This window comes from Chryseobacterium lathyri, assembly GCF_003290185.1.
Lineage (GTDB): Bacteria > Bacteroidota > Bacteroidia > Flavobacteriales > Weeksellaceae > Chryseobacterium > Chryseobacterium lathyri.
This window is the reverse complement of sequence record NZ_QNFY01000006.1, coordinates 173,015-230,685: the sequence shown is the minus strand read 5'-3', so window position 1 is coordinate 230,685 and position 57,671 is coordinate 173,015. Positions and strand designations below refer to the sequence as shown.

General features: G+C 37.4%; 55 protein-coding genes and 1 pseudogene (1 of these 56 cut by a window edge). 25 read left to right on the top strand and 31 right to left on the bottom strand.

The annotated features are described in order from the left end of the window. The 6 genes from ppk1 to DRF61_RS10430 form a co-directional block, all read left to right on the top strand. A protein-coding gene (gene ppk1 / locus DRF61_RS10450; RefSeq protein ID WP_111956708.1) for a polyphosphate kinase 1 crosses the window boundary here: on the top strand, window positions 1-227 show its end. The gene continues 1,846 nt to the left of window position 1, outside the view; only the last 227 of its 2,073 coding nucleotides appear in the window; its start codon lies beyond the left edge, outside the window; the stop codon is at window positions 225-227. Beyond that, window positions 224-1,108, top strand: coding sequence for a Ppx/GppA phosphatase family protein (locus tag DRF61_RS10445; RefSeq protein ID WP_111956706.1), 885 nt, complete (start codon window positions 224-226; stop codon window positions 1,106-1,108). The genes ppk1 and DRF61_RS10445 overlap by 4 nt, the downstream gene beginning before the upstream one ends. Before the next feature lie 270 nt (window positions 1,109-1,378). Then, the gene (locus tag DRF61_RS10440; RefSeq protein ID WP_111956704.1) at window positions 1,379-2,032 is read left to right on the top strand and encodes an NAD-dependent epimerase/dehydratase family protein; all 654 of its coding nucleotides are present in this window, start codon (window positions 1,379-1,381) and stop codon (window positions 2,030-2,032) included. After that, complete coding sequence (locus DRF61_RS22630; RefSeq protein ID WP_157963378.1) at window positions 2,029-2,184, top strand: hypothetical protein; 156 nt, start codon at window positions 2,029-2,031, stop codon at window positions 2,182-2,184. The genes DRF61_RS10440 and DRF61_RS22630 overlap by 4 nt, the downstream gene beginning before the upstream one ends. A 191-nt stretch (window positions 2,185-2,375) precedes the next feature. After that, window positions 2,376-5,414 (top strand): choice-of-anchor I family protein, encoded by a 3,039-nt coding sequence (locus tag DRF61_RS10435; RefSeq protein WP_111956702.1) that lies wholly within the window; start codon window positions 2,376-2,378, stop codon window positions 5,412-5,414. 109 nt (window positions 5,415-5,523) lie between these two features. Next, a complete protein-coding gene (locus DRF61_RS10430) occupies window positions 5,524-6,234 on the top strand; it encodes a barstar family protein (protein WP_111956700.1) in 711 nt (236 codons plus the stop codon). 56 nt (window positions 6,235-6,290) lie between these two features. Here DRF61_RS10430 and DRF61_RS10425 read toward each other — a convergent pair whose 3' ends face one another. The 4 genes from DRF61_RS10425 to DRF61_RS10410 all read right to left on the bottom strand — a co-directional run bounded on the left by DRF61_RS10425 (window position 6,291) and on the right by DRF61_RS10410 (window position 10,060). Further along, window positions 6,291-7,859 carry a flotillin family protein gene (locus tag DRF61_RS10425; protein WP_111956698.1) on the bottom strand — a complete coding sequence of 523 codons (1,569 nt, stop codon included), beginning with the start codon at window positions 7,857-7,859 and terminating at the stop codon, window positions 6,291-6,293. Window positions 7,860-7,889: 30 nt separating this feature from the next. After that, window positions 7,890-8,456, bottom strand: coding sequence for an NfeD family protein (locus DRF61_RS10420; protein ID WP_111956696.1), 567 nt, complete (start codon window positions 8,454-8,456; stop codon window positions 7,890-7,892). Between the two features lie 200 nt (window positions 8,457-8,656). Further along, on the bottom strand, window positions 8,657-8,905 hold the full coding sequence (locus tag DRF61_RS10415; RefSeq protein ID WP_002977212.1) for a NifU family protein: 249 nt from the start codon (window positions 8,903-8,905) through the stop codon (window positions 8,657-8,659). A 45-nt stretch (window positions 8,906-8,950) separates the two neighbouring features. Continuing rightward, window positions 8,951-10,060, bottom strand: a complete 1,110-nt coding sequence (locus DRF61_RS10410) for an Mrp/NBP35 family ATP-binding protein (RefSeq protein WP_111956694.1) — start codon at window positions 10,058-10,060, stop codon at window positions 8,951-8,953. 156 nt (window positions 10,061-10,216) lie between these two features. On the opposite strand from DRF61_RS10410, the gene DRF61_RS10405 reads away from it, so the two are divergent. Together DRF61_RS10405 and DRF61_RS10400 are read left to right on the top strand one after the other, a co-directional pair. Further along, the gene (locus DRF61_RS10405) at window positions 10,217-10,672 is read left to right on the top strand and encodes a hypothetical protein (protein WP_111956692.1); all 456 of its coding nucleotides are present in this window, start codon (window positions 10,217-10,219) and stop codon (window positions 10,670-10,672) included. A 218-nt stretch (window positions 10,673-10,890) separates the two neighbouring features. Then, window positions 10,891-13,692, top strand: a complete 2,802-nt coding sequence (locus tag DRF61_RS10400; RefSeq protein WP_111956690.1) for a GH92 family glycosyl hydrolase — start codon at window positions 10,891-10,893, stop codon at window positions 13,690-13,692. 119 nt (window positions 13,693-13,811) lie between these two features. On the opposite strand, the gene DRF61_RS22625 is transcribed toward DRF61_RS10400, so the two are convergent. The 3 genes from DRF61_RS22625 to DRF61_RS10385 are packed head-to-tail and all read right to left on the bottom strand — an operon-like array spanning window position 13,812 to window position 16,404. Next, window positions 13,812-14,411: a hypothetical protein gene (locus DRF61_RS22625; protein ID WP_146897086.1), complete on the bottom strand. Its 600-nt coding sequence runs from the start codon at window positions 14,409-14,411 to the stop codon at window positions 13,812-13,814. Between the two features lie 13 nt (window positions 14,412-14,424). Continuing rightward, window positions 14,425-15,147 (bottom strand): phytanoyl-CoA dioxygenase family protein, encoded by a 723-nt coding sequence (locus tag DRF61_RS10390; RefSeq protein WP_111956686.1) that lies wholly within the window; start codon window positions 15,145-15,147, stop codon window positions 14,425-14,427. A gap of 6 nt (window positions 15,148-15,153) precedes the next feature. Continuing rightward, on the bottom strand, window positions 15,154-16,404 hold the full coding sequence (locus tag DRF61_RS10385; RefSeq protein ID WP_111956684.1) for a dicarboxylate/amino acid:cation symporter: 1,251 nt from the start codon (window positions 16,402-16,404) through the stop codon (window positions 15,154-15,156). 222 nt (window positions 16,405-16,626) lie between these two features. Here DRF61_RS10385 and DRF61_RS10380 point away from each other — a divergent pair, with 222 nt between their 5' ends. The 3 genes from DRF61_RS10380 to DRF61_RS10370 all read left to right on the top strand — a co-directional run bounded on the left by DRF61_RS10380 (window position 16,627) and on the right by DRF61_RS10370 (window position 19,606). Beyond that, on the top strand, window positions 16,627-17,115 hold the full coding sequence (locus DRF61_RS10380) for a BON domain-containing protein (RefSeq protein WP_111956682.1): 489 nt from the start codon (window positions 16,627-16,629) through the stop codon (window positions 17,113-17,115). A gap of 7 nt (window positions 17,116-17,122) precedes the next feature. After that, window positions 17,123-17,542 (top strand): SH3 domain-containing protein, encoded by a 420-nt coding sequence (locus DRF61_RS10375; RefSeq protein ID WP_111956680.1) that lies wholly within the window; start codon window positions 17,123-17,125, stop codon window positions 17,540-17,542. 204 nt (window positions 17,543-17,746) lie between these two features. Next, window positions 17,747-19,606 (top strand): CocE/NonD family hydrolase, encoded by a 1,860-nt coding sequence (locus DRF61_RS10370; protein ID WP_111956678.1) that lies wholly within the window; start codon window positions 17,747-17,749, stop codon window positions 19,604-19,606. Between the two features lie 202 nt (window positions 19,607-19,808). Here DRF61_RS10370 and DRF61_RS10365 read toward each other — a convergent pair whose 3' ends face one another. From DRF61_RS10365 to speB, 3 genes are all read right to left on the bottom strand, one after another. Then, window positions 19,809-20,420, bottom strand: a complete 612-nt coding sequence (locus tag DRF61_RS10365; RefSeq protein WP_111956676.1) for an alpha-ketoglutarate-dependent dioxygenase AlkB family protein — start codon at window positions 20,418-20,420, stop codon at window positions 19,809-19,811. Between the two features lie 287 nt (window positions 20,421-20,707). Further along, window positions 20,708-21,556, bottom strand: a complete 849-nt coding sequence (locus DRF61_RS10360) for a bifunctional helix-turn-helix domain-containing protein/methylated-DNA--[protein]-cysteine S-methyltransferase (protein ID WP_111956674.1) — start codon at window positions 21,554-21,556, stop codon at window positions 20,708-20,710. A 69-nt stretch (window positions 21,557-21,625) separates the two neighbouring features. Next, complete coding sequence (gene speB, locus DRF61_RS10355; RefSeq protein ID WP_111956672.1) at window positions 21,626-22,483, bottom strand: agmatinase; 858 nt, start codon at window positions 22,481-22,483, stop codon at window positions 21,626-21,628. Window positions 22,484-22,642: 159 nt separating this feature from the next. On the opposite strand from speB, the gene DRF61_RS10350 reads away from it, so the two are divergent. Further along, window positions 22,643-23,302 (top strand): HAD family hydrolase, encoded by a 660-nt coding sequence (locus DRF61_RS10350; protein WP_111956670.1) that lies wholly within the window; start codon window positions 22,643-22,645, stop codon window positions 23,300-23,302. A 137-nt stretch (window positions 23,303-23,439) separates the two neighbouring features. Here the strand turns inward: DRF61_RS10350 and DRF61_RS10345 are convergent, their stop codons facing one another. The 6 genes from DRF61_RS10345 to DRF61_RS10320 all read right to left on the bottom strand — a co-directional run bounded on the left by DRF61_RS10345 (window position 23,440) and on the right by DRF61_RS10320 (window position 30,552). Then, window positions 23,440-24,831: a type III PLP-dependent enzyme domain-containing protein gene (locus DRF61_RS10345; RefSeq protein WP_111956668.1), complete on the bottom strand. Its 1,392-nt coding sequence runs from the start codon at window positions 24,829-24,831 to the stop codon at window positions 23,440-23,442. 110 nt (window positions 24,832-24,941) lie between these two features. Beyond that, window positions 24,942-25,817 (bottom strand): tyrosine-protein phosphatase, encoded by an 876-nt coding sequence (locus DRF61_RS10340; protein WP_111956666.1) that lies wholly within the window; start codon window positions 25,815-25,817, stop codon window positions 24,942-24,944. After that, the gene (locus DRF61_RS10335) at window positions 25,814-26,461 is read right to left on the bottom strand and encodes a thiamine diphosphokinase (RefSeq protein WP_111956664.1); all 648 of its coding nucleotides are present in this window, start codon (window positions 26,459-26,461) and stop codon (window positions 25,814-25,816) included. The genes DRF61_RS10340 and DRF61_RS10335 overlap by 4 nt, the downstream gene beginning before the upstream one ends. Beyond that, window positions 26,451-27,020: a cob(I)yrinic acid a,c-diamide adenosyltransferase gene (locus tag DRF61_RS10330; RefSeq protein ID WP_111956662.1), complete on the bottom strand. Its 570-nt coding sequence runs from the start codon at window positions 27,018-27,020 to the stop codon at window positions 26,451-26,453. The genes DRF61_RS10335 and DRF61_RS10330 overlap by 11 nt, the downstream gene beginning before the upstream one ends. A 197-nt stretch (window positions 27,021-27,217) precedes the next feature. After that, complete coding sequence (locus tag DRF61_RS10325; protein WP_111956660.1) at window positions 27,218-29,638, bottom strand: TonB-dependent receptor plug domain-containing protein; 2,421 nt, start codon at window positions 29,636-29,638, stop codon at window positions 27,218-27,220. Between the two features lie 329 nt (window positions 29,639-29,967). Then, on the bottom strand, window positions 29,968-30,552 hold the full coding sequence (locus tag DRF61_RS10320) for a hypothetical protein (protein ID WP_111956658.1): 585 nt from the start codon (window positions 30,550-30,552) through the stop codon (window positions 29,968-29,970). Window positions 30,553-30,735: 183 nt separating this feature from the next. Here DRF61_RS10320 and DRF61_RS10315 point away from each other — a divergent pair, with 183 nt between their 5' ends. Next, window positions 30,736-31,227 carry a DinB family protein gene (locus DRF61_RS10315; protein WP_111956656.1) on the top strand — a complete coding sequence of 164 codons (492 nt, stop codon included), beginning with the start codon at window positions 30,736-30,738 and terminating at the stop codon, window positions 31,225-31,227. Window positions 31,228-31,449: 222 nt separating this feature from the next. Here DRF61_RS10315 and DRF61_RS10310 read toward each other — a convergent pair whose 3' ends face one another. Further along, entirely contained in the window at window positions 31,450-32,403 is a 954-nt protein-coding gene (locus tag DRF61_RS10310; protein ID WP_111956654.1) for a helix-turn-helix transcriptional regulator, read from the bottom strand. Window positions 32,404-32,502: 99 nt separating this feature from the next. Between DRF61_RS10310 and DRF61_RS10305 the strand changes: the two genes are divergently transcribed. Then, window positions 32,503-33,072 carry a Crp/Fnr family transcriptional regulator gene (locus tag DRF61_RS10305; RefSeq protein ID WP_111956652.1) on the top strand — a complete coding sequence of 190 codons (570 nt, stop codon included), beginning with the start codon at window positions 32,503-32,505 and terminating at the stop codon, window positions 33,070-33,072. Window positions 33,073-33,149: 77 nt separating this feature from the next. After that, window positions 33,150-33,614: a carboxymuconolactone decarboxylase family protein gene (locus tag DRF61_RS10300; RefSeq protein WP_111956650.1), complete on the top strand. Its 465-nt coding sequence runs from the start codon at window positions 33,150-33,152 to the stop codon at window positions 33,612-33,614. A 215-nt stretch (window positions 33,615-33,829) separates the two neighbouring features. Here the strand turns inward: DRF61_RS10300 and DRF61_RS10295 are convergent, their stop codons facing one another. Continuing rightward, a complete protein-coding gene (locus DRF61_RS10295; RefSeq protein ID WP_111956906.1) occupies window positions 33,830-35,557 on the bottom strand; it encodes an ABC transporter ATP-binding protein in 1,728 nt (575 codons plus the stop codon). Window positions 35,558-36,068: 511 nt separating this feature from the next. Continuing rightward, window positions 36,069-36,794 (bottom strand): annotated as a pseudogene (lptB, locus tag DRF61_RS10290) (LPS export ABC transporter ATP-binding protein); the annotation flags it as partial. Between the two features lie 236 nt (window positions 36,795-37,030). Between lptB and DRF61_RS10285 the strand changes: the two are divergent. Genes DRF61_RS10285 through DRF61_RS10275 form a run of 3 tightly spaced genes read left to right on the top strand, consistent with a single transcriptional unit; the run spans window position 37,031 to window position 38,344 of the window. After that, window positions 37,031-37,330, top strand: coding sequence for a TM2 domain-containing protein (locus DRF61_RS10285; RefSeq protein WP_111956646.1), 300 nt, complete (start codon window positions 37,031-37,033; stop codon window positions 37,328-37,330). Window positions 37,331-37,381: 51 nt separating this feature from the next. Next, window positions 37,382-38,110 (top strand): hypothetical protein, encoded by a 729-nt coding sequence (locus tag DRF61_RS10280; protein ID WP_111956644.1) that lies wholly within the window; start codon window positions 37,382-37,384, stop codon window positions 38,108-38,110. A gap of 45 nt (window positions 38,111-38,155) precedes the next feature. After that, window positions 38,156-38,344: a bacteriocin gene (locus DRF61_RS10275; protein ID WP_111956642.1), complete on the top strand. Its 189-nt coding sequence runs from the start codon at window positions 38,156-38,158 to the stop codon at window positions 38,342-38,344. Between the two features lie 75 nt (window positions 38,345-38,419). Here the strand turns inward: DRF61_RS10275 and hemB are convergent, their stop codons facing one another. After that, window positions 38,420-39,409, bottom strand: a complete 990-nt coding sequence (gene hemB, locus DRF61_RS10270; RefSeq protein WP_111956640.1) for a porphobilinogen synthase — start codon at window positions 39,407-39,409, stop codon at window positions 38,420-38,422. A 118-nt stretch (window positions 39,410-39,527) separates the two neighbouring features. On the opposite strand from hemB, the gene DRF61_RS10265 reads away from it, so the two are divergent. The 3 genes from DRF61_RS10265 to DRF61_RS10255 all read left to right on the top strand — a co-directional run bounded on the left by DRF61_RS10265 (window position 39,528) and on the right by DRF61_RS10255 (window position 42,211). Next, entirely contained in the window at window positions 39,528-39,878 is a 351-nt protein-coding gene (locus DRF61_RS10265; RefSeq protein ID WP_111956638.1) for a T9SS type A sorting domain-containing protein, read from the top strand. A gap of 104 nt (window positions 39,879-39,982) precedes the next feature. After that, complete coding sequence (locus tag DRF61_RS10260) at window positions 39,983-40,894, top strand: ABC transporter ATP-binding protein (protein ID WP_111956636.1); 912 nt, start codon at window positions 39,983-39,985, stop codon at window positions 40,892-40,894. Window positions 40,895-40,900: 6 nt separating this feature from the next. Next, on the top strand, window positions 40,901-42,211 hold the full coding sequence (locus DRF61_RS10255) for an ABC transporter permease (protein WP_111956634.1): 1,311 nt from the start codon (window positions 40,901-40,903) through the stop codon (window positions 42,209-42,211). A gap of 172 nt (window positions 42,212-42,383) precedes the next feature. Here the strand turns inward: DRF61_RS10255 and DRF61_RS10250 are convergent, their stop codons facing one another. From DRF61_RS10250 to DRF61_RS10215, 8 genes are all read right to left on the bottom strand, one after another. Next, on the bottom strand, window positions 42,384-43,052 hold the full coding sequence (locus tag DRF61_RS10250; protein ID WP_111956632.1) for a porin family protein: 669 nt from the start codon (window positions 43,050-43,052) through the stop codon (window positions 42,384-42,386). Window positions 43,053-43,072: 20 nt separating this feature from the next. Continuing rightward, on the bottom strand, window positions 43,073-43,945 hold the full coding sequence (gene sucD / locus DRF61_RS10245; protein ID WP_111956630.1) for a succinate--CoA ligase subunit alpha: 873 nt from the start codon (window positions 43,943-43,945) through the stop codon (window positions 43,073-43,075). Window positions 43,946-44,036: 91 nt separating this feature from the next. After that, on the bottom strand, window positions 44,037-44,939 hold the full coding sequence (locus DRF61_RS10240) for a UDP-3-O-(3-hydroxymyristoyl)glucosamine N-acyltransferase (RefSeq protein WP_111956628.1): 903 nt from the start codon (window positions 44,937-44,939) through the stop codon (window positions 44,037-44,039). A gap of 70 nt (window positions 44,940-45,009) precedes the next feature. Further along, a complete protein-coding gene (gene efp, locus DRF61_RS10235) occupies window positions 45,010-45,573 on the bottom strand; it encodes an elongation factor P (RefSeq protein WP_040997887.1) in 564 nt (187 codons plus the stop codon). Between the two features lie 46 nt (window positions 45,574-45,619). Beyond that, entirely contained in the window at window positions 45,620-46,414 is a 795-nt protein-coding gene (gene lpxA, locus DRF61_RS10230) for an acyl-ACP--UDP-N-acetylglucosamine O-acyltransferase (protein WP_111956625.1), read from the bottom strand. Continuing rightward, a complete protein-coding gene (locus tag DRF61_RS10225; RefSeq protein WP_111956623.1) occupies window positions 46,415-47,812 on the bottom strand; it encodes a bifunctional UDP-3-O-[3-hydroxymyristoyl] N-acetylglucosamine deacetylase/3-hydroxyacyl-ACP dehydratase in 1,398 nt (465 codons plus the stop codon). Beyond that, window positions 47,805-48,836: a UDP-3-O-(3-hydroxymyristoyl)glucosamine N-acyltransferase gene (lpxD, locus tag DRF61_RS10220; RefSeq protein WP_111956620.1), complete on the bottom strand. Its 1,032-nt coding sequence runs from the start codon at window positions 48,834-48,836 to the stop codon at window positions 47,805-47,807. The genes DRF61_RS10225 and lpxD overlap by 8 nt, the downstream gene beginning before the upstream one ends. Before the next feature lie 72 nt (window positions 48,837-48,908). Next, a complete protein-coding gene (locus DRF61_RS10215) occupies window positions 48,909-50,135 on the bottom strand; it encodes an HD domain-containing protein (protein ID WP_111956618.1) in 1,227 nt (408 codons plus the stop codon). A gap of 255 nt (window positions 50,136-50,390) precedes the next feature. Here DRF61_RS10215 and DRF61_RS10210 point away from each other — a divergent pair, with 255 nt between their 5' ends. The 4 genes from DRF61_RS10210 (at window position 50,391) to DRF61_RS10195 (ending at window position 54,883) form a co-directional block, all read left to right on the top strand. Then, window positions 50,391-52,034 (top strand): S41 family peptidase, encoded by a 1,644-nt coding sequence (locus tag DRF61_RS10210; protein WP_111956616.1) that lies wholly within the window; start codon window positions 50,391-50,393, stop codon window positions 52,032-52,034. Between the two features lie 132 nt (window positions 52,035-52,166). Further along, window positions 52,167-53,711 (top strand): T9SS response regulator signal transducer PorX, encoded by a 1,545-nt coding sequence (porX, locus tag DRF61_RS10205; RefSeq protein WP_111956614.1) that lies wholly within the window; start codon window positions 52,167-52,169, stop codon window positions 53,709-53,711. Between the two features lie 119 nt (window positions 53,712-53,830). Next, complete coding sequence (locus DRF61_RS10200) at window positions 53,831-54,112, top strand: YciI family protein (RefSeq protein ID WP_111956904.1); 282 nt, start codon at window positions 53,831-53,833, stop codon at window positions 54,110-54,112. Between the two features lie 6 nt (window positions 54,113-54,118). Next, window positions 54,119-54,883 (top strand): exodeoxyribonuclease III, encoded by a 765-nt coding sequence (locus DRF61_RS10195; protein WP_111956612.1) that lies wholly within the window; start codon window positions 54,119-54,121, stop codon window positions 54,881-54,883. A gap of 60 nt (window positions 54,884-54,943) precedes the next feature. Here DRF61_RS10195 and DRF61_RS10190 read toward each other — a convergent pair whose 3' ends face one another. The 3 genes from DRF61_RS10190 to DRF61_RS10180 all read right to left on the bottom strand — a co-directional run bounded on the left by DRF61_RS10190 (window position 54,944) and on the right by DRF61_RS10180 (window position 57,296). Beyond that, a complete protein-coding gene (locus DRF61_RS10190; RefSeq protein ID WP_048502358.1) occupies window positions 54,944-55,315 on the bottom strand; it encodes a septal ring lytic transglycosylase RlpA family protein in 372 nt (123 codons plus the stop codon). Between the two features lie 601 nt (window positions 55,316-55,916). Beyond that, entirely contained in the window at window positions 55,917-56,618 is a 702-nt protein-coding gene (locus DRF61_RS10185; protein WP_111956610.1) for a hypothetical protein, read from the bottom strand. A 24-nt stretch (window positions 56,619-56,642) separates the two neighbouring features. Beyond that, entirely contained in the window at window positions 56,643-57,296 is a 654-nt protein-coding gene (locus DRF61_RS10180) for a hypothetical protein (protein WP_146897089.1), read from the bottom strand. Window positions 57,297-57,671 lie beyond the last annotated feature (375 nt).

Sequence of the window (57,671 nt, the reverse complement as noted above, 5' to 3'; positions counted from 1 at the left end):
GGATGACCCGAAATCTGGACTACAGAATTGAAGCGGCTGCAAAGATCACAGACAAGGAACTGAAGAAGGAATTGAAAGATATTCTCGACATTCAGTTAAGAGATAACGTAAAAGCTCGTATTTTAGACAAAAAATTGAGCAACGAGTATGTGAGGAATGATAAAAAGGAATGCCGTTCTCAAATAGAAACCTACAAATATTTAAAAGCTAAAACAAGCAAAAAATGAAGATTGCAGCGATAGATATAGGAAGCAACGCCGCCAGACTTCTGATCAATGAAGTAAAGATCAGCAACAGGAAACCTGAATTTATAAAACTAAATCTTTTAAGAATTCCTTTGAGGTTGGGTATGGATGTCTTCACCATGGGAATGATTGGTGAGGAAAGAGAAAAAATGGTCGTCGATTCTATGAAAATTTTCAGCGACCTTATGAAGATCTATAAAGTAGAGCATTACCGTGCCTGCGCCACCAGTGCCATGCGTGATGCCTCCAATGGAAATGAAATCATCAGACGGGTTCAGGAAACTTCGGGAATCAATATAGAAATTATTTCCGGTGACGAGGAAGCTACCCTTATCTATGAAAACCATGTTGCTGAAGGTCTTGATAAAGAGTTTGCCTATCTGTACATTGACGTGGGAGGAGGTTCCACGGAACTTACTTTTTACGAAAACGGAAAAATGGTCTACGAAAAATCCTTCAATATCGGAACCATCCGTCTTCTAAACAATCTGGTAACTCCGGAAAACTGGCAGGAAATGAAGGATGAGATCAAAAAGAATATAGTCAGTAAAAAGCCTGTGGTAGCTATTGGTTCCGGAGGAAATATCAATAAGGTTTTCTCGATGAGTAAGACTAAAGACGGCAAACCGATGACACTTTCCCATCTTAAAAAGGTTTATAAGGAGTTTAATGAGCTTTCTGTAGAGGAAAGGATGACCAAGCATACCCTCAGAGAAGACAGAGCCGATGTTCTGGTTCATGCTCTCAGGATCTTCAATAACGTCATGTCCTGGTCGGATATCAACAGGATATTTGTTCCCAAAATTTCTGTAGCTGATGGGCTTATCCACAATATCTACAGCCAGTTGCACGAAAAAAAGTAAATTTCTACTCTATATTATTTGAAAACCAGCTATCATTTGGCTGGTTTTATTTTTATGTCATTGAAGCAATCTCAATCTTTAAATTTTTAAAACATTAAAAGTATCCCAGTGATTAAGATTATTAAAAGATTGCTCACATCATTTACAATGACGGAAGGTTTCATCCTCTAAAGCTACTCTTTAGTATTATCTTTCAAATTGTAAAATTTTTACTGTACATTTAAAGTAAAACTAAACGTAGTACGTCATACATAATATCAACAGAAAAAAATGAATCCGATTAAAATAATTCTTACAGGTGCGACCGGTATGGTAGGTGAAGGTGTTCTAATGGAATGCCTTGAAAATCCTAATGTTTCCGAAATATTAAGTGTAAGCAGAAAGCCTTCCGGAAAAACACATGCTAAACTCAAAGAATATTTAGTTCCGGACTTCCTGTCCATATCTCTGAATGATGAAAATCTTAAAGGCTATGATGCCTGTTTCTTCTGTGCAGGAATCAGCAGCGTGGGAATGAGCGAAGAAGATTACACGAAAATCACCTACGATACTACGATTCATTTTGCCCAAGCAGTTCTGAACCAAAATCCGGAAATGGTCTTCAACTATGTTTCAGGAGCATCTACGGACAGTACAGAAAGCGGAAAGCTCATGTGGGCAAGGGTAAAAGGCAGGACAGAAAATGCTTTGAAAAAAATGGGTTTCAGAAACGCCTTCAATTTCCGCCCCGGATTCATGAAACCCGTTGAAGGTCAGATTAATGTGAAATGGTTCTTTAAACCATTTATTTGGGTTTTTCCTGTTTTATTACCTTCAAAATCATTAACTTTACATGAAGTAGGTAGAGCAATGATCAATGCCGTACATAGAGGCTATCCTACATCTACCTTGGAAATTAGGGATATTAAAAATTTAGCTATATGAGAGACATGTTAAAAAGAATAGTTCTTGTTGTTTTTATCCTCCTGGTTCTGATGGCTGTTTCAGGGTATTTCTATATGCAGAAACATCCAATGGAAGGGAAAACTTCTGCAGATAAAACACTGAATCTTTCAGGAAGCAAGGTAACTGAGTAAACAGTAAAAATAAAAGAAACCTAGAAAGCAGATCAGTTGGTTTGCAAATCTGCCTTTTTTTCATATACCTTTCTTTCCATTTTGACTTTTCACAATAACTGTTACCTTTTTATTAAACATTTCTTAAAACTCCATTAAAATACTTGCCGTATATAAAGTTCATTTTTGCATACATCTAATGCAAGTAAAAAATGACCCACAATTACCTATTAAAAGGATCTGTCATTGCCACATTTTTCCTTCAGGGCGGACTTTTCGGACAGACACTTATCCATTACTGGAATTTCAACAACAATGTTTCAGCTACATCTATTACAACTCCCTCTTCCACTCTGGTCAGCGGATCTCTTACTGCTGTAGCAGGCGGGACCAGCGAAATCGATTTTGCAGGTGGGACAGGACAAAATTTCAGTATTGCCAATTTAAATACAAGAAACGGCGATCCTTCCGGAACCCATTTACGATTCAACAATCCAATCGGGGGAGCTTTACAGTTTAATCTTCCTACAACAGGGTATCAAAATGCTATTGTAAAATTTACAACAAGAAGATCCGGTCAGGGGGCAGGAACTCAGACCTGGTCTTATTCGACAGATGGAACTACTTTTGTTCCGTATCAGACTGTTAATCCTCAAGATACCGATCCTCAACTGATCACTTTTGATTTTTCTTCAGTTTCAGGAGTTTCCAACAATCCGAATTTTAAATTAAAAGTAGAATTTTCCGCCACAGGAGGTGGAACGGGAGGAAATAACCGTTTTGACAATTTTACAGTAGATGGCACCGCTACCGGAGGAATAGATACTACACCTCCAACGACTGCCTATTTTCCTGCTCACAACACAAATAATGCTTCCATTTCGGTAAACCCAACTATTTCTTTCAATGAAAATGTAAGACTTACTGATAATTCCGCGATCAACGATTCTAATGCACAAAGCCTTGTAGAGTTCCGTATTGGAAATGCTTCAGGCACTCAGGTTCCCTTCACTACAACTTTTAACAGTAATAAGATTACAGTAATTCCGACAACAGCACTTACTCCCGGACAGACCTATTACCTGGCTTTAAAACCCAATACGGTTGAGGATATAAGTGACAATGGAGTAACAACAATAACTTCCAGTACCTTTGCTACAGCGGTAACAACGGTTTCTCTGGATAAAAACTTCATTAAGGTTAATGAAAATGCAGGAACTCTCGCGTTCAAGATCAATGTAATCAATCCTTCCGCAGCTACAGTCAATCTTGTGGTAAAGCCGGCACCGTTCAGTACGGCAGACGGCAATGACTTCACTTTAGCCAATCAGACGATCAATATTACACCTTCTACAGCAAGTTACACAGTCAATATCCCGATCACTGATGATACGATGGAAGAACAGCAGGCAGAATATTTCATGGTAAGCCTTGAAAATCCAACTGGAACGGCTATTTCCGGAGATAATACAGCCACTGCTTATATTGTGGATAATGATAAGCCTGCACCGGTTCCTTCAGGGCAGATTCAGCTGAACTATGTCGGAAGTTTTGATCCTTCAGGAAATAACAACAGTTCTACGGAGATTGTCGTTCATGATCCGGCCAGCCAGAAATTATTTACCATCAGTTCGATCACGGATGTTTTTGATATTATTGATTTCACTAATCCTAATGCTCTTTCTGTAGTTAGAACGGTGAATATGGCCCCTTATGGAGGAATCACAAGTATCGCTGTTAAAAACGGAATCATTGCAACGGCTTCCCCGAATGCAGATCCACAACAGAACGGTTCTGTGGTCTTTTTTGATATTAACGGAAATTTCCTGAAACAAGTCACTGTAGGTGCTCTTCCTGATATGATCACTTTCACTCCGGACGGAACAAAAGTGATCACGGCTAATGAGGGTGAGCCCAATGATGCCTATACCACAGATCCTGAGGGAACGATCAGCATCATTGATATCTCGGGTGGTATCGGAAATCTTACGCAAAGTAATGTTACAACCCTTAATTTTAACAGTTTCGATTCTCAGACAGCCGCTTTGATGGCAACGGGACTGAGAAAAGTGAGAACAAACAATACTCTTTCCCAGGATCTGGAACCTGAATATGTCACGGTAAGTTCAGACAGCCAGAAAGCATGGGTAACGCTACAGGAAAATAATGCAATCGCCGAAATCAATTTAGCCACAAAAGCAATTACAGGAATCTGGGGATTAGGTAAGAAAGATATGAGCCTTCCGGGTAATGGTTTTGATGCTTCGGATAATAATGGTGAGGTACTGATCGCCAACTGGCCTGTAAAAGCCTACTACATTCCTGATGCAGTGCAGAATTACAAAATAGGAACCACCAATTATATCGTCACAGCCAATGAAGGGGATGAAAAAGATCTTTCCGGATACAGTGAAAGAACAACAGTTGGGGCTAATACTTATACTTTAGATCCTGTGTTGTTTCCCCAGGCATCTGTTCTAAAGGCTTCCTATAATTTAGGAAGATTCAGGGTTTCCAGCGCGACAGGAAATACAGATGCAGACTCAGAATTTGAAGAGATCTCAGCTTTGGGAGCACGTTCGTTCTCTATTTTCAATGCAGATACAAAACAGTTGGTGTATGACAGCGGTGACCGTTTTGAAAGATACATTTTCGCAAAGCATCCACTTATTTTTAATGCTGATAATGAAAGCAACGGTGTTAAAAACAGAAGCCGTGCCAAAGGTCCTGAACCGGAAGGGGTTGCCTTGGGCACCATCAATGGACAGACTTATGCTTTTATCACTTTAGAAAGAACCGGAGGAGTAATGGTTTATAATATTACTGATCCCAATAATCCTACGTTTACGGATTACAAGCATTCCCGTTCTACCTCAGCTTACGGTGGTGATAATGGACCTGAAGGCATCACTTACATCGCTCCGGGAAATACAACAACCGGAAAAGGCTATGTGATTATTGCCAACGAAATCAGCGGAACATTATCACTGTACGAAGTTGCTTCTCCTATAACATTAGGAACCGGAGAAATAAAAACAGATAAAGCCACATTCAATGTATTTCCTAATCCTGTAACGAAAGGAAATACATTATACTTCAACAGGGCACAGGATTATGAGCTGTACGATATGTCCGGGAAAATGTTTGGAAAGGAGAAAAATGCTTTAACAATAGATAGTTCAAAGCTTTCTGCAGGCGTTTACCTTGTGAAAACATCAGATGGTCACATCAAGAGAGTTATTGTAAAATAGAATATCTGATTGAGTTGATTGAAAGGCCCTGGATTTCCGGGGCTTTTTTTTTGACTTGTAAATTCAGTAAATTTACTCCCTTACTAATGCCCTGAAATAATTAAAAAATATGTTTGGATTTGCCTTTGACAGTGAAACAGAACTGGAAATCATTGCCCTTATTGACAACGTAAAAAATATTGAAAGCCCTGCGGCTATTATTTACCGTACCGTACGGCTCATTAATGTTGATAACGTTTCTAATCTGATATCAGCAATAGAAAATGCCGCAAAAATCTATGAAAACAACGGTTTCATCTGTTTGCTTGATGATAAAAAATCTATTGTAACCAAGACTTTTATTAGCAATATCAGAATAGTAAAGTCCCAAAAAAATAATATCACTTTATTGGGACAAATATGGTATCATCCTCCAGGTTATCATAAAGCCTGGAAAATGAGGCTCAATAATGAAATTGTCCAAAAGAATATCTGGAAAAGTTTCAGGAAAGAAGAATTACAGGGCTGGCTTGTTTATGCCCTTCACACAACGACAATAGGCCAGGTAAAAGAAAATATCAGTATTCAGATCGACGGAAATGAATTTCATAATTTAGATGGCTTCTTCTGTACTTTAGGAGAAGAAGTTAACGGTATTGGCGGATATTTCGGACGTGGATTTGGGGCATTGAATGATTGCCTCTGCGGAGGATTTGGCGTAAAAACTATGTCAAAATTAACCTGGATTAATCATCAAAGAAGCAAAAAAATATTTAAAACTAAATTTGATAAGATACTTCAGATTTTTGCAGATCACCACGTAAAAGTTATTTTAAAATAAAAAGCCTCGGGCGGAAAGCTTTGCTTTCCGCCCGAGGCATATCCATTATCTTAATGTTACGCTTTCGGAGTTTCAGGCTCCGGATTCATATCATCAAAATTCTTTTTCTCTTTCTTCTCGGGAACCAGTACAACTTCTTTCTGTAACTCATCTGGCTTTCCTTTTAAATATTCGGGTAAATTAAGACCAGCCATATTAAACAGATCGTTCAGCGGCGGTACTGTTTTCATCATTCCTGAAACAAAATTAGCGGTAGAACCATTTCCGTCCTGTCCGTTTCCACTGTCCCAAACCGTAATTTTATCGATTTTAATATTCTTAACGGCTTCCACCTGGGTTTTAACCAATTCAGGAAGTTTTTCAATTAACAGTAACTGGAAGGCACTGTTGGTATCCCCTCCTGCAGCCTGTACTATTTTATCGTAACCTTCAGCCTGCTTGGTCAGGATTTCATAAAGACCTTTTGCTTCCGCTTCCATTTTAGCAAAAATAGCATCTGCTTCCCCTTTTGCCTGTAATCTGATTTTCTCAGCTTCAGCCTGCGCATCAATAATGGCTTTCTGTTTTGCAATTTCTGCATGGACTACAATATTGGCCTGTTGCGTAGAACGTTCTCTTTCTGCTCTTGCGGCTTCCGCTTTCTGCTCAGCAAGGTAAGATTCTTCCAAAGATCTTGCGGCCTGTACTTTTTCTGCCGCAGTGGCAATTCTTAATGCTTCCGCCTCTTTTTCTCTTCTTTCGGCATCAGAGTTGGCTATGGTAATTTTAGCTTCATTCTCCCCTTTTACTGCAATAGAATTTGCTAGTGAGGTGGCAATTCTGGATTCTTTTTCCGCTTCCGCCTTACCGATAGATTCATCTTTTATGGCCGCTGCAATACTGATCTCTTTATCTTTTTGCGTGATGGCAATTTTTACGTCTCTGTCTCTTTGGGTTTCTGCAATCTGAGTATCTTTTTCCCTGTCGGCAATTGCTTTTCCAGTTTCCCCGATCTTCGTTTGCTCGGCAACACTAATAATAGCTTCGTTAATAGCTTTTGCCGCTGCTTCTTTACCCAAAGCTTCAATATATCCGGACTCATCTCTGATATCCGTTACGTTCACGTTGATCAGCTTTAAACCGATTTTCTTTAATTCTGTATCTACGTTTTTAGAAATATTGTCTAAAAATTTATCTCTGTCTGAGTTGATTTCTTCAATCGTCATCGTAGCAATCACCAAACGAAGCTGCCCGAACAGGATATCTTTGGAAAGCTCCTGGATTTGTTCCTGAGCCAGTCCCAATAATCTTTCTGCTGCATTTCCCATAGAATCCGGTTCTGTAGAAATGGCGATGGTGAATCTACATGGTACATCTACACGGATATTCTGTCTGGACAGGGCATTGGTAAGATTGGCCTCTATAGAAATGGGTTTCAGATCAAGGTAAGCAAAATCCTGAATAACGGGCCAAACAAAAGCACCACCTCCATGGATACATTTTGCTGAGGTACCGCCTGTTTTACCGTAAATAACCAAAATTTTATCCGAAGGACATCTTTTGTACCTAGAGATAAGGGCCAAAAATGTGACGAATAGTACAAGTACAATAACTAATGTTAAAATAAGACTTCCTGGTATTGCCATAAATAGTTTTTATAAAATGGTTGATAATAATTAAATTTTTGAAACGACAAGAATCTTGTCATAGATGTAAGTGACTCTCACAGAGTCACCGGACGGAATATTTTCTTTTGCTTCCGTCATTGCAGGAAGTTCGTGGCTGGTTCCGTTCACAGAAATGGTGATCTTGCCTTTTCCGCTCATATCTGCAGGAATGGTAAGATAAACTTCTCCTGCCCTTCCAATCAGGTTTTCCATCTTGAACGTATTGTCTTCCGTAAGTTTAAGGATCTGCATGATAAGAATAAAGAACAGAAATATAAATCCGGCTCCTACAAGCACTGCAACAAAAATCAACAGTGACTTGTTGCCTATTGAACCGTAGAATGCTACACCACTCCATCCAAATCCTAAAAGGAAATTGATCAGGTTTCTGAAAGAAAATAACTGAAAAGGACTGTCAGCATGGCTGTCGCCGCTAAAATCAGCATGAATTGTATCTCCGTGGCCGCCTCCGACAAAAGTAAGAACCGTTTGAATTAGAAAGATAAGGCTAGCTGCTATGGCTGTATACCAGAACCCCTGTTGCAGTGGTTCTAAGTTTTGCAGAAATTCAAACATAAGATGCGTTTTTAACAAATATAATTAAAAAAAAATAAATAAAGCCAATAAAAATCAGTATAAAAGACAGCTATAAGTGTAAATCGTGGAACGTTAAAATACTCATCAAACATAATCCTTAAAAATAGTATCAGGAAATGGGAGCACAAAAAAAGACAGGCTGAAAAAACCTGTCTTAAAAAAATATTTCGTGTAATTTTTTACTCTACATTGATTACTTTTTCAATTTCCGGGGCATGTTGCTTAATGGTATTTTCTACGCCCAGTTTCAGGGTTGAAAAATTCAGCGAACACCCGGAACAGTTACCCAAAAGTTTTACAAAAACCTGGTTATCCTTCACGTCAATAAGCTCGATATCGCCTCCATCCTTATTCAGGAACGGTCTGATGCTTTCCAGAGCTTCCATTACTCTCGTTACTGTATCTTCGTGTGTTATATTTGTTTCCATATTTCTTTAGTTCAATTCGGTTTTTTCAAACTTAATTGAAAATCATTATTTTTTAGCTTTCGGCGAGCATCCTGCCATAGTGGTAATCTTTACAGCTTCTGTAGGCGGAAGGTTTTTATTTCTTTCCACAAGACTTTCCACCATATTTCTTGCCGTTTCGGTGTAGATCTCTGCAATCTTAGACCCTTCCTGAAGCGCAGCCGGTCTTCCGACATCCCCCGCTTCTCTGATACTCTGGATCAATGGAATCTCTCCCAATACCGGAATCCCCAGATCTTCAGCAAGATACTGAGCTCCCTGTTGTCCAAAGATGTAATACTTGTTATCAGGAAGTTCTGCCGGCGTAAAATACGCCATATTTTCGATTAATCCAAGAACCGGAATGTTAATACTTTCCATCTGGAACATTGCGATCCCCTTTCTTACGTCTGCCAATGCTACATGCTGAGGGGTACTCACAATTACAGCACCGGTTACAGGTACTTCCTGGATGATGGATAAGTGAATATCTCCCGTTCCCGGAGGAAGGTCAATCAATAAAAAGTCAAGTTCACCCCATGCTGCATCTCTGATCATCTGGTTCAAAGCTTTGGAAGCCATAGGGCCTCTCCAAACTACAGCCTGATTGGCTCCTGAGAAATATCCTATAGACAGCATTTTCACCCCGTAATTTTCTACAGGCTTCATCATACTTTTACCGTTAACTTCTACAGAGATCGGCTTTTCACCTTCCGTATCGAACATCGTAGGAACAGACGGTCCATAGATATCGGCATCCAGTAATCCTACTTTGAAACCCATTTTAGCTAAAGTAACTGCCATATTTGCAGCCACTGTAGATTTTCCTACACCTCCTTTTCCGGAAGCAATAGCTATAATATTCTGAATTCCTGCAATCTGCTTACCTTTAATCTGGCTCTGCTGAATCTCGCTGGGCTCCGGAGAAACAATTTTTAATTTCAGATTAATATCTTCTCCAAACTCACTGGCAAAAGCCTGCTTCATAGCTGCCTCCAGCTTTTTCTTTTCGTGCATTGCCGGTGAATGGGCAGTCATGTCAATATAAACATCATTACCCATGATTTGAAAGTTATTCACCAAATCGTCTACTTCTATCTCTTTAAGGAAATCTTGAACCTTTTCTTTCGTCAACATACTAAATATAAATTGTTCACAAATTTACGTATTTTTTCGACAATTTAGAATCAATAAAATCTATAACCTGATGTGATAAATAAGATTACAAAAATTCTACCTTTATATTTATTATCCTCATTCTTACAATATAATTTATTACCATAAAAATAACCTATGAATACCAACAGCTATCCTTCTAAATATGCATCTCCCAAAGGTATTTTTGTGCCAGGAAAGACAAGATTCAAATGGTATGACCTTGCCGAAGATCTGTCTGCAGTTTCTGCTCAGGATATTATCAATGCAAAAACCTGCATCGAAAATGCGGAGGAAAATTTCCAGAATAAAGATGACCTGGGTTTTGTCATTATGCACAGATGCGGTGAGCATTACCTGTTATTGGTTTGCACATGGAGGAGCGAAAACGAACTATGGGAAAGCGTTTATTATGATGGCTCAGGAAAATTTGAAGTCTGGGACAGGAATAAAATTCATCTTCCCACATATTGTGTTTGGGAAATGGGCATTGTATATCATGAGTCCAGAGCCTGGAAAAAATTCCTGGGGACAGACCGAACGGAAGTTCATCAGCAAAATTATTTGGATGACCTTTTTGAAGGAGAAGTTTAGGTCTTAAGATTAAAAGGTGTAAGCAATCCATATAAATTCAATAGGAATGGGCTTTAGCCCATTAACCACTATATTTTTACCATTCATCCGGCTTTAGCCAAAACTTAATCCTGCGAAATATGCACAGGTTTTATTCCTGCTTCTCACAATTCCGGTCTTCTTTTATTACATTCCGTTCTGCCGTTTTTTCAATATATTCGTTGATATAAAATTATGATATGAAAAAAAGCCTGGCAGTTTTCTCACTATGTATTGCCCAGATTATCTATTCCCAGAATTATTCCCAATATGTAAATCCTTTTATAGGAACCGGAGGTCATGGCCACACCTTTCCCGGAGCCGTTGTTCCGTTCGGAATGGTTCAGCTTTCTCCGGATACAAGGATAGACGGGAGTTGGGACGGATGCAGCGGTTATCATTATTCAGATTCTGTGATCTATGGTTTTTCGCATACGCATCTCAACGGAACAGGGGTTTCGGATTACGGAGATATTATGCTGATGCCTACGATGGGAAATGCAAGCCTTAATTACAAAGATTATTCTTCAAAATTTTCGCATAAAAATGAAAAGGCTTCTGCAGGATTTTATTCCGTCAAGTTAGATAAAAACAATATTGATGTTCGCCTGACCACCACCAAAAGGGTTGGTTACCATGAATATATTTTTAATAATTCGGGTAAGGCTAATATTATTCTGGACCTCAACCACAGGGATAAACTGCTGGAAGGTGAAGTAAAGATTATTGATGACAAAACTATTGAAGTTTTCAGAAGAAGTGAAGCTTGGGCAGCCAATCAGTATATCTACGCCAGAATTGAATTTTCAAAACCAATGAAAATCTCAAAGAAAGAGGTTAACGGAAAGCAGGAAGACAAGCTTTTCACAGGAACAAAACTGGCTCTGGCATTTTCGGGAGATGTTAAAAAAGGAGAAAAGATCAGCGTAAAAGTGGCTATTTCCCCCACAGGTTATGAAGGAACGGAAAAAAATATGATGGCAGAAGGAAAATCCAATGATTTTGAAACCGTAAAAAAGCAAGCCGAAACAGATTGGAATAAGGAACTGTCAAAAATTGAAGTAAAATCTGATGATAAGGATAAACTTTCTGTCTTTTATACAGCTCTTTACCATGTTTTTACCCAACCGAATATCAATATGGATGTGGATGGAAAATACAGAGGCAGAGACAATAAGCTATATACAACAGCAGGCTTTGATTATTATTCTGTATTCTCGCTTTGGGATACTTTCAGAGCTGCTCATCCGCTGATGACACTGATCGACAGAAAGAGAACAGCCGATTTCATCAATACTTTTATCAAGCAGTATGAGCAGGGCGGAAAACTTCCGGTTTGGGAACTGGCTTCCAATGAAACGGAATGCATGATTGGCTACCATTCTGTTTCTGTAATTGCAGATGCGATGGCGAAAGGCATTCTGGGATTTGATTATGAACAAGCATTCAATGCGTCTAAAAATTCTGCCATGCTGGATATTTTTGGCTTAAATGCTTATAAACAGAATAATTACATCAGTATTGATGATGAACACGAGAGTGTTTCAAAAACGGCAGAATACGCCTACGACGACTGGTGTATTGCACAAATGGCTAAGATTTTAGGCAAAAAAGAAGATTATCAGTATTTCATGAAGCGTTCCCAGAGCTGGAAAAATCTTTACAATCCGAACAACGGCTTTATGCAGCCGAGAAAGAACGGAAACTGGTATGAACCTTTTGATCCGGCGGAAGTCAACAATAATTACACAGAGGGGAATTCATGGCATTATTCCTATTCGGTACAACAGGATATTCCGGGACTGATCGCAGCTCATGGCGGAAAGGAAAAATTTGAACAGTTCATTGATGCTATTTTTGCGGCACCGGATAAAACAACGGGAAGAGAGCAGGCAGACATCACAGGATTGATGGGGCAGTATGCTCAGGGGAATGAACCAAGCCACCACATTGCTTATTTATACAACTATGTGGGGAAACCGGAAAAAACAGATGCCAAGATTAAATATATCCTTGATCATTTTTATAAAAATACGCCGGACGGGCTTATCGGAAATGAAGACTGTGGTCAGATGAGCGCCTGGTATATATTAAGTTCAATGGGAATTTATTCTGTAACGCCGGGATTGCCTGAATGGCAGACAACTACACCTTATTTTGATGAAGTTAAAATTCATCTGGAAGACGGCAGTACAAAAGTGATCAGCAAGAACACCAGCAGATCCGAACTGCAGAAATTAGGTTTTGAAAACAGCAAGCCGTCAAAAGATTTTAAATATACACAGCTGACTCCGGCACCAGTTATTGCCTCCGACAGGATCTTCGATTTTTCCGCAAAAGTACAGATCACTCCACTGAACCCTGCTGATAAAGTCTATTATATGACCCTAAGCGAAAGCGATGCTAACGTAAGAAAAACCTTCACAGCCTATAAAGGACCTTTCACCATCAGCAAAACCACTCAGGTTCTTGCCTATTCGGAAAGAAATGGAGAAAAAAGCTCTGTTACTGTAGCCAATTTCAACAGAAGACCCAATTATTGGGATATTACTATCAATTCAAAAGTTAACCCGCAATATACCGCCAATGGAAAACTGGCTCTGATCGACGGCATTAACGGTGATGTGAACTGGAGAAAGGGTGAATGGCACGGCTATCAGGGACAGGATTTTGAAGCAGTGATCGATTTAAAATCTCCACAACAGATTACTAAATTATCATCCACCTATCTTCAGGACAGCAGAGCCTGGATCCTGATGCCTAAAAAAGTGGAATATTATGCTTCCATGAACGGAAAAGACTTTGTTCTTCTGAAAACTTTAGATACTACCATAGATCCTAAAGATGAAAAAGTACAGATCAGGGATTTCGGAACAGAAATTCTTCCGACGGAAACCCGATACATCAAGGTAAAAGCGTACTACTTCGGAAAGCTTCCGGAATGGCATCAGGGAGCTGGCGGTGAGTCTTATATTTTTATTGATGAGATTTCTGTTAAATAATTAATGGTAAAGAAACTGGAAAACAGCAATCTAAGATGGCTGAATTTCAATTTTATTAACTCTATCTTTACTAATCAAAAAAATGCACTTCAATTTCGAAGTGCATTTTTTATAGGTGTCTATAAGTTTTTCTTTAGATTATACAAATCCAAGACACCGGGCGCAATTTTCAAATCAGGCCTGAACATACTAATTCCTTTTAGGAAATGTTTTTTTAATGAGTTTCCATTAGTAATTACAATATCTCCTTCTATGAATAATGCTTTCCTTACCACTTTATTTACCGCATCATCGAATACATAAAAACACAAATCCATATCAGTATCGCTCTGGTCAAGATATATAAAAATATCATATTCTCCGTTTTCAGGATTTGACATCAGTTGACTATACTGTATTGATTTTACTAAGCCCTGATTACTATAATGATGAATTCCTGTTTTGTCAACCGTTGCCCGAATTATTTTGGTGGTTGATTTTTCTCTTATTTGTACCATCAGAAGCCATACAAATAAACCAATAACTAATATCGCTAATACAACAATTAAAATTTTTATTTCAAACTTAATGCTGTTTGAAGCTAAGGTAAACCATACCATTAAAATCATCATCAGCGGTGTCAATATGGCGAATATTGAAAAAAAAACTTTAATAGCCAAAGTCAAGCCTTTAGAAGTTTTTGAATCAATGGCCGGAAATTGATTTTCGTCTGATACCATTTTATAGCTGATTTTAATTTAATTTTTCAGACCATTTTAGTCCCTGTGGCAGCTCCATATCAGAAAATTCTATGTGGATCACTCTTCTTCTCCTGCCATCGGTAGTTCTGTTGGAACCGTGAAGCGTAAGGGGTTTCATAATCATGACCCCACCCTTCTGTACATCACAGAATCTTTCCGTTTCCTTACTCCAGTCTATCGCTTCCGGTCTGTAGATTCCTTTGGTGTGAGATCCCGGAATAACTTTCAACGCTCCGTTATATTCATCCGTATCATCCAGATGGATCCTGATGGTACATATGTTCTCAAGAAACGACAGAGGCGGCTGTACAGCAAACTGATCTTTTTTAGTGGTCCAAGGCCCGAAACCCTCCATTTCCAGCTTTTTATCTACCGAAATTGTCAGATCCTGATGATACGCCACATACCAGTTTGAGGTTTCCGGTTTGTCAAAATAAATGCTTTTTACAGCAAAATACTTTTCTCCGAAGAGTTTTCTTACAATGGTTTTAATGGTATCGTTAAATATCAGATCTTTAACCTCCGGAATTTCTTTCAGGAACTGTCTTACAGCAAAAAGGTCATCGGATTTTCTGAAATTCTCTCTCGATTTATCAGCATTTCGAATGCTCTTTGCGATCTTTTCAATCTCATCATCAGAAAAGACCGAATTGATTACGGTAAGGCCTTTTGTAAGGAAATATTGTCTATGATTCTCTATATATTGTTTTGTCATGTGCGATTAAACTTCCTGAGGTGTATTTTCAAGCTGTCCTTCCCATTTGGAAACAGCGGAAGTGGCCAATGCATTTCCTAATACATTTGTCATACTTCTTCCCATATCACAGAAATGGTCGATCGGCAGGATCAAAGCGATACCTTCCGGCGGAATTCCGAACATGGAACATGTTGCCACGATAATCACCAAAGAAGCTCTCGGAACTCCTGCAATTCCTTTCGACGTAAGCATCAGAACTAAAAGCATTGTGATCTGCTGCCCAATTTCCATTTCAATACCATAGATCTGGGCAATGAAAATGGAGGCGAACGTCATATACATCATACTTCCGTCAAGGTTGAATGAATATCCTAAAGGCAGGATGAAAGATACAACTCTATTGTTACATCCAAATCTTTCAAGCTCTTCCACCAGTTTTGGAAATACGGCTTCTGAACTTGTTGTTGAAAAAGCAATCAGTAACGGGGCTTTTATTCTTTTAAGGAGTTCGAAAAGACGGTTGCCTAAGATCAGATAGCCTACCAATAGAAGAACAAGCCAAAGTACACCCAATGCAAAGAAAAAGTCTCTCAGGTAAATTGCATAAACTTTGAATATTTCAAACCCGTTCATGGCCACTACGGCAGCAATAGCTCCCAAAACTCCAAGTGGTGCAAACCACATGATATAGCCTACCATTTTAAGAATAGCATGGGCAATAATATCAAAAAGTTTAACTACCGGCTTTGAATACTCTTCTCCTAAATTAGCAAGGGCTACCCCAAACATAATGGAAAAGACAACAATCTGAAGCACCTCATTGGTAGCAAAAGCTTCAAATAAACTTTTAGGGATCATATGCTTTACGAAGTCTTCCAGGGAAAACCCTTTACTGCTTTTTAAAAGATCTTCTGCGGCAGCTGCATCCTGGATAGGCAGTTTGGTTACATGTCCCGGCTCCAGCCAGTTGACCAATACCAGTCCTATAAAAAGAGAAACCAAGGAAGCACTGATAAACCACAGCATGGCTTTTGTTCCTACCCTCCCGATCATTTTGATATCACTCATTTTGGCAATTCCAACGACGAGCGTAGTAAAAACCAACGGTGCAATAATCATCTGTACGAGCCTGATAAAAATGGTTCCCAACAGTTTGATGTTTTTGGAAAACGGTTCGGCACTTTCAGGATACTGTACGTGTACCAGACCTCCGATTCCTACTCCCAGGATAAGCGCAATGATAATGGCAATAAAAAGTTTATTCTGTCCTTTCATATAAATAGTTCAATTCCCACAAATATAATAGTTTTTCAATTGGTACAAGATTTTGTCTGAATTCGGTTAAGATTGGGTTAAGTTTATAATACATTAAAATTAAATCACTGATTCCGAAAATATTGTAAAAAAATTAAGAAACATTTATTAAGCTTTTATTATTTTGGTACAAATTTTATTATTACATTTGATTGTATTAACAACATTAATAAATATACAACTATGAAAAAAACTATCGCAATGGCTGCATTAGCTGTAGCTATATCTTTTGGAGCGGTGTCTTGCAAAAAGAAAATTTCAGATGCCGATCTTCAGACTCAGGCTACAACTGTGGTAACTTCTAATCCCAATGCTTCTGTAGAAGTAAAAGAAGGAGTAGCTCATTTAAGCGGAACTTTCGAAGATCAGCAGTCTAAAGATGCTATGATTGCAAAATTAAAAGCAATTAATGGTGTAAAAGAAGTGATGGATATGTCTACTGTAGCTGCTCCGGTTACAGCTGCACCAGTGGAAACAGCATCTGCTGTAGATCCGGCGGTTCAGAAAAAAGTTCAGGATGCTGTTAAAGATTTCCCATCTGTAAAAGTAGAGGTTGTAAACGGACAGCTTACACTTACAGGAAATGTTTCAGGCCCTCAGGCAAGAAAAATCAAAGAATCTGTAGATGCTTTGAAAATCGGAAAGTATAACAATAACCTAGTGGTAAAATAATTTTAAGATGAGCACATTACAAGATAAATATTCAAGTGTAGTTTCAGCAGCTCAGTCTGCAGGAATTTCTAACCTTCAGGTTCAGGAGCAGGATGGTATTCTTTATGTTACTGGAAATGCTTCCAGCACAGCAGCGAAAGATGCAGTATGGAATGCTTTAGGAACTATTGATTCTACTTATTCGGCTTCAGATATCAATATTGATGTACAGGTAGCAGGATTAACTTCAGGAGCTTCTTTAACGGTAGCTACGGAAGATTCTAATCTGAACATCAGACAGGAGCCTTCTACTGAGGCTGCTGTAGTAGGAAAAGCGGCAAAAGGGTCATCGGTAACTTTGATCGAGCAGACTTCTGATGACTGGTGGAAAGTGAAAACTGATGACGGTCAGGAAGGTTATGCTTATTCAAGATATTTAAAAGCTTAATTTTTCAAATAGTTAATCTTCAATAAATATTTACGAAACATCCCCAAATGGGGATGTTTTTTTTATAATTTACCACAGATCCAGCAGGTGTTTATACTTTGAGAGCTTTATAGTTTTTTATTTCCTTCTATTTTCCATTGAAAGATTGTGGCTATAAGGTATATTAAAGCCATTTTATTTCTAAATTAGCGGTAAATTTTATTTATGAAGATCCATATTTCAATTTTATTTATTTTCTTTTTTATCCTTGGAATTGCACAGAGTACAGACCAGAAGGATACTTTCGTAAAAAATAATTTCACCAAAAAGGAATTCTATATCCCAATGCGTGACGGAGTAAAGCTTTTCACAGCGGTATATATTCCGAAAGATATTTCAAATAAGAACAAATATCCTTTCCTGATGCAGAGAACCTGCTACAGCATTGCTCCTTACGGAGAAAATGAATACAGAACCAAACTGGGGCCTAACCAGTTCCTGATGAAGGATAAGTATATTTTTGTCTTCCAGGATGTCCGCGGAAGATACATGAGTGAAGGTACTTTTACCAATATGACCCCTCAGGTGGACCGCAAAACCAAAAAAGATGTGGACGAAAGCACGGATACTTATGATACCATAGAATGGCTTTTAAAGAATATCAAAGACAATAACGGTAAGGCAGGACAATACGGAACTTCATATCCGGGATTTTATACAGCGGCAGGCATACTGGCACAGCACCCGGCTTTGGTAGCTTCCTCTCCCCAGGCTCCTATTTCGGACTTCTGGAATGATGATTTTCTTCACAACGGCAGATTCATGCTGGGATATTTCAGAACCTTTCCTGTTTTTGGGATTCAGAAGACAAAGCCTGAAAACAAAGCCTGGTATATGGATACTTTCGTAAAGCAAACTTCGGAAGACGGCCTTAAGTTCTATAGGGATATGGGAACTTTAAAGGATGGCTACGAAAAATACTACAAGAACAACTTCTTTATGACGGAGATTATGAACCATCCTAACTATGATGAATACTGGCAGAAAAGAAGTCTTCTTCCCCATTTAAAGAATGTAAACCATGCAGTAATGACTGTTGGAGGCTGGTTTGATGCAGAAGATCTTTCAGGACCACTGAATATTTACAAAACCATAGAAAAGACAAGCCCAAAAGCTAAAAACACCATTGTGATGGGTCCTTTCTCTCACGGAGCATGGGCACAGGAGCAGGGAAAACATTTCCACAACCAAATCTATTTTGGAGATAGCATTGCAACGTATTATCAGAAAAATATTGAAACTAAATTTTTCAATCATTATTTAAAAGGAAACACAAAAGAGGATGCCGGGCTTCCGGAAGCTCTGATGTATGATACAGGATCTAAAGAATGGAGAGAATTTGCCTCTTATCCTCCGAAGAATGCCCAGAAAATCAGTTTTTATTTAACTGACGGAACATTGAAAAAAACAGCAGGACAAGGCTTTTCAGAATACTACAGCGACCCGAACAATCCGGTTTTAAGCTCTGACAATCTGAAAGACTTCAATGGCTTTACTCCTAAAAATTATATGTCGGAAGATCAGAGATTTGCAGTGGGCAGACCGGACGTTCTGACGTTTACAACAGATATTTTGACGGAAGACATCAGTTTTGCGGGAGAGATTATGGCTAAACTGAATATTGCTTCCACTTCTACAGATGCAGATTTTGCAATAAAGCTGATTGATGTTTACCCTGAAGATTTTAAACCTGCAGAGAAGAAAGATGGTGTGATTTATCCAAACTACCATCAAATGGTAAGAAGTGAGATCATGCCTGCCAGATTCAGAAATTCAAGAGAAAAAGGGGAAGCATTGGTTCCCAACCAGAAAACTGCAGTGAATTTCAGGCTGCAGGATGTGATGCATACTTTCAAAAAAGGACACAAGATCCAGATCCAGATCAGCAGCACCTGGTGGCCGCTTTTTGCCATCAACCCTCAGAAATTTATGGAGAATCCAAATTTTGCAACGAAAGACGATTATACGAAAGCCTTCATCAAGGTGTATAATGACAGCTCTATTGAAGCTGAAGTATTGAAATAGAAAGAAATGGTAGCTTCGAGAACCTTAGTCACCAGTCAAGTATAGATATATATCAGAAAACATAAAAATCCGGTCGTTTGGGAAACCTCAGCGACCGGATTTTTTATTATGGACCGGCTGACTTCAAGAACCTCACTCAACAGACGTTAATAATTTCTGTACAAAAGATGGTGGCTGAGGCTCCCGAAACTATCATCTTTTTTTATTCCTCAATCGTTCTGAACGTAAGATTCACCCGTGGCGTTTTCACTTTGGTGGTTGGCGGCAGTCTGTGCAGCCAGTTTTCTTGAGTTGTTCCTTTCATGACCAGCAAACTACCGTTTTCAAGGAATATTTCTACTTTCTCTTTGGTTGTTTTATGTTTAAATAAAAATTTTCTTTCCGCCCCAAAAGTCAGAGAAGCAATAGCACCGTGTTTTTTAAGATCAGTTTCGCCATCACTGTGATATGCCATTCCCTCACTTCCGTCGTGATATAAATTAAGAAGACAGGAATTATAAATTTCGCCTGAAACCTCTTCACATTTTTTCTTTAATTCCAATAGTTCCGGAGTCCAGAATTTCGCCAATTTTGTCCGTTTTGAATAGGTATATTCAAAAGCTCTCTCGCCAAACCATGCTACTTTCCTTTTTGTCAAAATTAATTTACCGAAGATCATTGCCTCGTCATTTTCCCAGGGGATCTGACTCAGCAGATATTCATAGAAAAAATCTGATTTTTCCTTACTAAAAACTTTTCCATAATAATGGACGGTTCCGTCACGCGGAAGAATATTCAAAGGATATTCTGATATTTCTTCAAACAGGCTGTTCATGATTTTGAGTTTGTAAAAAGTATAATGGATTAGTAACTTTTAATTAATTCTTTAACCATAAAAGTCGTAAAATTTTTTAACACTTTAGTTTTTAAGCTATTATTAAAACATTGAATAAAGTGCACTTAAGTTTTTGAAAAAAACTAAGATTTTTATTCTGTAATAATATTTTAAATATATGATTTGCAGTATTTACATCAATAGGAACAGACTTTAGTCCGTTTTATAAATAAAAACATCAATCTGGCTTTAGCCAAAACTTAAATCAGATTAAGGCAACACGGAATCTAATCTCCAGCATAAACCTGCGAGCTTTCCCACCCCACGATCAGCTGCTTTCTTGCGCTACCCCATCGGTAACCTCCAATATTTCCGGTAGACTGAATCACACGGTGGCATGGAATAAGAAATGCGACTGGATTGCTGCCAATCGCTGTTCCAACAGCTCTTGAGGCATTCGGGTTTCCTATTTTCTCAGCAAGATTTCCATAGGTGGAAAGTTTCCCCATTGGAATAGAAAGAAGACTTTCCCATACTTTAAGCTGAAAATCTGTTCCTTTTAGATGAAGTTTAATCGTGTTCAGCTTCGTCCAGTCTTTATCAAATATGGAGAGGGCATTTTTCTGCAGGGCATCCTGTTTTTCAAAAAAAGAAGCATTGGGAAATTTAGCATATAAATTCCCCAATGCTGTTTCTTTATCGTCTTCAAAAGCCATATAGCAGATCCCTTTTTCCGTAGATGCTGCCATTACATATCCAAAAGGACTTTTGGAAAAACTGTAATTGATGTTCAGGCTTTTTCCGCCGTTTTTATATTCCGCAGGAGACATTCCTTCTATGTTCACAAACAAGTCATGAAGCCTGCTTGTGCTGGAAAGTCCCGTCTCGTAAGCGGTATCAAATAAAGTCGCTTTCTCTTCTTTTAGCAAATTTTTAGCATGTTCAAGACTGATGAACTGTAAAAATTTCTTAGGACTTGTTCCTGCCCATTCTGTAAATATCTTCTGGAAATGAGCCGGACTCAAGTGAATATTCTCTGCCACTTCCTCCAAACTTGGCTGAAGCCTGAAATTGCTCTGGATATATTCTATCGCTTTGGCAATTCTGTTATAATCTATCTGACTTTGTGCGGACATACTATTTCTTTTTTACCTCACAAATTTCCAAAGAATACAGGGCAGAAAAAATCTGATTCTTGCGGAATTTTAGTTATTGTTATAAATATGGTTGTAAGCAAGCATTTTATAATATAATTTAGCTGCTAAGAAGGCTGTTGGCTTAGCCATCGGAGAATCCATTAATTCTACAATATCGAACGCCACTACATTACATTTTTCAAATACTTTTCTCAACAATTCCAGAGTTGGGTACCACTGAAGTCCACCTGGTTCCGGAGTACCTGTAGAAGGAGCAATTGACGGATCAAAAGCATCAAGGTCGATGGTGATATATACGTTTCCTGAAACTTTTTCTAAAACATCATTGATCCAGTTGTCATTGTTCGCAATCTCATGGGCAAAAAATACTCTTCCTTCCGGCAGATATTGAGCTTCTTCAGCATCCATGGAACGGATTCCCACCTGAACCAGGTTATGCTTCTGATTCGCTTCAAAAACCGCACATGCGTGGTTAGAAGTAGATCCATGGAATTCAGGACGCAGGTCGGTATGAGCATCTAGCTGAAGGACTGTAAGATTTTCAAACTTCTCTCCTACCGCACGGATAGAACCGATAGAAACCGAGTGCTCACCTCCAAAAAGAGTAAATACTTTTCCTTCGTTGTTCAAAAGCTCTTTTGTTTTTTGGTAAACGGCTTCTGTCATTGCTTCAGGACTTGAATTTTCAGAAATTTCTCCTGCCAGATATACACCGTCAAGGAAAGGCTCAGTTCCTGTTTCAATATCATAAAGCTCCATGTTTTCTGAAGCATCTAAGAATAATTCCGGGCCTTTATCAGCTCCTTTTCCCCATGTTGAAGTTCCATCGTAAGGAACAGTTACCAGCATTACTTTAGAGTTCTCTAACGTTGCATTTTCTTCAGGAATTCCTGCGTATGTTCTCATGTTTTATTTAAAAATTTAAATGATTTAAAGATTAAATGATTTCACAAAGATACAAATAGTCGTTGAGTTATAAATCAAGAGTGATGAGCTCCGAATTTTTTAATTCTAAAATCTTTTTAATGTTTAAATTTTAAAAGTTATTTTTGTAAAAAACAAAATATGTCCTTAAAAGCTGTTCTTTTCGATATGGACGGGGTTATTGTAGATACGGAACCACTGCACAGAAAAGCTTATTTTGCCACCTTCAACGAACTGGAAATTGCTGTTTCCGAAGATCTTTACACTTCTTTCACAGGAGCTTCTACAAAAAGAGTCTGTGAAACGCTGATTCAGAAATATGGTTTAAACCAAACCCACGAAGCCATTGCCGGCATTAAAAGATCATACTTCAAAGATTATTTTGATAATGATGAGGAATTTGATCTGATTCCGGGAGTAAGGGAATTGATCCAACATTATCATGAAAACGACATTAAACTTATCCTCGCTTCTTCGGCTACAATGACGACCATCAATATGGTTTTTGAGAAATTCGGGCTTGAAGATTATTTCAGCGGGAAAATAAGCGGTGCCGCTCTAAAGGAATCCAAACCTCATCCTGAAGTATTTCTTCTCGCGGCGCAAATGGCAGAAGAACCGGTAGAAAACTGCATGGTTATTGAAGATTCCACCAACGGGATCCTTGCCGCGAACAGGGCGAAAATTTTCTGCGCTGCCTACAGAAGCCCGCATTCCAAAAATCAGGATTATACTTTAGCGGATATCGTAGTTACAGATTATGAAGAACTGGAGCTGGATAAGCTTTCAAAATATTTTTAAAAGAAAAAGCTCTCAAATGTTGAAAGCTTTATTTTTCACAAAAATCTTAATGATTAAAATTGAAACATTAAGAAGCAATTTAAATTGTTAAGAGTATTAAGATGAGATTGCTTTATCACTCCCGTTTTTCGTTATAACTAGTAACCCAGAATTTTCAGAATATCTTCAGGTTCCTGTTTTTCACGGAAAATTTCGTACTGAAGTTCTCCGTTTTCGTCTTTCTGGATCAGAACGTGTCTCGGCTGAGGCATCAGACAGTGGTGAACTCCACCATATCCTCCGATTGTTTCCTGATACGCTCCTGTATGGAAAAATCCGATATACAGAGGCTTTGTATCGCTGAAAACCGGCAGATAGATTGCATTCGTATGCTGTTCAGAATTATAATAATCATCTGAATCACAGGTTAGTCCTCCTAAGAATACTCTTTCATAAGTATCTTCCCATCTGTTCAATGGAAGCATGATAAAGTGTCTTGAAATTGCCCATGTATCAGGAAGTGTGGTCATGAATGAAGAATCGATCATATTCCACTTCTCTCTGTCATTCTGACGCTTCTGAGAGATGATTTTATAAAGGTTTGCACCGCTTTCCCCTACGGTAAAGCTTCCGAATTCCGTATAAATATTAGGTTCTTCCACCCCTTCTTCTTCACAGAACTTTTTAATCTGAGAAACGATTTCCTCTACCATATATTGATAATCGTACTCGAAGTTTAAAGATGTTTTGATCGGGAAACCACCACCAATGTTCAGTGAATCTACTTCCGGAGCAATCTTCTTCAAACGTGCGTATACACGGAGACATTTATATAATTCGTTCCAGTAATAAGCTGTGTCTTTGATCCCTGTATTAATGAAGAAGTGAAGCATTTTCAGTCTTGCATTCGGATGCTCAGCGATTTTCTGGCTATAGTAAGGGATAATATCTCTATACCCGATTCCTAATCTTGAGGTATAGAATTCGAATTTAGGTTCTTCCTCTGAAGCAATTCTGATCCCGATATCGAAAGTGGTATCTATACTTTCGGTAAGCTTATCCAGCTCACGGTAGTTATCCAGGATTGGGGTAATATTTTCAAAACCGCTGTTGATCATTTCTGAAATTTTCACCAGATAATCATCGGTTTTGAATCCATTACAAATGACTTCAATATTTTTATCTACTTTTCCTTTCTCATAAAGAGATTTTACAATGTCCATATCATATGCTGAAGAAGTTTCGATAGAGATATCGTTCTTAAGAGCTTCTTCAAGCACAAAATTGAAATGACTGGATTTTGTACAGTAGCAGTAGGTATAATTCTTTTTATATTCGGCTTTCTCAAAAGCTTCCTTAAACCAGCTTTTCGCCTTCTGGATATTTTGAGAAATTCTTGGCAGGTAGCTAATTTTTAGCGGGGTGCCAAATTTTTCAACGACTTCCATTAAAGGAACATCGTGAAATAACAAATTGTTCTCAGAAACATTAAATTCTTCCGTAGGAAAATATAATGTCTGATCAATAAGTTCCGAGTACTTTATTTTCATTTCTTGACAAGTGAATTACGAAATGCAAAATTGCTAAAAAAGTTTGATTTTTAAGCGTTAAATTTATTATAAATTTCAAAACAGGATCAGACAAAAACCTGAACAGATTATTAATTTGTAAACTTCTTAATGTATTCTTCCCTCTTATCTGCCGAAATTCCCAATACCTGTTGAATATAAGTGTCGGTGGAGCCATATTTCTTATTGATTTCATCAAAAGCTGCATCGAGATAAGCGATTTCTACCCAGCTCAGTTTTTCAAGGACCTTCACATCCATCTTGGGATATAGAAAATGTAGATTATTTGCTAGATTTAGTCTTTTCAGGACCAATTTCTCTCTGTAATTATTGGATAAAAGATAATCATTGTAAATTGTTTCTTTATCAAACTTTAGAATAGTCAGAATTAAAGCCGTTGTGATTCCTGTTCTGTCCTTTCCTGCGGTACAGTGATAGAGAACCGGCTGATCGGATTCCAGGATTTCAGTGATGATTTTTTTGATCACTTCCGGGTTTTCCGTTATATATTCACGGTAGAAATCAATCATTCTTTTATCAGCATCGGAACCATTAACTTTTCCTTTTAAAACAAGCTTTTTAGCTTTGGTCAGCTGGTCTCCCTCATCTTTAAAGGCTGAATATTTTTTATAAATGATGCCATCGGGAAGCTGATCCGGCTTATCAGATATTTCTTTTGAATTTCTAAGATCAATGACTTCTTTTATTCCCAGGCTTTGCATTTCTTTGAAGGATCTTTTCCTCAATTGGTGAAGATGACCACTTCTGTAAAATTTTCCTGCTTTTAAAGTTCTGCCTTCAATATTTTTAATATTCCCGACTGTTCTGAAATTGTATACTTTTTTGATTTCAATAGATTTCCCTGATTTATTTTTCCCATATTCAGGTTGGATAAAATCCTGTGTTTTACAGGAAAAAACACAAAATGCTGCGATAAGCAGAACCGATATCTTTATGAATTGTTTCAATATATTCCGGGATATTCTATTTCATTAATTCCTACAAAAAACAACAGATCTCCGGACTGATACTGGATGGAAACTTCATCTTCAACCGCAAAATTTCTTGTTCCTATTCTTGAAGTGATACTTAAATTCCCGTTGGTCAAAGGCCAGTTCAATCCTGTTGTTGTTATATTTTCAACTGAAGGAAAAGGATACAATGAGATCATTCTATTCTTAACTCCTTTTATTTTAAAATTCTGCGGAACAAAATAATATTCAGAAAAATCATCATAGAATTTTATTCCCAACCGGTCTTTAAATGCATAAGCAACGGTAAGATTCCCTAAAAAATGATCCTGCTCGCCGCCACTTCCCCCGAAAACATCTACAGAAAGACATCCCCTTTCTAAAATAATTTCCAAAGCTTTATGAAAATCTGTTTTGTCCTGATCCAGGGTAAGAATAAATTTTTCCTGGTAAACATCTTCATCTGCTCCTGAATGGGAATCGAAATCACCGGAAATAAAATCCAGCTTGTCTAAAGGAAAACCCAACTGCTTCAGATAATGAAAAGCGCCATCCGTGCAGGCAATTAAGCCATACTGATCCGGGTTTGGAAAAGTTTTGGGATGGTCTCCGTTGATGAAAAGTAATGCTTTATCTTTCATTCGGGTTCCAGTATTCTTCCGGTTCGTTGTTGATTTTTGAAATATATCTTGCTAAAACAAAAAGGTAATCAGAAAGCCTGTTCAGGTACTTGATGAGCTCTGGACGTACTTCTTCAGATTCATTCAGGAAAACCAGAGATCGTTCCGCTCTTCTGCAGATGGTTCTTGCAGCATGTAAAAATGTTGCAGATTTTCCACCACCGGGAAGAATAAAGTATTGAAGGGGCTCCAGCTTTTCTTCAAAGGCATCCATCCACTGCTCCAGCTCTTCGATCTCAGTGTCTGAAATAATCAGTGGCAGACGGGATTTTCCGTTGGACAACATTAATTTATCAACCGGCGTTGCAGCTTCTGAGCCTACCGTAAACAGATCAAACTGAATTTTTTTCAATTGCTTCAAAACCTCTTCATCTTCAATATGACTTTTAGAAATACCAATGAATGAATTAAGCTCGTCTATATTTCCGTAGCTGTCCACTCTTGCACTGGCTTTGGAAACTCTTGTTCCGCCGTATAATGCAGTCTGACCTTTATCTCCTGTCTTTGTATAAATTTTCATACTACTAAAGTACTTTTTTTTGTACAATGTAAAAAGTAAAATGTAGTAATAACTTCCTATTCTATCTGAAAAAATGATTAACTGACATTAGGAATTAATGTCAGTTAATATTTGTACATGTGGGTTTTTATATCTTTTGAGATTGCTTCCTCTTTGGTAAGCATGACAAAGCAAACGCCAATTCCTTTATTTATGGATTAAAAAGTATAATTAACATTTAGCTGAAAAGTTGTTCCGTTAAATCCGAACTGATTCACCTCCCAAGGATATTTGAACCTTCCTCCAAGGTCTGTTACTACATCTCCTTTGCTGTCTATTACATCCGGATAAATATTAAATAAATTATTTACGACTCCGGAAACTTTAAGATCTTTGGTGATTTTATACGTTAAAACGATGTCAGTAATTACTTTACCGGAAAATGTCTGATCTTTGGCAGGATCAGTTGCATGCTGCCATGTAACAGAACCAAAATAAGTATTATTAAGGTTAAAGTTAAACTTTGAAATGTCATACGAAAGACTAAGAATAGTTTTTGTTTTTGGCCTTGCAGAGGTAATTCTAGATTGTTCTTTTCTATCAAAAAAGTTTTCCGAGTAACCATTTTCAGCCAAAATAGGCGGAACGGCAATATTATCTACTATTTTAGTTTCGTTATAATTGAAAGCAGCAATAACTCCCAATCTTCCTTTGCCAATAGCGGAAGTATAATAATTAGCTACGAAATCTATCCCCTCAGTAACTGTATTTACAGCATTAGTGAAAAACTTCAAGGAGGTTATTTTATTATTGTCTAATATTACTTCCACAGGGTTTGTTATATCCGGACTACCCGGAGCACCGGTTTTGTAACCAATATCTCCTGAGAAAAGTACCCGGTCTTTAATTTTTATTCTATAATAATCTGCTGTAATCGTCAGGTTTTTAAAAGGTTTTACGGCAAATCCCCCAGTAATGTTAAAGGCTTTTTCAGCATTTAATTTTTGTACCCCAAGATCTGATCTTACAATCTGAGAGTCATTGTTAAAAGTACCCTGATTAGCTACCGTATTCCCTGTAATTTTGGTTTGAACATTGGAATAATAAATCTGGTGTAATGAAGGTGCCCGAAATCCTGTAGAAACAGACCCACGGAAAACTAATTTATCATCTAACAACTTGTATCTTGCATTTCCTTTCCAGGAAACATTATTTCCAAAATCACTGAAATTTTCATATCTCACAGTTCCTCCAAGTAACAGGTTTTTCGTAACATCCCATTCAGCATTCATATAAGCTCCAATATTCTGACGATTTTTATTGACTTCATTTTGAGACTGCAGTCCTGGAAACGATTCTGCACCACTTCCTATATAAGATGCCTCTTCTCCTGCCTTCGCCTGATAGTTTTCATTACGTACTTCAACACCAGCTCCTAAAACAAATGCACCAAAATTTCGGTTGATGTCTATATTTCCTATAATATTACTAAACTGATGACCACCTGCTTTAAAACGGGTTGGTGAATTTGCTCCCAAAGACGTATTAATCGTGTTTCCTACAACATAATCTACTGCATTAGAGCCAAAAGTTGCACTCCCATCAAAACTCCATTTTCCAAACATTCCCTTCCACCCGGAGGTTAAATTATAATCATAAACATCCGTTTTAAATTCCGGCTGAAATCCATTATAAGGTTGCCCTTTTGGAGTTAATAAACCAAAATCTGAAGTTACCCAATAGGGTGTTCTATACAAGCCAAAACTAGTTCCATTCCTGTAAGTTGTACCACCAAAAGCATAAAACTTGCCTGTTTCACCTGTTGGCAATTCAAAATTTACAAACATATTGGCCACTTTTGTCTCCGGCTGCCCTATAATCATTCCTAAACCAGGATTAGCCTGCGTCCAGGCATTATCAACACCAAAAAGTTCATCTTTTGTAACAGAACCTGCACGGTTAGTTTTATTTTGGGAAGAATATCCCAATGTAAGGTTCAAACTTCCATTTTTTGCAATTCTGATTCCTGTATTAAAATCTGCTCCGATATTAAAGCCGTCTCCTTCTGAAGTAATACCTGAAAAAAGATTGACTGTACTTTTTCCAACGCTGTTCTTAAGAATAATATTGATCACTCCTGCAATAGCATCAGAGCCATATTGTGCAGATGCACCATCTCTCAATACTTCTACATTCTGTAAGGCGGCAGATGGAATACTTTTCAGATCCGTACCTACCTCACCTTTTCCCGGCGTATCATTTACATAAATTAAAGCGCTTTGATTTTTTCTTTTACCATTAACCAAAACTAATGTTCTGGAAGGCCCTAATCCTCTTAAATCTGCCGGATCAAAATGAGCCGTTGCATCAGAAACGGTTTGCTGTGATGAATTAAAAGATGGTACCGAGTACGTCAAAGCTTTATCAAAAGTAATTTGTCCTGTGGATTTTAGCTGTACTGCCGAAATATTATCAATAGGAATTGCTGATGTAATTATGGTTCTAGGTTTAGTTCTACCTGTAGTAACCACAACTTCATCTATACTATTTTCTTTTACACCTTCCTGAGCATATACCATAGTACCCGCTCCGCTTAATACTAATACACAGATTTTTTTATTAAATAATTTTCTTTTCATATATTGTTAATAATTCAATAAATCTAGTAAAAATATCAATATTAAACACAAAAAATAAAAATATAATAAAAATCCCTTTCCCAACTTATGCAAAACATATTATCCTATAAAAATTAAGAATTGATTTACAAAACATTAAGTAGCTTATTAATAATCTGAAAAAGAAATAGTAATAACTTCCTATTCTGTCTGAAAAAGTGATTAGTAGACATTAGAAATAAAAATGATTTCCTTCTAATATGTAGTTTTCAACAGATTAAGATTGCTTCGCGAATAGTTCGCAATGACTGTGTACAAAAAATGACCGGAAAAATCCGGTCACTTACAAATTATTTATTTACCTCTACATATTGTATGACGGTCTGGTTTTTGGGGTTATAGATTATTGTACTGTTGTTGGGAAACCTTTTCAGCTTATAATATTCTATATTTTTATCGTTTTTGATATCCTCCAAGAAACTGGTATCAATAGTATTTTCAGGAAGGAATTTAGAGACAAAGCTTATTTTGTCAATGATGCTTTGTCCGTCTATTTTACGGGCTGTTTTGTCTGATTTGTTTTCGTCGGAAGAAGGCTGCTTTTCCAGAAAAGGAAGCAGTACTGCGATATCCGATTTATATTTGAAAATATAGCCTTCGGAACCGTTAGGGAATTTAAATTTCTTTCCGGTCTCTTCTGAAACTACAGGCTTTCCATCATCGGGAAATACCTGGCTGAACTTTACATCCTGGGAATTCGTTAAAGAATTAATTGATTCACTGACTGTTTTCTTCACTGTTTCTTCAACTGCCTGCTGAGCTTTCTGCTGTACAGTTTCAGTAGTTTTCTGAACAGTCTGGTCGATTTTTTCTTCAATTTTATTACATGACAGTAATAAAAGAGCTGGAATAACAGGTAAAATATACTTCTTCATTTTAAAATTCTAATAGGGATCAATTTTTTTTACCCATACATTTTCTCTCTAACGGAAAAACAGGTATAGATATTTTAATAAAGAAATAAAATATTTTTTTAATATCAAAAATCCTACTGACAAACTGTTGTCATAATGCTGTCATACCTTTGTATCAACAATAACAAACTAAACAATACAATTATGACAACTACAGCAACAGCCACAAAACAGTTCATGACATCCGATCAATTATTAGAGCACTGGCAAGGACACAGAAATCTGACAAGAAGAGTAATAGAAGCTTTTCCTGAAAAAGAATTATTTGAATTCTCTGTAGGAGGCATGAGACCTTTCGCAAAGCTGGCAGTAGAACTGATCAGTATCGGAGGATCTGCTTTGAAAGGAATAGTTGATAAAAACATGGAAGCTTACAATGAGGAAGGATTCAACCCAAAAACAAAAGAAGATATCCTGAAAAAATGGGATGAAGAAACAGAAGTGATCAACCACTATTTCAGCCTGATTACTGAGGAGCGTTTCCAGGAAACCTTCAATTTATTCGGACAGTATGAATTCCCGGTATATCAGAATATTCTTTATTTCGTGGATAATGAAATTCATCACCGCGGACAGGGTTATACCTATCTGAGAGCATTAGGAATTGAACCTCCTTTTTTTTGGGAGAGATTTTAGGATCATTAATGCCTTTATTTAGACTGAAAATGATAATTCAATCCAGGCAAAAAGATGAAACAGCAGAATCAAAATTATTCAAATTATCCATTCATTAAGTATAGACACCCCGATTTTGTTGTTTCTGATTTTTGTCATTCAGTTGAAGCGAAATTTTTTATTCAGATGATATAAATTTCTAAAACTCGGGCTTCACGAATGTGAAGCCCGAGTTTATGTTTTTCATTCCAAACTTTTTGAAATATTTTCCACCAAATTTCTGAGCTTTGTTTTTAATGATTCCGGCTCCAAAATAGTTGCATAATCTGCAAAAGTGATCAGCCACCTCGGAAAACCTTCATCTATCCATTCTGTATCAAAGATCATTTCCATTCCATTTTCCGTTTCCGTTTCTTCAATAAACCCATAATATCTCCTGGAATTTACGATATGTCCTATTATTTTTTTCTCAACTAAAAGCCTGACCCTGGTTTTCTCTCCGCTTGAATACCTTCTGTAATCATTGATCTGTCCGTATTCCTGGGAAAAAGGGTTCTGGGTTTTGAAAATCTGCAGAATCCTGTCGACACGAAACTGCCTGAAATCTTTTCTCATGGTACAGAAAGCCATAATGTACCAATAATTGAATTCAAAGAAAATACCAACAGCTTCAATGGTTCTGTTCGTCACCCGGGAATCAACTGTTTTATATTCAATAATCAGCTGTGTTTTATCTGCAATACTTTCCAGAATGGTGGGTATCACATTTTTGATCGTATCATTTGTCTGTGGATGATGATTATAAACATCGATCTGTTTTTCAATATTCAGGATCAGGTTTTTATCTGAATTCCGAAGCACAGAGCGGACTTTCTCCATGGCCATCTGGTAATGGCTTCCAAGGCTTTGGTGAGAAAATTTCTGCATCAGTTTTTCCGCAGTGATGAAGCTCAATACCTCTTCTTTTGTAAACATAATGGGCGGAAGCTTATAACCGTCCATCAGGGAATAGCCGTTTCCCGCTTCTCCTATAATGGGAATTCCGGCATTTTCCAGCGTTTTCACATCCCGGTAGATCGTACGGATGCTGACATCAAATTTTGCAGCAAGGTCCTGTGCCCTTACGGTCGGTTTTGACTGTAATTGTGTGAGAATAGCCGTTACTCTGTCGAGTTTTTTAAGATAGTGATCGTTCATATTGTTATGGCAAATCTATCAATCTTTTTTGGTGTACAGAATATAAATTTAGGTGCTTTTTTATTATATTTAATTTCTTTATAAACAATATTGTTGAATATGAATTCTCCCCGTTTCACTCAAACCATTGAAAGTATTATAAAACCGGAACAATCTGTAATGGAAGCTCTGACATCAAATTTAGAAGCAAAAACTTACAGAAAAGGTGACTTTCTTTTAAAAGGAGATGAAACCTGCAGGTATTTTTATTTTCTTGAGAAAGGTCTGGTAAAGCTGTTTTTTGATAACGGAGATAAAGATTTTATCATGACTTTTTTTGCAGAAAATTCTTTTTTCACAGAACTGAACGGTTTTCTGACGGGCAGTGCTTCAAAATATATGATCGTCGCACTGGAGCCATGTGAAGTTTTGCGCATACACAAAAATGTTATTGAGGAACTATGTAAGAAATACCATACGGCGGAAACACTTTTCAGTAAACTGTATTCAAAAGCTCCGATCAATATGATGGGACGGATCAGCGAAATGCTTGAGGACGACGGTAAAAAACGATACAACAATTTTCTGAAGCAAAGACCTGATCTTATCCAGCGAATCAGTCTTGGGGACATGGCAGATTATATTGGGATCACCCAGGTTTCTTTAAGCCGGATCAGAGCACAGAAATAGTTTTTTATCAAATGTTAAAAAATTCCGGAAAATTCCGGTCTACATTTGTTTCATAATTAATCAAAAAACCAATTATTATGTCACAAAGAATCAATGCATTTGCAATGGGAAACAAAGCTGTAAACGCCCTCCACAACATGGGGTTTCAGGTACAGCATTCATCACTCGACAGTTCATTTCTGGAGCTTCTGTATTTCCGTGTTTCCCAGATAAACGGATGTGCTTTCTGCCTGGATATGCACTCCAAGGAATTAAGAGCCAAAGGTGAAACTGAACAACGAATTTTTCTGGTAAGCGCATGGAGAGAATGCTCTTTTTACACAGACAGAGAAAAAGCCGGATTGCTTTGGGCTGAAAGTTTAACCTCTTTAAATGGTACAGAAATCCCTGACGAAATTTATTCGGAAGTCAGCAGATATTTTTCTGAAACTGAAATACTGGATCTTACCATGGCTGTGATTGCGATCAACAGTTATAATAGAATCAACATTGCCTTTGGAGCGGATGTAGGTGCTTATCAGGTTGCTGAAAAAGCACAGTAAATTGATTGTATTTTTTTAACGCAAAGTTTTATGGTGAGACTCCATATTTAAAAGTTCTCACCATAAAACTTTGCGTTTAATCTCTATTTAAAACCCTCAAAAGTTTACTATAGAAAATATATATTCTCTCGCTGATTGAGCAGATTTGGCAGATTTGGCAGATTAATTAAAATATGCGGAGCCTGTATGGTCTGCGAGAAATAAAAAGCATAAGATCAGTTATCTTTAAAAGAATTCACCAGCTTATCCAGATTTAAACTTCTGGCAGAAGCATCGAAAATCTCACGGTATGTTCCATTCATCTGAACCAGCTCATCATGTGTTCCGCTTTCCACTACCCTTCCTTTTTTCATCACATAAATAGTGTCAGAATCCAGGATCTGCGACAGTGAATGAGAGATAATAACCACGGTACGGCCTTCTTTGATGGCATCCAATGAATTTTTGATCTGTTCAGTAGCAATAGCATCCAGACTGGCAGTTGGTTCATCCAGGAAAATAATGGGTGGATCTTTCAGGAATAATCTGGCAATGGCAATTCTCTGCTGCTGGCCACCGGAAAGCTGGGTAGCATCGTGCTGATAACCATCCGGAAGATCCAGAATCTGATCATGAAGATAGGCTTTTTTTGACGCTGCCTGAATTTCCTCGAAACTGGCATTCATATCACCATACCGGATATTGTCTTCAATGCTTCCCTGAAAAATATGATTTTTCTGCAATACCAGACCAAGATCGTCCCTCAGGAAGGTATTGTCAAAATTATTTAAATTGACTCCATCCAGTAATATTTCTCCGGAATCCGGAAGGTAAAATTTACAGAGAAGATTAATCACCGTTGATTTTCCGGCCCCACTCAACCCTACTAATGCAGTAGTTTTTCCGTTCTCTATTTTCATGGATACGTCATGCAGGGCTTTTGTTCCGTTCGGATAGCTGAAATCTACATTTCTTAATTCAAAATTCCCCTTGATTTCCTTTTCTATAAAAGTTCCGTTCGGTTCTTTCTCATCGTCTGCATTAAGGATTTCAAAATAGCCTTCAGCATAGATCATGGCATCGTTCATATCGTCATAAATCCTATGCAGCTGGCGTATAGGTGCTGATATATTATTGAACAGCATGATATGCAGCATGATCGCCCCAATGGTCATCTGCTGATCCAGCACCAGATAAACAGTCAAAAGAATAATTAAAACCACACCAAATTGCTCTATGAATGTTTTTAAACCATCATAAATAAAATTGGTTTTTCTGGTGAACATCTGGCTTTCCATCAGTTCCATCTGCAGGTCGTACTGTTTTTTTCCTTCAAATTTTTCACGGACAAAGCTTTTGATCACCATAATAGAATTGATCAGATTCAAAAGCCCTGAAGTTTTTCTCTCCCTTTGATTTCTAAGCTGGCGGCGAACTCCTCCAAGCTTTTTTGCCTGTAGTGAACTTATATAAAAATAAATAGGGACAATGATCGTAGAAACCATCCCTACATATACATTCTGCATATACATGATGATCAGGGCAATAATGGCATTGGAAAAAAGCGGCAGTATATCGATGAAAAAATTCTGTACCAGCCTTGTTAAACTTTCGATTCCGCGGTCTATCCTGATCTGTAATTTCCCGGATTCATGATTCTCATCATTGAAATAGGCCACCCGGTACATTAGTATTTTATCAATAGCTGACTGAGCCAGAACAGAGCTTACATTAATCCTTATTTTTTCACCATAAAATTTCTGTCCGAAATTGATAAAGATATTCAGCAGTTCTTTTCCAAGCAAAATAATGGAAATCACCACCAGAATATGAATACCCTCAGACATCGGATGCGGAAGATGGGTAAGCTCTGTTACCTCATCCACCGTATATTTTAATACAATAGGATTGACCTGGGCTGCGAGAGCTCCTAAAAAAGTGAGAAAGAGCGTCCCGTAAATCATCAAACGGTAAGGCTTTATAAATGGAACGAGCTGTTTGTAGATCCCGAATAAAGTAACTGTTCTGTTAAAGGGTTTTGCCATAGGAGTTATTTTAACTAAAAAACGTACCGTTTCCGAGAGAAAAGGTACGTTTTATTCTATTTTTCAGCAAATGCTTTTATTACAGATGTGATTTTTATCCCTCGTAAAAATAGGTTGTGAGGTAATGCAGCTCTGGTTTGCTGGCAGCTTTGGATTCAGCCTGCGCCTGCTCCAGAGGATATTGAGAGGTCAGTTCTTTTCTTTGGAAAACGAATGAATTATTAGCATTTTTATCTACTACATCATTGAAAATATGTTCGATCTCAGAATTGGCAAGCGATGCGAAGCTGATGTCTTCAAATCCGTACATCAGTCTCAGATCGTCATACTGTCCAAAGTGATCATCTACAAATCCCTGCAGCTGCGCTTTCGAATCGAAGTTACCTGCCCAGATATTATAAATGTACTTTTTCTTTTTTGGTTTGTCTAAAATACTCTGGTACACAAAGTTCTCACCAAGATAGGCCTCTCTTACCTGCGGATCATTGGCAAGATCTTCCGGAAGCCCCTCTTTCAGGATTTTTCCTTCAAACATGATGTATGTTTTATTGGTGATGGCTAAGGTTTGCTGTACGTTGTGGTCCGTGATCAGGATTCCGATATTTTTATCTACCAGGCTTCTTACAATTTTCTGGATATCTTCCACCGCAATGGGGTCTACTCCGGCAAAGGGCTCATCGAGAAGAATAAAGTTAGGGCTTGTAGCCAGGCAGCGTGCAATTTCGGTTCTACGTCTTTCCCCTCCCGAAAGAAGGTCCCCTCTGTTTTTACGTACGTGCTGCAGTGAAAACTCTTCAATCAGCTCATCACATTTAATCTGCTGCTCACGCCTTGAAAGCTTTGTAAGCTGCAAAACACCCATAATATTGTCTTCTACAGACAGCTTTCTGAAAACTGAAGCTTCCTGTGCCAGATACCCGATTCCTTTTTGAGCACGGCGATACATGGCATCGGTAGTGATCTCCTGTTTATCCAAGAAAATTTTCCCTGAAGTAGGCTTAACCAGTCCTACGATCATGTAAAACGAAGTGGTTTTTCCTGCTCCGTTGGGACCAAGCAAACCAACAATTTCTCCCTGTTGAACCTGTACAGAAACGCCTTTTACTACTTTTTTAGGACCGTATTCTTTGATTAAGTTTTCTCCTCGTAAAATCATAGGAGCAAAGATAAAGTTTTTTTGAATTCAAATTTTAGATTATGAAATGTACCTGTCGTTTTTAAGCGAATAATCTTAATTTTTATATTGTTTATAGGTCAGGCCTTATAAAACTCCGAATCTCCTCAGCAAGAAAACATTAGTGAAAGTAATTATTTAAACTGCTATTCTGTAACTCTTAAGGGTTTTATCCGACGTATTGAGAAATCATTTTACTCATCACAAATAAATTAACAATGGAAAATTACGGTTATACAAAAACAGAAGGTACCCAGAATCAAAATCAGCAGAATAATGTTCCTTACCGTTCGGAAAAGAAAATTCCGGCAGCAATACTGGGAATTCTCGTAGGCTGGCTGGCGTTGAATAAATTCTATCTTGGCTATACGAAAGAAGGTGTAATTCAGCTTGTCCTTAATATTGTCACTTTAGGAGCAGCCTCTATTATTCCTTTTATTGAAGGGATTCTATACCTGTTCATGAGCGATAAGCAGTTTGATGATACTTATGTTTACGGAAGAAAAGGCTGGTTGTAAGAATTATTTTATTTCATAATTTTATACGACCAAACCAAGAATTAAAATAATATGGAAAGTAATCAAGACCTGACAGATCTTCTTGCGCTGGATCTGGGTATTAATATTGTCGACAGAAGACCTTATGCCAAGGAAGTTTTCAAATGGCAGGATATGGATCTTCTTCCCCATTCATCCACAGATACACTCCTTTGTGAGATTTTCGAATGGAACGGGAGAAACTGGCGAACTACAGGAAACAACCTTATCGGATACCTGTTTTCGGGGGATGCTCTTAATACAGTAAAGGAGCAGCTGATTAATACGCCTAAGCATCCTGCACTGATCCCTGATTTTGAATTCACAAAAGAGAGCATGGTTGAATACGGCCTGTCGCTTCCGTCTTTATTCAATATCGGGGTGAACGGAAATATTAAAAACGCCAAAAGCTTTTCAGTGAGAGTAAACGGCGTAACCAAATCCCGAGTTACCAACATTGATTCTCCCGGAATTGAGATTCTGAAAAATTATTCTCTATTTACACAAAGTAAATCTAAAACCTATAGAAAGAATATTAAGTTCAATTATCTAAGTACTTCCCTGTTTTATGCTGAAAGTGTAGAAATCTTCCTTGAAAAAGAATCGGGAGTGGGGTTAGAGGTGAGTTTTCAGACACAGAATGTAGAAGTGGATGCTAAAATAAATACGGATACCAAGAAACATTTTGTTTTGAAATACTCCGGAAACCAGGCTCCTTTTGCAGCAAAATTCACGAAAGGAAAAGATTTCAACATCATGTGATAAATTTTTACTATTTTAGTTTCACTAACCTATAAAATATTTTTCATGAAAAAGTTAACGAAAAAAGAACTAAAGAACATCAGCGGAGGAAGCATCAGATTTCCTGATGCCAACGGTAATTGCCCTGCTGGATGGTACTTATGTCCTACCAATGTTTGTGTAAATGATAATGGAGGCGAAAATCCTATTCAACCGGGTGATCGCGATTATTACACATGCTTCGGACACAACTAAGAGTATTTCTTACAATAATAAAAACTGCCCCCTGAAATACAAATTAGGGGCAGTTTATTTTGTTCAGTAATTATTTTATTTATTCAGAATCATTGCTGCTTCTTTCGCAAAATAAGTAAAAATCATATCTGCTCCTGCTCTTTTGAAACATGTCAGGCTTTCAATAATAGTTTTATCATTATCCAGCCAACCATTCTGTGCAGCTGCTTTTACCATGGCATATTCTCCACTCACGTTGTAAACTGCTATGGGAAGATCAATAGCTTCACGGACTTTAGCAACAATGTCCAGATAAGGAAGTCCCGGTTTGATCATGATAATATCGGCTCCTTCATCAATATCTTTGAATACTTCGTTCAGCGCTTCACGGGAATTGTGGAAATCCATCTGGTAGGTCTTTTTATCTTTCGGAATTTCCATATTATCTTTCGGGGCACTGTCCAGGGCACTTCTGAAAGGTCCATAGAAAGAGCTTGCATATTTTGCTGAATAGCTAAGGATTCCTACATCGGTAAATCCGCTTTCCTCTAAAGCTTCACGAATTGCCAGTACTCTTCCGTCCATCATATCACTTGGCGCCACAATATCAGCTCCGGCTTCAGCATGAGATACGGACATTCTTGCCAGTGCATTATTGGTAGCATCATTCACGATCTTTCCGTTTTCAATAATCCCGTCATGACCGTAGATCGAATAAGGATCTAAAGCAACATCAGGCATCACAATCATTTCCGGAACTGCATCTTTGATGGCTTTGATCGTCTGCTGCATCAGCCCGTCTTTGTTCCAGGCTTCTTTTCCTGTATTGTCTTTCAAATGTTCTGACACTTTCATGTACAGATTGACAGATTTTACACCCAAAGAAAATAACTCTTTACATTCTTTTACCGTTAAATCTATACTCCTCCTGAAAATCCCCGGCATCGACGGTATCGCTTCCTGTTGGTTTTCGCCCTCCATTACGAAAATCGGCATTACAAAATCATCAGTTGTAAGGATGTTTTCTCTTACTAAACTTCTGATAGATTCATTAACTCTAAGTCTTCTATTTCTTGAATGTATCATTTTGGAATACTTTTTGAATAAGTTTCTACAAATTTACTACAACTTATATAAAAAACTATTGTATAGAATTGTAGAATTGTTTATTTTTGTTTTAATACATTCGAGAAATTATAATTTGATGAAAAAACTTTTACTTTTATTTCTATTTACGGGCGCTTTCGTTGGTTTTTCCAACAATATGCAGGCACAGCTGAGAGAGCCGGGTTCCATCACACAGAAGTCTGATGACGGTGTATTGGTAGCATATCCAAATCCTGCAAAAGATTTCCTTTTGATCAAAGCAAAAGATTCTGCATTAAAGATCAAGAGTGTTACCTTTTATTCAATTTTAGGAACGCAGGTAGCCAATTACTCTGTCAACATGAATTCCGGAGAAATCAATATTGAAAAACTGAAACCCGGGAAATATCTGATTCGCTATATTTTAAGCGATAATACCCAAAAGGTTACTCAAATTGTAAAACAATAAAATTAAATCCTGATAATCATCAGGATTTTTTCTTTTGCATCAGTTCTGCCTTAATATTTCCGTAACTTTAAGGACTTTTTATACTCATTGTTAAAAACAATTTAATGCTTAAAGCTGAACATATCAGAAAGACCTATAGTGCCGGGAAGAAAGTAGCATTGGATGATTTCAGCATCCATGTACCACAAGGCAGTATTTATGGTCTTCTAGGCCCGAATGGAGCGGGAAAAACTTCCTTCATCCGTATTATCAATCAAATTACCCAAGCCGATTCCGGAGATGTATTCATTAATGGAAATAAGCTTAATCCCAGCCACATCAGAGACATTGGTTATATGCCTGAAGAAAGAGGACTGTATAAGAACATGAGCGTGGGCGATCAGATCCTTTATTTCGGGGAACTGAAAGGAATGAGTAAGAATGATGCTCTGAACGAAGCCAAGAAGTGGTTTGAAAAACTGAACATCGACCAGTGGTGGAAAAAGAAACTTTCGGAACTTTCGAAAGGGATGGCACAGAAGATCCAGTTTGTAGTTACGGTTCTTCACCGCCCGCATCTTCTGATCCTTGATGAGCCCTTTTCAGGTTTTGATCCGGTAAATGCCAACTTAATTAAAGACCAGATCATTGATCTTAAAAATAATGGAACTACGATCATTCTTTCTACCCACAGAATGGAAAGTGTTGAAGAAATGTGTGATTACGTAGCGCTGATCAACAATTCTAAAAAGATTATTGACGGAAGAGTTTTTGATGTAAGAGAAAAATTTAAGAAGAATATTTTTGGAGTCACTCTTTCTGAAGTAGATGAAATAAAATTTGAGAATTTCAAAAACAGCTATGATATTTTTAATTTCTCTAATGAAAACAATATGATTTCTTTCGATCTGAAAAATGAAAGCAGGCAGAATGATATTCTTCTGGACCTTGTCAACGTAGGAAAAGTAAGATCATTCGACGAAAGAATTCCGAGCATGAATGAAGTGTTTATTAATGCTGTAAGTAACCATTCTTAATTTTTTATGAACAATATTTTTTTAATTACAAAAAGGGAGTTTCTTACGCAGGTTAAGAAAAAATCCTTCATTATATTAACATTGCTGGCTCCTCTTTTATTGGTTGGGTTTGGAGCAGTGATCGGATTAATGTTTAAAGCCAACGAATCCCACAGCATTATTGAGGTTGTGGATAAAAGCGGGCTTTTCAAAGGCCAGCTAAAATCTAATGATAAGCTGAATTATGTATTTGTTTCTGCAGCGGATGAGAAAGCTAAGATCAATAACCTGAAGGATAATGAATCTCTGGATGGCATCCTGATCCTTCCCGAATTGAAAGATCATGACTATACCGGACTTGAAAATAGTACAAGACTCATCGTCAATGTCAAAATGGGCCTTGATACGAAACAGAAGATCGTTTCTGATATTACGGATGTGATCAAAAAGGAAAAAATCAAGCAGCTCGGTATTGAAGAAGCCCAACTGAACAGCCTTGACAAAGGTTTTACTTTAAAAACCATTAATGTTTCTGATAACAATAAGGAAGATTCTGATCTTGCTTTTGGGGTAAAAAGTGGTCTAAGCATCCTTTTGATGTATGTAACTTTCATGTTCATTATTATCTATGGAGTAAGGGTTATGAGAAGCGTTCTTGAGGAGAAAAACAACCGTGTGGTAGAGATCATTATTTCATCTGTGAAGCCGTTTGAGCTGATGATGGGTAAGATATTAGGGGTAACACTGGTTGCTTTGACGCAGTTCCTGATCTGGATCTCCATGTCTGTTATAGGTGCATTGGTTTTAAATACCGGATTTTCTTCTTTCCAAAAGAACATTCCGGGAGGCAATGAGGAGATTGCCAGTAAGCTGGATATTGCCCAGATCGCAACACAGGTTTCACACAGTTTACTGGAACTGAATTTCCCACTGATCATTTTTGTATTCATCGTATTTTTTCTTTTGGGATATATTTTTTACAGTTCCATTTATGCAGCCATTGGCTCTGCAGTAGATAATGAAACTGAGACCCAGCAGTTCACCTTATTTGCTATTTTACCGCTTACCTTAGGAATGTATGGCAGCTTTTCCCTGATGAACAATCCTGACGGTCCGTTGGGCTTCTGGCTGTCTATTATCCCGTTTACCTCTCCGGTTGCCATGATTGCGAGAATACCTTTCGGCGTTCCTGCGTGGCAGATTGCTTTGTCTATTGTATTATTGCTGGGAACTACCATTCTTATGATATTCCTTGCCGGAAAAATCTATCGTGTAGGGATTTTGATGTATGGGAATAAAGCGACTTTAAAGGAGATCTGGAAGTGGATCAGAGGTTAATAAACTCATAGATGGAAGTCTGAAGAAGGAAGATGGAAGTTTACCGGAAGTGATTCCGGTTGTTCGTGGTATTCTTAATAACTTTTCTTTTCCAACTTTATACTTCTATTAAAAACAAAAATCCCGGAAATTAAAATTTCCGGGATTTTTTATCATTGAATAACGAGTTATTCTATTTGAAGATATAGCTTAAGCTAAGGCTGATCACCTGCTCGGACTTTTTCTTATCAGAACCTCCTTTTTCTTTTGCAAGATCAGGATAAGTATCTGAAAGACCTAAGTCATATTTAAGAGCTACTTCCAGCTGTCTTTTATAGCTATAACCAACTCCTAATCCTAAAGCAAGGTTAAAGCTTGATGCTTTTCCACTTACTGACGGATATAGAGGATCGGTAACATCCGGATCATAATATGGTCTGCTTATAGGAGCATTTTTAACATTCTGACTCATCAAAAAGTTAAATCTTGGCCCTATCATTCCAAAGAATTCTGATTCTGCTTCAGAAAAATATCCTTTAAAATAGATAGGTACGCTCAGATAATTGTTACCATATACTGCATCATAACCATCTTTTCCTTTAGCATCTTTATCTTTTCCGGTTTCTCCTGCACCGTAATACACGACTTCGGGCTGTATAAAGAACTGGTTAGCTTTTCCTACGGGGATAAGAGCTAAAGCTCCACCCTGGAATGCGAATCTTGGACCAGAAGGGTTATGGGCATTTCTTACTCTGGAGTAATTACCTCCTGCCGTGACACCAAATCTTGTATTTGCAAAATCAATTTGGGCAAACGACAGAGTTGAAAGGGCCAATGCTGAGGTTAATAAAAGTTTTTTCATATGTTTTGTTTTTGTATGTCTTATCCTAGAACTTTAGCAACTGTAACACCGATATCTGCAGGAGAATCTACAACGTTGATTCCGTTTTCTCTCATAATCTGCATTTTTGCCTGAGCAGTATCTTCATCACCACCTACAATAGCACCAGCATGTCCCATAGTTCTTCCTTTAGGAGCGGTCTGTCCGGCAATAAATCCTACAACCGGCTTAGTAGATCCGCTGGCTTTATACCATCTTGCAGCTTCAGCTTCCAATCCACCACCAATCTCACCGATCATTACTACCGCTTCAGTTTCAGGGTCATTAATGAATAGTTCCAAAGCTTCTCTTGTAGTAGTACCAATGATTGGGTCACCACCAATACCGATTGCTGTAGAAACACCGTAACCAGCTTTTACAACCTGATCAGCAGCTTCGTAAGTAAGAGTACCTGATTTTGAAACGATACCTACTTTACCTTTTTTGAAAACGAATCCTGGCATAATACCAATTTTAGCTTCTTCAGAAGTAATGATTCCCGGACAGTTTGGACCGATTAATCTGCAGTCTCTGTCAGCGATGTAAGATTTTACTTTCACCATATCCGCTACAGGAATACCTTCAGTAATACATACGATAACTTTGATACCTGCCTCAGCAGCCTCCATGATCGCATCAGCAGCGAATGCAGGTGGTACGAAAATGATACTTACATTGGCTCCAGCTTTTTGAACGGCATCAGCTACTGTATTGAATACAGGCTTTCCTAAATGCTCAGATCCTCCTTTTCCCGGAGTAACTCCTCCCACTACATTGGTTCCGTATTCAATCATCTGGCCCGCATGGAAAGTACCTTCGTTCCCTGTAAATCCTTGTACAATTACTTTAGAATCTTTGTTTACTAAAATTGACATTTTATTGATGTTTTAATTTATTTAAATATTTTATTAATGCTCACAAATTTACTTATTTTTCTTTGATTTTAGACAAAACCAAGTGAATAGTTTATTTGAGATTTCTCAGCTTTACTTCTTTTTTCAAATAGCCTTTGAAATCTTCTGCAAACATCCCAATATAGGTTCCTTTTTTAAGATCTCTGTTGACTCCTGTTTTACCAAGAATGACAGATCCGCTTTCAATTTTATTTCCGGAAGCGATGCCTACCTGTCCCCAAAGTGTTACTTCATCTCCTATGACACAACAGCCTGCAATTCCCACCTGTGATGCAATGAGACATTTTTTTCCGATAACGGTGTCGTGTCCTATCTGAATCTGGTTATCTAAAACAGAACCCTCCCCGATTACGGTAGAATCCGTAACACCTCTGTCTATCGTACAACCATTTCCAATTTCTACATTGTTTTCGATGACTACATTTCCAACCGAAATAAGACGGTCAAAATTTCCATTCAGCTTTCTGTAATAAAATGCATCACCTCCTAAAACCGTGTTTGACTGAATGACAACATTATCACCAATTACCGTTCTGTCTCCAATAACAACGTTTGGAAAAATTAAAGTATTTTTTCCGATCACAACATTATTTCCGATAACAGCCGTACGATGGATCTTTGTTCCCTCACCGATTTCTACGTCGTGAAGTTCCTCAGTGAAATTATATATTCTTGTAAAGTGGGTATTGATCTTATTAAAATCTCTGAAAGGATCATCAGAAACCAGAAGTGCTTTTCCTTCCGGACATTCTACCTTTTTGTCGATCAGAATAATCGTCGCTGCAGAATTTAATGCTTTATCATAATATTTCGGGTGGTTGACAAAAACAATGTCACCCGGCTTAACCATATGAATCTCATTGGTTCCCAAGACTTCAAAGTCTTCAGGGCCAACAAATTCTGAGCCTATTAAATCGGCAATAGTTTTGAGCTTTTGTGGAGAATGGAATCTCATAACAATTGGTTTTCTTATAAAAACAAAATTCGGACTGCTGATGCAAACCGAATTGATGTAAATTTTATTATTATTTTACTCTTTCTAAGTAGCTGCCGTCTTCTGTGCTTACTTTAATTTTGTCTCCCGGCTCGATGAATAGAGGAACCATCACTCTGGCTCCGGTTTCAACGATTGCGTTCTTAAGAGCATTGGTAGCTGTATTTCCTTTTACTCCCGGATCAGCTTCAACAACTTCCAGGTAAACAGACTGAGGAAGTTCAGCAGAAAGCGGCGTTTCGTCAGCTTCTTTCAGAATGATCGTTACTTCTTCTCCTGCTTTCATGAACTGTGAATTTTCAATCATTTCTTTGTTCAAATATAATTGAGAGAAATCATCATTATTCATAAAGTGGAATCCGTTCTCATCATCATAGAGATACTGGAACTTTCTGGTGATTACTTTTACTTCGTCAATTTTATGTCCTGCAGAGAAAGTATTATCAATCACTTTCCCGTTAGTTACTGACTTTAATTTTGTTCTTACGAAAGCAGGTCCTTTCCCCGGTTTTACGTGAAGAAATTCTATTACTTTAAAAATATCGTTACTGTACTCAATGCAAAGTCCTTTTCTGATATCGTTGCTTGTTGCCATTAATTTATGTTATCTTTTATTTTAGTTTTTTACTTCAGGTAAAGTATTAATTACTTTCCTTGGTTGTTCCGTATCCTTTTACAATACCTCTTGGTGAGTTTTGGATAAACTGAAGGATTTCATCTCTTTCAGCAGTTGGAAGCATTTCTTTTTCAATGTAAGTTACAGCCTGAGAAACGTTCATTTTCATTTGGAAAATTGTTCTGTAGATCTTTTGGATCTCAAAAATTTTCTCATTAGTAAACCCTCTTCTTCTCAAACCAACCGAGTTGATTCCTGCATAAGACATAGGCTCTCTTGCTACTTTTACATAGGGCGGAATATCTTTTCTTACCAGAGTTCCTCCGGAAATCATTACATGTTTCCCGATTTTACCGAACTGATGCACAGCACTAAGACCTCCCATTACAGTATAGTCTCCAATTTCTACATGTCCTGCAATACCGCAACCGTTTACAATGATAACATGATCTCCGATCACACAATCATGTGCAATATGAGAAGTTGCCATGATAAGGCAGTTTTTACCGATTTTAGTAAATCCGAGAGCTTTTGTTCCCCTGTTTACGGTAACGCATTCTCTGATTGTTGTTTCATCACCGATAATTACCTGGGTATCTTCACCATCAAACTTTAAATCCTGAGGAATTGCAGAAATTACCGTTCCCGGAAAAATTCTGCAGTTTTTACCTATTCTGGCTCCATCCATGATGGTAACATTAGGACCAATCCAAGTTCCTTCTCCGATCTCCACGTCCCCTGCAATTGTAGTAAACGGTTCTACAATAACGTTTTTGCTGATTTTTGCACGTTTATCTACGGCGGCTAATTGATGAATCATTTAATCAACTTTATTTTTTGCAACTTGAGCCATTAACTCTGCTTCTACAGCCACTGTGTCTCCCACATATCCGTATCCCTGCATATGTACAATTCCTCTTCTGATAGGCTCTATCAGTTCAATTTTGAAAATCATTGTATCTCCGGGAACTACTTTTCTCTTGAATTTTACTTTATCTATTTTAATAAAATAAGTGGAGTAATTTTCAGGATCCGGAACGCTGGCCAATACAAGGATACCTCCTGTCTGTGCCAAAGCTTCCACTTGTAATACTCCTGGCATTACAGGCTCTTTGGGGAAATGTCCTACAAAGAAAGGCTCATTCATGGTAACATTTTTCAGGCCTACTACGTGGGAATCTGAAAGTTCAAGAATTTTATCGATCAATAAGAACGGTGGTCTGTGCGGCATAAGACGCATAATTCCGTTGATATCAAAAACCGGCTCTTTGGTTAAATCAAAATCCGGAACATTTTTTTTCTTTTGCAATTTCCACTGTCGGTTCAGTTTTTTCGCAAACTGGGTGTTCACATAGTGTCCCGGTTTGTTCGCAATTACTTTACCTTTTATTTTTACACCAGCCAATGCCAAATCGCCAATTACATCGAGTAATTTGTGTCTTGCAGCTTCGTTGGGATAGTTTAACGTAAGATTATCAAGAATACCATTCGGTCTGATAGAAACGTTATCTTTTCCGAATGCTTTTTTCAATTTTTCTGTGGTGTCAGGTGTAAGATCTTTATCCACATATACAATAGCGTTTGAGATATCTCCACCTCTGATCAAACCGTGATCTAAAAGCATTTCCAATTCATGCAAAAAGCTGAATGTTCTTGCAGAAGAGATCTCGTCTTTAAATTCTGAAATATTTTTAAGGGTAGCATTTTGAGTTCCCAAAACTTTAGTTCCAAAATCTACCATAGTAGTCACTTCATAGGTATCCGAAGGAATAATGGTAATTTCTGATCCCGATGCAGGGTCTGCATAGCTCAGCACTTCTTTGATGACCAGGTATTCTCTGGCAATACCCTGTTCTGCAATTCCTACACTTTCAATAGCTTCTACAAAGAATTTGGAAGATCCATCTAAAATTGGCGGCTCGGAGGCATCCATTTCAAGAATGGCATTATCAATATCACACCCTACTAATGCAGCCAAAAGGTGCTCACAAGTAGTAATTTTCACACCTAATTTCTCTAATGTTGTTCCTCTTTCTGTCGCTACTACATAATTAACATCAGCTTCTACCTGAGGATGTCCCTCCAGATCTGTTCTTACGAACACAAAACCTGTATTTTCTTTAGCTGGTTTAATGGTAAGTTTTACTTCTTTACCTGTATGAAGGCCAATTCCAGAAAGTGTTACTTCTTTCTGGAGTGTTTTTTGCATATCACTCATTAGTTTTATCTTTTGAGATATCCTCAAGATTATTTATTCTCTTTACAATTTCAGTGAAATTTCTGAAATGGACATAATTTCTAAGATAGTCATTGTAGCTTATCGCCGGGGACCCATACAATGTTTCTTTATCATTAACACTGGAATTCACACCACTCTGAGCCTGAATTTTCACCTGGTTCCCAATTTTAATATGGCCAACCACTCCTACCTGTCCACCGATCTGATTCCAGTCTCCAATTGTAGTAGATCCTGCAATTCCGGCCTGTGCCGCAATAACGTTATTCTGCCCGATCTTCACATTATGTGCGATCTGGATCAGGTTATCGATCTTTGTTCCTTTTCCGATAATGGTAGACCCTATTGTAGCTCTGTCGATGCTGCAGTTTGAACCGATCTCTACATCGTCTTCGATAATCACGTTTCCTAGCTGAGGAATTTTTTTGAATCCTTCTGCAGTAGGCTGAAAGCCGAATCCGTCGCCACCTACAACCGTATTGGAATGGATCACACAATTGTCTCCGATAATACAGTAGTCATAGATTCTGGCGCCGCTGTCGATTTTACAGTTTTTACCAATCTTAACTCCTTTCCCAATATAGACCTGCGGATAGATCTGAGAACCTTCTCCAATCTTAGCTTTCTCCGAAACATAAGTAAATGCTCCGATATAGGCCTTTTCTCCAATTACTGCAGTCTCATGAATAGAAGAACCGGTTTCGATTCCCTCTTTTCTTCCCTGCATTTCCTGGTACAGATTCATTAAAACCTGGAAAGAAAGGTAGGCATCCTTTACAACAATTAAGGTAGGATTATAATCAACTTTATCTATAAGTTTTTCCGAAACAATAATAACGGAGCATTTTGAGGTATTTAAAAAATGTGAAAATCGATCCTGTGCTATAAAAGAAAGATGTCCTGATTCACCATTCTCAATTGGTGAAACCCCTGTAATAACCGTACTTTCGTCGCCTATTATTTGTCCGTCAATAAAACTTGCAATTTGCGAAGCTGTAAATTCCATATTCTGCAAAGATAAGAAATTCTGTAATTCGCAAACATTTTTTGATTTTAGGAACGTGAATTTTAAGATTATTTAAGATATTATGTGGGAAATATCTCTTGGAAAGGTAAGAATATACCGGGCAGTCTTGTGTACCATAAGCCCAGACAATAACTGGTCCTGTGACTCTTCTAACCTAATCTTTTTACCGTTTTTCTGGAGTAAATAAATTGGCTGTTTTTTGGTGTCATAAGGCAGTAATTTTCTTTTAATCTCGTGTACAAGCTCTTTTCCATTATTGATTCCGAAAAATTCATTGGTGTTTTTTATTTTTTCCTCAATAAATTTTCGTTTGAAAGGACGTGTTGAGATAACCGTTTTCGGAAGGTTTCGCTGGATCACACATCTGCACCAATAGGAAAGAATAAAGTCTTCTGAATCCTGCCAGGATTTCATCGCATGAATTATATCATTGTCATCAAGTTGCGTAAATCTATAAATATCTTCATCGGTAGCAGAACTTTTTCCACGATTCAGAAAATATTTCAGGTTTTCCCCGGCAGGCAGATCCATCCCTTCGGAAATCAGATATTTTGCTCTTTCCAGGATCTTAACTAAAAGAAACTCTGCCAATGCAGATGTTTTATGATAGTATACCTGCCAATACATAAACATTCTGGCTGTCAGAAAGTTTTCAATGGAATAGACTCCTTTGGCATCAATAACTAACTCGCCCTCGCTGCAGACATTCATCATAGAAATGATTCTTTGGGTATTGATGTTTCCTTCAGAAACGCCTGTGAAAAAGCTGTCCCTGTTCAGATAATCAAGCCTGTCGACATCAAGCTGGGAGGAAATAAGTTGGTTAAAAAACTTTTTATGATATTTTCCCTGAAACATTTCAATAGCTATAGAAAGCTGTCCGTCAAATTCCTCATTCAACTTATTCATTAACAGCAGTGAAAGTTTCTCGTGATGCCAGTCGTCCATCAGCATGTTTTCCAATGCATGAGAGAAAGGCCCATGACCAATATCATGCATCAGGATGGCAAGCATGGCTCCTTTTTCTTCCTCTTCAGTAATTTTAACTCCTTTCTGGCGTAAGGTTTCTAATGCCGTAAACATCAAATGCATCGCTCCCAAAGCGTGATGGAATCTTGTATGGGTGGCTCCCGGAAAGATCAGATTCAGAAGTCCGGTCTGTCCGATTCTGCGCAGTCTCTGGAAATAAGGATGCTCTATAACGTCAAATAAAATTTCGTGTGGGATTCTGATGAAACCATGAACGGGGTCGTTAATGATCTTTAGCTTATTCTGCATTGAAACTTTGGTATTAGCAAACAAAGTTAGGGATTTTAAATTTTAAGCATGATAAATTGCTATTAAAGAATTCAAACTTGAGAAAACATATTATCTGCATGGCCCATGAAGTAATTATTTGTGATACTTGTGAAGATATGTATGTGAGTTGTGTTTTTATTTTTAACCACAGATTACACAAATTTACACAGATGTTTTTCGCCATATTCTGTTTTAAACATATATCTTTGATAGCATAAATAATGCTTCATTTTAATGAGAAAAATTTCTCTTTTCATCTTATTTTTTTTCAGCTTACATTTTTCTGCGCAGTCATTATCTGAAACTCAAAAATTAGAATCACTCTGTAAAGTCTGGGGATTTTTAAAATACTATCATCCCCGTGTTGCAAAAGGGGAATTTGATTGGGATCAGCAGCTTTTTCAAAAAATTGAACAGCTTGAGCATATCCAGGATAAAAATCAGTTGAACGAATTATATTCCAAATGGATCAGCAGTCTTGGAAAAGTGGAGGAATGTAAAAAATGCTCGAAAGAAGATAAAAAAAAGGTCTATTTTTTAAGAAATTTTGATCTGAATTGGATTGGAAATGAAGAAATATTCACTCAAGAGGTAAGTCAAAAGTTGCTTTTTATTCAAAAGAACAGAAATTCAGGCAGCAGTCATTATTTCGGAAAAGGTGGAAAAAAGGTTTACTTTAAGAATGAAAATTCATACGGTTCACAATTCACTTCAAAAGAAATCGGTCTTCTGGAACTGTTCAGATACTGGAATCTGGTAGAATACTTTTTCCCATACAAGTATCAAACAGATCAGAACTGGAATGATGTCTTAACGGAAATGATCCCAAAGTTCCTCAATATTAATAATGATGAAAGCTATCATTTGGCTCTTGCGGAACTGGTGGCAAAAATTGATGACTCGCATGCTTTTCTTTATTCACCTACCTTCAATGCCCATCAATATGGGAGACGAAAAGTTCCTGTGGAATATATTTATGCAGAAGGAAAACTGATGGTAACGAAGATCATTAAAAATAAATTGAACGAAGAAACATTTTTGAAAGCCGGAGATGTCATTTACGACGTCAATGGGCGGACAATTCCTCAGATGGTCAACAGTTTTGGAAAATATATTCCGGCTTCCAATTCCTGGGGGAAGATTTCAAAAGTGAAACATCTTTTTCTTTTCAGTAATAATGATTCTATTGCCTTAAAAATAGAGCGCAACGGACAAAACCTTGCTGTTACTGCCAAAACCTATCTTCTTAAAGATATTGTCAGGGAAACACCAACTGTTCAGCCGAAGTGGAAATTTCTGGATGAAAGTAAGAAAACAGGCTATGTCAATATGGGTAGTATTGAAAAAAGTGACCTGAACGATATGTATAGGGATTTAAAAACAACAACATCCATCATTTTTGATCTCAGAAATTATCCTAAACAGACCATTTTTCCTTTAAGCAAGCTGATTCTTCCGGAAAAATCAATTTATTATCAATTTAATTTCCCTGAGACGGAATATTTAAGTAAATTTTATAGCGCAAAAAGCAGCATCGGCAGAAAGAATCCGGATTACTACAAAGGAAATGTTGTGGTCTTAGTGAATGAGAATACACAGAGCCAGGCAGAAACCACTGCTATGATGTTTAAGCAGCACCCAAAAGCTAAGGTAATCGGGAGTAATACTTCGGGAGCCAACGGGGATGTGATCAGATTTAAAATTGCGGATCTGGATACCTGTTTTACAGGACTGGGAGCATATTATCCTGACGGAAGGGAAACCCAAAGGATAGGAATTATCCCCGATATTGTCATAAAGCCCACTATAACAGGCATAAAGGAAGGAAAAGATGAAGTTCTGGAAAGAGCTTTAAATTATATAAAGACCGGTTTTTAAATGAATTGAATGTCAATAATAATGGCAGGATTTTCATTTAACTAATATTTAACTTTTGTTGTCTCTAATTTGTGAGAATTTAAAAGGGATTGGTCAACATTTTGATGCTATAACCATGTAAAAAAATAAATTATGTCGGAAAAGATATTATGGATAGATGATGAAATAGATTTACTCAAGCCCCATATCGTATTTTTAGAAAAAAAAGGTTACCAGGTAACCCCTGTTAACAACGTGAATGAAGCTCTGGAACTAATGGATTCAGAGAAATTCGCATTAACGCTTATTGATGAAAATATGCCCGGCATTTCGGGATTGGAAGCCATTCCCATGATTAAGGAAAAAGATAATTCTTTAAAGATTGTGATGGTAACAAAAAGTGAGGAGGAACATATCATGGAAGAAGCCATCGGATCTCAGATTGCTGATTACATACTAAAGCCGGTAAACCCTAACCAGATTTTATTGTCGTTAAAAAAGAATCTTCAGGAGGATAATCTTGTAGAGCAGAAAACAATTCTCCAGTACCAGCAGGAATTCAGAAACCTGTCTATGGAACTTTCTTATATCAGAACTTACCAGGAATGGGCAGAATATTATAAGAAGATTCTAAGCTGGGAGATTAAATTTGATAAGGTAGCGGATAATGAGTTCTCCGATCTTCTGCAATCACAGAAAGAGGAAGCCAATATCCAGTTTGCCAAATTCATTGAAAAAAATTACGAAAGTTGGCTTACGGATCCTGACAAACCATTAATGAGCCATACTCTTTTTAAAGAAAAAGTAAAGCCCGAGGTAGAGAAAGAAAAGGTTCTTCTTCTTATGGTGGATAATCTCCGCTTTGACCAGTGGAGGGTTATTGAACCATTATTCACAAAATATTACAATAAAATATCGGAAGATTATTATTACAGTATTCTTCCTACAGCCACTCAGTATGCTAGAAACTCTTTCTTTGCCGGACTGATGCCTTCTGAAATTGAGAAGCGTTTTCCGGATAAATGGTTCAATGATAATGAAGAGGGAAATAAGAATGAGTTTGAGCGCGATTTCCTGGAAGACCAAATGAAAAGAATTGGTTTAGGGTCTAAATCTATGAAGTATCTTAAAGTTTTGAATGCGGATTTTGAGCGAAAGATTTATGATGATTTCAACCAACATAAAAATAATGACCTTCTGGTAATTGTTTACAACTTTATTGATATTCTTTCTCACGCTAAAACAGATAATCATATTGTAGACCAGCTAATCAGGGACGATAAAACATTCAGATCCCTTACGCTTAACTGGTTTGAGAATTCATCATTGCTGAAGATTATTAAAGCGGCTGCAGAAAGTGGATACAAACTTGTGATCACTACAGACCACGGAACAGTATACGTTAAAAAACCTAGTAAAGTAGTTGGAGACCGTGAAACATCAACCAATATCCGTTATAAAACAGGAAAGAGCTTAACCTATGACGACAGTGATGTATGGGCCGTTACCAACCCTGAAAAACTGTTTCTGCCAAAAGGGAATTTAAGTTCGAAATATATTTTTGCAAAAAACAATATTTTCCTGGCTTATCCGAAGAATTACAATCACTTTGTGAATTACTATAAAGAGACATACCAACACGGAGGAATTTCATTGGAAGAGTGTATTATTCCTATCAGCATTTTAGAACCCAAGTAGTTTTTTTCATAGTTTATTTAAATTTTGGGTTTAAGGCGGCAAAAATCGAATGATTTTTGCCGCTTCTTTTATAACCACTTTTAATAATGTTAAAGAGTTCATATCTTAGCCAAAAAACAATGTTTATTATCTCGCTGACCTACAAAAGTGACCTGGAAAATGTGGAACGGTTGATCCCGGAACACAATAACTTTCTTGAAAAACATTACGCCTCCGGAAACTTCATTGCTTCCGGAAGGAAAGAACCGAGAACGGGAGGAATTATTCTTGCCAATGCTGGTTCTAAATATGAAATTGAAGACATCATTAAAGAAGATCCTTTTTATATTCATCAGGTAGCAGATTATGATATCACTGAATTTATTCCAACAAAATATAACGAACATTTTAAATTTCATTAAAAACTCATGAGGTTAATCACATATAACGTTAACGGAATCAGGGCTGCCTTTACTAAGGATTTTTTGGGATGGCTGAAAACTGCTGATCCGGATATTGTCTGTATTCAGGAAAGTAAAGCAGGAAACGATCAGATAGACATTGAAAGTCTCGAAAAAGTTGGTTATCACAGCTATTGGCATTCTGCCGTAAGAAAAGGCTACAGCGGCGTCGGAATTGCGTCTAAAATCAAACCTAATCATATTGAATATGGATGTGGTATCGAAAGCTATGATAATGAAGGCAGGATCATCCGTGCAGATTTTGACGGATACTCTGTCATTTCAGTGTATGTTCCGTCTGCCAGCAATATTGAAAGGCTGGATTTCAAAATGCAGTTCTGCCATGATTTCCTGGCTTATATAAAGGAGTTGAGAAAAACGATTCCTAACCTTATTATTTCCGGCGATTTCAATATATGCCATCAGGCTATTGATATTCATGATCCGGTCCGTTTAAAGAACGTTTCCGGCTTTCTGCCAATGGAAAGAGAATGGATGACCAGTTTTATTGAGGAATGTGAACTGATCGACAGTTTCCGTTTTTTCAATAATGAGCCTGACAATTATACGTGGTGGAGCTACAGACAGAATTCACGGGCGAAGAACAAAGGCTGGAGACTGGATTATAATTTCGCAACCTATACTTTGAAAGATAAGCTCTCACGAGCAGTAATTTTAAAAGAAGCTGTACATTCTGATCACTGCCCAGCTTTATTGGAATTTAATGTATAGAAAGACTAAAAATAAAAAGCCAGCTGAATCAGCTGGCTTTTATAAATTTAAATCATAAATTTAGTCGACAATTTCATATTCAACCGGAATGGTACCACGATTGGTATCCCCGATTTCATCGAACGCAGCTTTAGAAATATCTAATGCTCTTGATGCATGGAAAGGTCCTCTATCATTGATCTTCACTATCACCTGTTTTCCATTGTTCAGATTGGTAACTCTAATATTAGTTCCAAACGGAAGCGTTCTGTTTGCAGCAGTGAACTTTGAGTTACTAAAAATCTCTCCGCTTGCTGTTTTTCTACCATTAAACTTATCGTGGTAGTACGATGCATAACTTGTTTTCTTCGCATCTAAGGTATTACCTGTAAAAGAATAAACACCTAAGGTTGAAATCATCATTATGATTACGAGAATGAATCTTTTCATCATCTTGAATTTTATTGGTTTTGACGGAGCAAAAGTATAAGGAATGTTGTTAAGTCCCTACTCCATATGTTAAAAACCGTTAATGAAAATAAAATTATATGTTAACAAGAGCTGTAAGTCCCTATTATCAGGGGTTTTAGACAGCATTGTTAAAAAACGTTAAAAAAACAACCTAAAAGTTAATATAATTAACTTATTGTCAAAAAAATTCAAAATATGAACTATCCAAATAATTGATAATCAGCATTTTAAATATTCAATGAAAATTTAAAATATAAGTACAGCTCACTTAAAAAAACAAAAATTTTATGATATCAAATGGACAGAAGCGCTTAATAGAAGTCAACAAGAGCACAGCATATATCACTCTATATTTATTTTAACAAAGGTTTTAACAGTAGAATGGATTAAACATCAATTTCTATGTTTAAAAAATATAATTAGTAAAATCTTCATTTTAAACATTCTTCTTCATATTCAAATTAAGTACCAAATGAGATTTTGAATATTAAGGATTCTTCTTATTAATAAACTTCATCATATTAAAACAAAAAACCAATGATTTCTCATTGGTTTTAATTTATATTTAGATATAAGTATTATCTTATTTTAAATATTCTATTACATAGTCATATGTTCCAGAAGGATAAACCACTGACATACTTGGCGAACCTGTAATTGCATTTCCTGCAGTAGTTGCAATTGTATAAGAGTATAAACTTCTGTCATATACAGTGTTTGTACCCGCTTTATAAATAGTAATACCATATAAAGCAGTCATACCCGTCGGCGCTGGGATATTTACAGCTGTTGAACTTCCTGTTGCATTAAATGTCCCTTTAATAGCGTAAACTTGCTTATTTGCTACTAATGTATTTGTAGCTGTTTCAGCAGCGGTTACGTCAAATTTAGCGTTACCTCCTCCTATTGGTAGCCATCTACCTCCGGTAACATCAGTACTTTTATTAGGGTTATCAAAATAATAGAAACCACGGCTTACTGGTGTAGAAACAACACCATCATTTGTAAGCGTGTTACCAACACCAATATTAAAAACTATCATGCCATCATAAGCAGAAGGGAAGTTAATACCATCTAAACTAGCTACTTTAAATGTAAAAGCTGTTAGATCTGTTGTAGGAAACAATAGACCTTTACCGTCATTTACTGCAGCATTGTTATTTGTAGAGGCATCTAAGAAAATGTTTTCATTAGGGAAAGTGTTTGCAATTACACCGTTAGATAAAGCCTGTGCACTGGCCAATGTACCTAGTGATACAAACAGTGCTAATATGATTTTTTTCATCTGTTTAAAATTTAATGATTGTTATTATCTACCTGAAAGAATACCCCAGTTATTTACACCAGCATTACTCACTACAATAAAGCAGAAAGATCCACCTGAAGTTACCGTTGATGGTATGCTATTCATTCCTCTAGTGATACCTGGAACCGCTGCAGGATCCCAACCCACGTTACCTGGGCCATTCGCAGATACACATCTTACCGAGTTTAATGGCAGTGACGTGGCTGCAGGCAATAATAGCTGGCTAGTTCCTCCCATAGCAGTAGTAACGACAGAATAATCATCCGATGCCCATGTAATAGGAGCATTTAAAGAGTGAAGTCTACCTTTCTGAATCTGGAAGTTTGGAGGTGTTGAACCACCACCACCTACAGCAACCCAAACAGAATTTGGAGCATCATAGTAATAGAAGCCAATTCCAATTACATTTACTGTCTTACCAGCTGCACTACCATCTAAAGTGGTAACAAATGTAAGGGCACCATTCTGAGCAGCCGTATATGCTGCGTCTTTAGCTGCTAACTGAGCTCTTGACAAACGAGGGACTAGCAAAGCATCAGGTCTAGCATTGTCAGTAGTATTAGCTACTACGTCTAGTGTTGCGGCTGGTGTAGTTGTGTTAATACCTACACGACCCGTTGTCTGAGCCTTGGAAACTGCCGAAAGGCCAACGAGCATTGTCGCTGTTAATAAAAATTTTTTCATAAGTTTTTAAAGATTTTAAATTACATTATTTTCCATCAATATTTGCAAATGGGACATGCATCCCAACTTGTGCTAAACATTAAAGTTCCTATTTAACATTATTAGATAGATAACTTATTGAAGCATTTGATTTTAAAACATTGCTTATTGCGCAAATTTAAGACATAATTTTCAAATTTATTCATTTTATATAAAAAAAATAAAAGAGTTTTACCAGGTAAAACACCAACTACCTGAAAATCAGCCTAATCATTAAATTAATAGCTACTTTAATTATGTTAAATTTTATTAATATTTTCAATTATCTGCGAAAGCCATACAATTGTTATAATTGCAACAGGACTAGAT

Bases quoted from the DNA above. Each gene is read 5' to 3' on its own strand.
- DRF61_RS10445 (WP_111956706.1), top strand. From the start codon at position 224: ATGAAGATTGCAGCGATAGATATAGGAAGCAACGCCGCCAGACTTCTG.
- DRF61_RS10440 (WP_111956704.1), top strand. From the start codon at position 1,379: ATGAATCCGATTAAAATAATTCTTACAGGTGCGACCGGTATGGTAGGT.
- DRF61_RS22630 (WP_157963378.1), top strand. From the start codon at position 2,029: ATGAGAGACATGTTAAAAAGAATAGTTCTTGTTGTTTTTATCCTCCTG.
- DRF61_RS10435 (WP_111956702.1), top strand. From the start codon at position 2,376: ATGACCCACAATTACCTATTAAAAGGATCTGTCATTGCCACATTTTTC.
- DRF61_RS10430 (WP_111956700.1), top strand. From the start codon at position 5,524: ATGTTTGGATTTGCCTTTGACAGTGAAACAGAACTGGAAATCATTGCC.
- DRF61_RS10425 (WP_111956698.1), bottom strand. From the start codon at position 7,859: ATGGCAATACCAGGAAGTCTTATTTTAACATTAGTTATTGTACTTGTA.
- DRF61_RS10420 (WP_111956696.1), bottom strand. From the start codon at position 8,456: ATGTTTGAATTTCTGCAAAACTTAGAACCACTGCAACAGGGGTTCTGG.
- DRF61_RS10415 (WP_002977212.1), bottom strand. From the start codon at position 8,905: ATGGAAACAAATATAACACACGAAGATACAGTAACGAGAGTAATGGAA.
- DRF61_RS10410 (WP_111956694.1), bottom strand. From the start codon at position 10,060: ATGTTGACGAAAGAAAAGGTTCAAGATTTCCTTAAAGAGATAGAAGTA.
- DRF61_RS10405 (WP_111956692.1), top strand. From the start codon at position 10,217: ATGAATACCAACAGCTATCCTTCTAAATATGCATCTCCCAAAGGTATT.
- DRF61_RS10400 (WP_111956690.1), top strand. From the start codon at position 10,891: ATGAAAAAAAGCCTGGCAGTTTTCTCACTATGTATTGCCCAGATTATC.
- DRF61_RS22625 (WP_146897086.1), bottom strand. From the start codon at position 14,411: ATGGTATCAGACGAAAATCAATTTCCGGCCATTGATTCAAAAACTTCT.
- DRF61_RS10390 (WP_111956686.1), bottom strand. From the start codon at position 15,147: ATGACAAAACAATATATAGAGAATCATAGACAATATTTCCTTACAAAA.
- DRF61_RS10385 (WP_111956684.1), bottom strand. From the start codon at position 16,404: ATGAAAGGACAGAATAAACTTTTTATTGCCATTATCATTGCGCTTATC.
- DRF61_RS10380 (WP_111956682.1), top strand. From the start codon at position 16,627: ATGAAAAAAACTATCGCAATGGCTGCATTAGCTGTAGCTATATCTTTT.
- DRF61_RS10375 (WP_111956680.1), top strand. From the start codon at position 17,123: ATGAGCACATTACAAGATAAATATTCAAGTGTAGTTTCAGCAGCTCAG.
- DRF61_RS10370 (WP_111956678.1), top strand. From the start codon at position 17,747: ATGAAGATCCATATTTCAATTTTATTTATTTTCTTTTTTATCCTTGGA.
- DRF61_RS10365 (WP_111956676.1), bottom strand. From the start codon at position 20,420: ATGAACAGCCTGTTTGAAGAAATATCAGAATATCCTTTGAATATTCTT.
- DRF61_RS10360 (WP_111956674.1), bottom strand. From the start codon at position 21,556: ATGTCCGCACAAAGTCAGATAGATTATAACAGAATTGCCAAAGCGATA.
- speB (WP_111956672.1), bottom strand. From the start codon at position 22,483: ATGAGAACATACGCAGGAATTCCTGAAGAAAATGCAACGTTAGAGAAC.
- DRF61_RS10350 (WP_111956670.1), top strand. From the start codon at position 22,643: ATGTCCTTAAAAGCTGTTCTTTTCGATATGGACGGGGTTATTGTAGAT.
- DRF61_RS10345 (WP_111956668.1), bottom strand. From the start codon at position 24,831: ATGAAAATAAAGTACTCGGAACTTATTGATCAGACATTATATTTTCCT.
- DRF61_RS10335 (WP_111956664.1), bottom strand. From the start codon at position 26,461: ATGAAAGATAAAGCATTACTTTTCATCAACGGAGACCATCCCAAAACT.
- DRF61_RS10330 (WP_111956662.1), bottom strand. From the start codon at position 27,020: ATGAAAATTTATACAAAGACAGGAGATAAAGGTCAGACTGCATTATAC.
- DRF61_RS10325 (WP_111956660.1), bottom strand. From the start codon at position 29,638: ATGAAAAGAAAATTATTTAATAAAAAAATCTGTGTATTAGTATTAAGC.
- DRF61_RS10320 (WP_111956658.1), bottom strand. From the start codon at position 30,552: ATGAAGAAGTATATTTTACCTGTTATTCCAGCTCTTTTATTACTGTCA.
- DRF61_RS10315 (WP_111956656.1), top strand. From the start codon at position 30,736: ATGACAACTACAGCAACAGCCACAAAACAGTTCATGACATCCGATCAA.
- DRF61_RS10310 (WP_111956654.1), bottom strand. From the start codon at position 32,403: ATGAACGATCACTATCTTAAAAAACTCGACAGAGTAACGGCTATTCTC.
- DRF61_RS10305 (WP_111956652.1), top strand. From the start codon at position 32,503: ATGAATTCTCCCCGTTTCACTCAAACCATTGAAAGTATTATAAAACCG.
- DRF61_RS10300 (WP_111956650.1), top strand. From the start codon at position 33,150: ATGTCACAAAGAATCAATGCATTTGCAATGGGAAACAAAGCTGTAAAC.
- DRF61_RS10295 (WP_111956906.1), bottom strand. From the start codon at position 35,557: ATGATTTACGGGACGCTCTTTCTCACTTTTTTAGGAGCTCTCGCAGCC.
- DRF61_RS10285 (WP_111956646.1), top strand. From the start codon at position 37,031: ATGGAAAATTACGGTTATACAAAAACAGAAGGTACCCAGAATCAAAAT.
- DRF61_RS10280 (WP_111956644.1), top strand. From the start codon at position 37,382: ATGGAAAGTAATCAAGACCTGACAGATCTTCTTGCGCTGGATCTGGGT.
- DRF61_RS10275 (WP_111956642.1), top strand. From the start codon at position 38,156: ATGAAAAAGTTAACGAAAAAAGAACTAAAGAACATCAGCGGAGGAAGC.
- hemB (WP_111956640.1), bottom strand. From the start codon at position 39,409: ATGATACATTCAAGAAATAGAAGACTTAGAGTTAATGAATCTATCAGA.
- DRF61_RS10265 (WP_111956638.1), top strand. From the start codon at position 39,528: ATGAAAAAACTTTTACTTTTATTTCTATTTACGGGCGCTTTCGTTGGT.
- DRF61_RS10260 (WP_111956636.1), top strand. From the start codon at position 39,983: ATGCTTAAAGCTGAACATATCAGAAAGACCTATAGTGCCGGGAAGAAA.
- DRF61_RS10255 (WP_111956634.1), top strand. From the start codon at position 40,901: ATGAACAATATTTTTTTAATTACAAAAAGGGAGTTTCTTACGCAGGTT.
- DRF61_RS10250 (WP_111956632.1), bottom strand. From the start codon at position 43,052: ATGAAAAAACTTTTATTAACCTCAGCATTGGCCCTTTCAACTCTGTCG.
- sucD (WP_111956630.1), bottom strand. From the start codon at position 43,945: ATGTCAATTTTAGTAAACAAAGATTCTAAAGTAATTGTACAAGGATTT.
- DRF61_RS10240 (WP_111956628.1), bottom strand. From the start codon at position 44,939: ATGAGATTCCATTCTCCACAAAAGCTCAAAACTATTGCCGATTTAATA.
- efp (WP_040997887.1), bottom strand. From the start codon at position 45,573: ATGGCAACAAGCAACGATATCAGAAAAGGACTTTGCATTGAGTACAGT.
- lpxA (WP_111956625.1), bottom strand. From the start codon at position 46,414: ATGATTCATCAATTAGCCGCCGTAGATAAACGTGCAAAAATCAGCAAA.
- DRF61_RS10225 (WP_111956623.1), bottom strand. From the start codon at position 47,812: ATGAGTGATATGCAAAAAACACTCCAGAAAGAAGTAACACTTTCTGGA.
- lpxD (WP_111956620.1), bottom strand. From the start codon at position 48,836: ATGGAATTTACAGCTTCGCAAATTGCAAGTTTTATTGACGGACAAATA.
- DRF61_RS10215 (WP_111956618.1), bottom strand. From the start codon at position 50,135: ATGCAGAATAAGCTAAAGATCATTAACGACCCCGTTCATGGTTTCATC.
- DRF61_RS10210 (WP_111956616.1), top strand. From the start codon at position 50,391: ATGAGAAAAATTTCTCTTTTCATCTTATTTTTTTTCAGCTTACATTTT.
- porX (WP_111956614.1), top strand. From the start codon at position 52,167: ATGTCGGAAAAGATATTATGGATAGATGATGAAATAGATTTACTCAAG.
- DRF61_RS10200 (WP_111956904.1), top strand. From the start codon at position 53,831: ATGTTTATTATCTCGCTGACCTACAAAAGTGACCTGGAAAATGTGGAA.
- DRF61_RS10195 (WP_111956612.1), top strand. From the start codon at position 54,119: ATGAGGTTAATCACATATAACGTTAACGGAATCAGGGCTGCCTTTACT.
- DRF61_RS10190 (WP_048502358.1), bottom strand. From the start codon at position 55,315: ATGATGAAAAGATTCATTCTCGTAATCATAATGATGATTTCAACCTTA.
- DRF61_RS10185 (WP_111956610.1), bottom strand. From the start codon at position 56,618: ATGAAAAAAATCATATTAGCACTGTTTGTATCACTAGGTACATTGGCC.
- DRF61_RS10180 (WP_146897089.1), bottom strand. From the start codon at position 57,296: ATGCTCGTTGGCCTTTCGGCAGTTTCCAAGGCTCAGACAACGGGTCGT.